At 40.6% G+C, this 57,671-nt stretch carries 55 protein-coding genes and 1 tRNA gene (2 of these 56 only partly in view); 21 read left to right on the top strand and 35 right to left on the bottom strand.

Annotated elements, in window-relative coordinates; all coding sequences use genetic code 11:
* The 3 genes in view from ACE2AL_RS13850 to ACE2AL_RS13840 are tightly spaced (at most 39 nt apart) and all read right to left on the bottom strand, a layout consistent with a single transcriptional unit that may run on beyond the window.
* Window positions 1-1,211: the 5' portion of a lyase family protein gene (locus tag ACE2AL_RS13850; RefSeq protein ID WP_375083603.1), read on the bottom strand. The gene continues 211 nt to the left of window position 1, outside the view; 1,211 of the gene's 1,422 nt are visible here — the first part of the coding sequence; the start codon lies at window positions 1,209-1,211; its stop codon lies off the left edge, out of view.
* Window positions 1,212-1,250: 39 nt separating this feature from the next.
* A complete protein-coding gene (locus ACE2AL_RS13845) occupies window positions 1,251-2,678 on the bottom strand; it encodes a lyase family protein (RefSeq protein WP_349415302.1) in 1,428 nt (475 codons plus the stop codon).
* Window positions 2,679-2,714: 36 nt separating this feature from the next.
* Entirely contained in the window at window positions 2,715-4,034 is a 1,320-nt protein-coding gene (locus ACE2AL_RS13840) for an anaerobic C4-dicarboxylate transporter (RefSeq protein WP_349415301.1), read from the bottom strand.
* A gap of 349 nt (window positions 4,035-4,383) precedes the next feature.
* Between ACE2AL_RS13840 and ACE2AL_RS13835 the strand changes: the two genes are divergently transcribed.
* The 7 genes from ACE2AL_RS13835 (at window position 4,384) to ugpQ (ending at window position 11,064) form a co-directional block, all read left to right on the top strand.
* On the top strand, window positions 4,384-5,130 hold the full coding sequence (locus tag ACE2AL_RS13835) for a LexA family transcriptional regulator (RefSeq protein WP_349415300.1): 747 nt from the start codon (window positions 4,384-4,386) through the stop codon (window positions 5,128-5,130).
* Window positions 5,131-5,159: 29 nt separating this feature from the next.
* Window positions 5,160-5,897 carry a pirin family protein gene (locus ACE2AL_RS13830; protein WP_375083602.1) on the top strand — a complete coding sequence of 246 codons (738 nt, stop codon included), beginning with the start codon at window positions 5,160-5,162 and terminating at the stop codon, window positions 5,895-5,897.
* Window positions 5,898-6,144: 247 nt separating this feature from the next.
* Window positions 6,145-7,461: a sn-glycerol-3-phosphate ABC transporter substrate-binding protein UgpB gene (gene ugpB / locus ACE2AL_RS13825; RefSeq protein ID WP_375083601.1), complete on the top strand. Its 1,317-nt coding sequence runs from the start codon at window positions 6,145-6,147 to the stop codon at window positions 7,459-7,461.
* 65 nt (window positions 7,462-7,526) lie between these two features.
* A complete protein-coding gene (ugpA, locus tag ACE2AL_RS13820; RefSeq protein ID WP_272680755.1) occupies window positions 7,527-8,414 on the top strand; it encodes a sn-glycerol-3-phosphate ABC transporter permease UgpA in 888 nt (295 codons plus the stop codon).
* Window positions 8,411-9,256, top strand: coding sequence for a sn-glycerol-3-phosphate ABC transporter permease UgpE (gene ugpE / locus ACE2AL_RS13815; protein ID WP_206086688.1), 846 nt, complete (start codon window positions 8,411-8,413; stop codon window positions 9,254-9,256). Before ugpA ends, ugpE begins: the two co-directional genes overlap by 4 nt.
* A 3-nt stretch (window positions 9,257-9,259) precedes the next feature.
* Complete coding sequence (locus tag ACE2AL_RS13810) at window positions 9,260-10,330, top strand: sn-glycerol-3-phosphate import ATP-binding protein UgpC (RefSeq protein WP_272538715.1); 1,071 nt, start codon at window positions 9,260-9,262, stop codon at window positions 10,328-10,330.
* Complete coding sequence (gene ugpQ / locus ACE2AL_RS13805) at window positions 10,327-11,064, top strand: glycerophosphodiester phosphodiesterase (RefSeq protein WP_206086690.1); 738 nt, start codon at window positions 10,327-10,329, stop codon at window positions 11,062-11,064. Before ACE2AL_RS13810 ends, ugpQ begins: the two co-directional genes overlap by 4 nt.
* 40 nt (window positions 11,065-11,104) lie before the next feature.
* Here ugpQ and ACE2AL_RS13800 read toward each other — a convergent pair whose 3' ends face one another.
* The gene (locus ACE2AL_RS13800) at window positions 11,105-11,824 is read right to left on the bottom strand and encodes a GNAT family N-acetyltransferase (RefSeq protein WP_272538713.1); all 720 of its coding nucleotides are present in this window, start codon (window positions 11,822-11,824) and stop codon (window positions 11,105-11,107) included.
* Between the two features lie 256 nt (window positions 11,825-12,080).
* On the opposite strand from ACE2AL_RS13800, the gene ACE2AL_RS13795 reads away from it, so the two are divergent.
* Together ACE2AL_RS13795 and ACE2AL_RS13790 are read left to right on the top strand one after the other, a co-directional pair.
* Window positions 12,081-12,593 carry a hypothetical protein gene (locus ACE2AL_RS13795; protein WP_206086692.1) on the top strand — a complete coding sequence of 171 codons (513 nt, stop codon included), beginning with the start codon at window positions 12,081-12,083 and terminating at the stop codon, window positions 12,591-12,593.
* 209 nt (window positions 12,594-12,802) lie between these two features.
* Entirely contained in the window at window positions 12,803-13,231 is a 429-nt protein-coding gene (locus ACE2AL_RS13790; protein ID WP_206086693.1) for a molybdopterin-binding protein, read from the top strand.
* 41 nt (window positions 13,232-13,272) lie between these two features.
* Here ACE2AL_RS13790 and ACE2AL_RS13785 read toward each other — a convergent pair whose 3' ends face one another.
* Both ACE2AL_RS13785 and ACE2AL_RS13780 read right to left on the bottom strand, forming a co-directional pair.
* Window positions 13,273-13,953, bottom strand: coding sequence for a Crp/Fnr family transcriptional regulator (locus ACE2AL_RS13785; protein WP_206086694.1), 681 nt, complete (start codon window positions 13,951-13,953; stop codon window positions 13,273-13,275).
* Window positions 13,954-14,160: 207 nt separating this feature from the next.
* Window positions 14,161-14,604, bottom strand: coding sequence for a hypothetical protein (locus ACE2AL_RS13780; protein WP_206086695.1), 444 nt, complete (start codon window positions 14,602-14,604; stop codon window positions 14,161-14,163).
* 181 nt (window positions 14,605-14,785) lie between these two features.
* On the opposite strand from ACE2AL_RS13780, the gene ACE2AL_RS13775 reads away from it, so the two are divergent.
* Both ACE2AL_RS13775 and ACE2AL_RS13770 read left to right on the top strand, forming a co-directional pair.
* A complete protein-coding gene (locus ACE2AL_RS13775; protein WP_206086696.1) occupies window positions 14,786-15,352 on the top strand; it encodes an NAD(P)H-dependent oxidoreductase in 567 nt (188 codons plus the stop codon).
* Between the two features lie 215 nt (window positions 15,353-15,567).
* Window positions 15,568-15,858 carry a putative quinol monooxygenase gene (locus tag ACE2AL_RS13770; RefSeq protein WP_272573727.1) on the top strand — a complete coding sequence of 97 codons (291 nt, stop codon included), beginning with the start codon at window positions 15,568-15,570 and terminating at the stop codon, window positions 15,856-15,858.
* Window positions 15,859-15,979: 121 nt separating this feature from the next.
* On the opposite strand, the gene ACE2AL_RS13765 is transcribed toward ACE2AL_RS13770, so the two are convergent.
* Window positions 15,980-16,558 (bottom strand): NAD(P)H-dependent oxidoreductase, encoded by a 579-nt coding sequence (locus ACE2AL_RS13765; RefSeq protein WP_206086698.1) that lies wholly within the window; start codon window positions 16,556-16,558, stop codon window positions 15,980-15,982.
* Between the two features lie 375 nt (window positions 16,559-16,933).
* Here ACE2AL_RS13765 and dkgB point away from each other — a divergent pair, with 375 nt between their 5' ends.
* Window positions 16,934-17,737 (top strand): 2,5-didehydrogluconate reductase DkgB, encoded by an 804-nt coding sequence (gene dkgB, locus ACE2AL_RS13760; protein ID WP_375083600.1) that lies wholly within the window; start codon window positions 16,934-16,936, stop codon window positions 17,735-17,737.
* A gap of 200 nt (window positions 17,738-17,937) precedes the next feature.
* Here dkgB and yafC read toward each other — a convergent pair whose 3' ends face one another.
* The 4 genes from yafC to ACE2AL_RS13740 all read right to left on the bottom strand — a co-directional run bounded on the left by yafC (window position 17,938) and on the right by ACE2AL_RS13740 (window position 21,379).
* Window positions 17,938-18,837 carry a DNA-binding transcriptional regulator YafC gene (gene yafC, locus ACE2AL_RS13755; protein WP_206086700.1) on the bottom strand — a complete coding sequence of 300 codons (900 nt, stop codon included), beginning with the start codon at window positions 18,835-18,837 and terminating at the stop codon, window positions 17,938-17,940.
* Between the two features lie 222 nt (window positions 18,838-19,059).
* Window positions 19,060-19,614: a TetR/AcrR family transcriptional regulator gene (locus ACE2AL_RS13750; RefSeq protein ID WP_375083599.1), complete on the bottom strand. Its 555-nt coding sequence runs from the start codon at window positions 19,612-19,614 to the stop codon at window positions 19,060-19,062.
* Complete coding sequence (locus ACE2AL_RS13745; protein ID WP_272538708.1) at window positions 19,611-20,147, bottom strand: dihydrofolate reductase family protein; 537 nt, start codon at window positions 20,145-20,147, stop codon at window positions 19,611-19,613. Before ACE2AL_RS13745 ends, ACE2AL_RS13750 begins: the two co-directional genes overlap by 4 nt.
* A gap of 146 nt (window positions 20,148-20,293) precedes the next feature.
* Window positions 20,294-21,379: a hypothetical protein gene (locus ACE2AL_RS13740; RefSeq protein WP_272538707.1), complete on the bottom strand. Its 1,086-nt coding sequence runs from the start codon at window positions 21,377-21,379 to the stop codon at window positions 20,294-20,296.
* Window positions 21,380-21,669: 290 nt separating this feature from the next.
* Between ACE2AL_RS13740 and fdnG the strand changes: the two genes are divergently transcribed.
* The 3 genes from fdnG to fdnI are packed head-to-tail and all read left to right on the top strand — an operon-like array spanning window position 21,670 to window position 26,264.
* Window positions 21,670-24,717 carry a formate dehydrogenase-N subunit alpha gene (gene fdnG, locus ACE2AL_RS13735; protein ID WP_206086704.1) on the top strand — a complete coding sequence of 1,016 codons (3,048 nt, stop codon included), beginning with the start codon at window positions 21,670-21,672 and terminating at the stop codon, window positions 24,715-24,717.
* 10 nt (window positions 24,718-24,727) lie between these two features.
* A complete protein-coding gene (gene fdxH, locus ACE2AL_RS13730; protein ID WP_206086705.1) occupies window positions 24,728-25,615 on the top strand; it encodes a formate dehydrogenase subunit beta in 888 nt (295 codons plus the stop codon).
* Window positions 25,608-26,264: a formate dehydrogenase-N subunit gamma gene (gene fdnI, locus ACE2AL_RS13725; RefSeq protein WP_206086706.1), complete on the top strand. Its 657-nt coding sequence runs from the start codon at window positions 25,608-25,610 to the stop codon at window positions 26,262-26,264. Before fdxH ends, fdnI begins: the two co-directional genes overlap by 8 nt.
* A gap of 74 nt (window positions 26,265-26,338) precedes the next feature.
* Here the strand turns inward: fdnI and ACE2AL_RS13720 are convergent, their stop codons facing one another.
* Both ACE2AL_RS13720 and ACE2AL_RS13715 read right to left on the bottom strand, forming a co-directional pair.
* Window positions 26,339-26,893 carry a GNAT family N-acetyltransferase gene (locus tag ACE2AL_RS13720; protein WP_206086707.1) on the bottom strand — a complete coding sequence of 185 codons (555 nt, stop codon included), beginning with the start codon at window positions 26,891-26,893 and terminating at the stop codon, window positions 26,339-26,341.
* Window positions 26,894-26,897: 4 nt separating this feature from the next.
* Window positions 26,898-27,338, bottom strand: coding sequence for a GNAT family N-acetyltransferase (locus ACE2AL_RS13715; RefSeq protein ID WP_206086708.1), 441 nt, complete (start codon window positions 27,336-27,338; stop codon window positions 26,898-26,900).
* A 198-nt stretch (window positions 27,339-27,536) separates the two neighbouring features.
* Between ACE2AL_RS13715 and agp the strand changes: the two genes are divergently transcribed.
* The gene (gene agp / locus ACE2AL_RS13710) at window positions 27,537-28,790 is read left to right on the top strand and encodes a bifunctional glucose-1-phosphatase/inositol phosphatase (RefSeq protein WP_206086709.1); all 1,254 of its coding nucleotides are present in this window, start codon (window positions 27,537-27,539) and stop codon (window positions 28,788-28,790) included.
* A 117-nt stretch (window positions 28,791-28,907) separates the two neighbouring features.
* Window positions 28,908-29,402, top strand: a complete 495-nt coding sequence (locus ACE2AL_RS13705; RefSeq protein ID WP_272538705.1) for a GNAT family N-acetyltransferase — start codon at window positions 28,908-28,910, stop codon at window positions 29,400-29,402.
* 171 nt (window positions 29,403-29,573) lie between these two features.
* Here the strand turns inward: ACE2AL_RS13705 and ACE2AL_RS13700 are convergent, their stop codons facing one another.
* The 11 genes from ACE2AL_RS13700 to ttrS form a co-directional block, all read right to left on the bottom strand.
* On the bottom strand, window positions 29,574-30,011 hold the full coding sequence (locus tag ACE2AL_RS13700) for a universal stress protein (protein WP_206086711.1): 438 nt from the start codon (window positions 30,009-30,011) through the stop codon (window positions 29,574-29,576).
* A 218-nt stretch (window positions 30,012-30,229) separates the two neighbouring features.
* A complete protein-coding gene (locus ACE2AL_RS13695) occupies window positions 30,230-30,799 on the bottom strand; it encodes a tetratricopeptide repeat protein (RefSeq protein WP_206086712.1) in 570 nt (189 codons plus the stop codon).
* A gap of 598 nt (window positions 30,800-31,397) precedes the next feature.
* The gene (locus tag ACE2AL_RS13690; protein ID WP_206086713.1) at window positions 31,398-31,805 is read right to left on the bottom strand and encodes an acyl-CoA thioesterase; all 408 of its coding nucleotides are present in this window, start codon (window positions 31,803-31,805) and stop codon (window positions 31,398-31,400) included.
* Between the two features lie 206 nt (window positions 31,806-32,011).
* The gene (locus ACE2AL_RS13685) at window positions 32,012-32,368 is read right to left on the bottom strand and encodes a hypothetical protein (protein WP_272538704.1); all 357 of its coding nucleotides are present in this window, start codon (window positions 32,366-32,368) and stop codon (window positions 32,012-32,014) included.
* A gap of 108 nt (window positions 32,369-32,476) precedes the next feature.
* Window positions 32,477-33,895, bottom strand: coding sequence for an FAD-binding oxidoreductase (locus tag ACE2AL_RS13680; protein ID WP_206086715.1), 1,419 nt, complete (start codon window positions 33,893-33,895; stop codon window positions 32,477-32,479).
* Window positions 33,896-34,182: 287 nt separating this feature from the next.
* Window positions 34,183-34,977 (bottom strand): PhzF family phenazine biosynthesis protein, encoded by a 795-nt coding sequence (locus ACE2AL_RS13675; protein WP_206086716.1) that lies wholly within the window; start codon window positions 34,975-34,977, stop codon window positions 34,183-34,185.
* A gap of 141 nt (window positions 34,978-35,118) precedes the next feature.
* Window positions 35,119-36,648 carry a peptide MFS transporter gene (locus ACE2AL_RS13670; protein ID WP_206086717.1) on the bottom strand — a complete coding sequence of 510 codons (1,530 nt, stop codon included), beginning with the start codon at window positions 36,646-36,648 and terminating at the stop codon, window positions 35,119-35,121.
* Between the two features lie 383 nt (window positions 36,649-37,031).
* A complete protein-coding gene (gene mdtG / locus ACE2AL_RS13665; RefSeq protein ID WP_206086718.1) occupies window positions 37,032-38,258 on the bottom strand; it encodes a multidrug efflux MFS transporter MdtG in 1,227 nt (408 codons plus the stop codon).
* Window positions 38,259-38,626: 368 nt separating this feature from the next.
* Window positions 38,627-39,571 (bottom strand): Kdo(2)-lipid IV(A) acyltransferase, encoded by a 945-nt coding sequence (locus ACE2AL_RS13660; RefSeq protein ID WP_272538703.1) that lies wholly within the window; start codon window positions 39,569-39,571, stop codon window positions 38,627-38,629.
* A gap of 74 nt (window positions 39,572-39,645) precedes the next feature.
* Window positions 39,646-40,242, bottom strand: coding sequence for a tetrathionate respiration response regulator TtrR (gene ttrR / locus ACE2AL_RS13655; RefSeq protein ID WP_206086720.1), 597 nt, complete (start codon window positions 40,240-40,242; stop codon window positions 39,646-39,648).
* 115 nt (window positions 40,243-40,357) lie between these two features.
* Window positions 40,358-42,115: a tetrathionate respiration histidine kinase TtrS gene (ttrS, locus tag ACE2AL_RS13650; protein ID WP_206086721.1), complete on the bottom strand. Its 1,758-nt coding sequence runs from the start codon at window positions 42,113-42,115 to the stop codon at window positions 40,358-40,360.
* 254 nt (window positions 42,116-42,369) lie between these two features.
* Here ttrS and ttrB point away from each other — a divergent pair, with 254 nt between their 5' ends.
* Genes ttrB through ttrA form a run of 3 tightly spaced genes read left to right on the top strand, consistent with a single transcriptional unit; the run spans window position 42,370 to window position 47,202 of the window.
* The gene (gene ttrB, locus ACE2AL_RS13645; RefSeq protein WP_206086722.1) at window positions 42,370-43,107 is read left to right on the top strand and encodes a tetrathionate reductase subunit TtrB; all 738 of its coding nucleotides are present in this window, start codon (window positions 42,370-42,372) and stop codon (window positions 43,105-43,107) included.
* Window positions 43,089-44,135 (top strand): tetrathionate reductase subunit TtrC, encoded by a 1,047-nt coding sequence (gene ttrC, locus ACE2AL_RS13640; protein ID WP_375083598.1) that lies wholly within the window; start codon window positions 43,089-43,091, stop codon window positions 44,133-44,135. The genes ttrB and ttrC overlap by 19 nt, the downstream gene beginning before the upstream one ends.
* Window positions 44,128-47,202, top strand: coding sequence for a tetrathionate reductase subunit TtrA (ttrA, locus tag ACE2AL_RS13635; protein WP_272538701.1), 3,075 nt, complete (start codon window positions 44,128-44,130; stop codon window positions 47,200-47,202). Before ttrC ends, ttrA begins: the two co-directional genes overlap by 8 nt.
* Before the next feature lie 158 nt (window positions 47,203-47,360).
* Here the strand turns inward: ttrA and ACE2AL_RS13630 are convergent, their stop codons facing one another.
* Both ACE2AL_RS13630 and ACE2AL_RS13625 read right to left on the bottom strand, forming a co-directional pair.
* Window positions 47,361-48,368, bottom strand: coding sequence for a nickel/cobalt transporter (locus tag ACE2AL_RS13630; protein ID WP_375083597.1), 1,008 nt, complete (start codon window positions 48,366-48,368; stop codon window positions 47,361-47,363).
* The gene (locus ACE2AL_RS13625) at window positions 48,359-48,991 is read right to left on the bottom strand and encodes a DUF1007 family protein (protein WP_272538699.1); all 633 of its coding nucleotides are present in this window, start codon (window positions 48,989-48,991) and stop codon (window positions 48,359-48,361) included. The genes ACE2AL_RS13630 and ACE2AL_RS13625 overlap by 10 nt, the downstream gene beginning before the upstream one ends.
* 277 nt (window positions 48,992-49,268) lie before the next feature.
* Between ACE2AL_RS13625 and ACE2AL_RS13620 the strand changes: the two genes are divergently transcribed.
* Window positions 49,269-50,315, top strand: coding sequence for a rhodanese-related sulfurtransferase (locus ACE2AL_RS13620; protein WP_206086726.1), 1,047 nt, complete (start codon window positions 49,269-49,271; stop codon window positions 50,313-50,315).
* Window positions 50,316-50,363: 48 nt separating this feature from the next.
* Here ACE2AL_RS13620 and ACE2AL_RS13615 read toward each other — a convergent pair whose 3' ends face one another.
* The 9 genes from ACE2AL_RS13615 to ACE2AL_RS13575 form a co-directional block, all read right to left on the bottom strand.
* Window positions 50,364-50,957 (bottom strand): LuxR C-terminal-related transcriptional regulator, encoded by a 594-nt coding sequence (locus ACE2AL_RS13615; RefSeq protein ID WP_206086727.1) that lies wholly within the window; start codon window positions 50,955-50,957, stop codon window positions 50,364-50,366.
* A 217-nt stretch (window positions 50,958-51,174) separates the two neighbouring features.
* On the bottom strand, window positions 51,175-51,429 hold the full coding sequence (gene bssS, locus ACE2AL_RS13610; protein WP_047756449.1) for a biofilm formation regulator BssS: 255 nt from the start codon (window positions 51,427-51,429) through the stop codon (window positions 51,175-51,177).
* 233 nt (window positions 51,430-51,662) lie between these two features.
* Window positions 51,663-52,712 carry a dihydroorotase gene (gene pyrC / locus ACE2AL_RS13605; RefSeq protein WP_272538698.1) on the bottom strand — a complete coding sequence of 350 codons (1,050 nt, stop codon included), beginning with the start codon at window positions 52,710-52,712 and terminating at the stop codon, window positions 51,663-51,665.
* 181 nt (window positions 52,713-52,893) lie between these two features.
* Window positions 52,894-52,969, bottom strand: a tRNA-Asn gene (locus tag ACE2AL_RS13600).
* Window positions 52,970-53,219: 250 nt separating this feature from the next.
* Window positions 53,220-53,663, bottom strand: a complete 444-nt coding sequence (locus tag ACE2AL_RS13595; RefSeq protein WP_206086729.1) for a universal stress protein — start codon at window positions 53,661-53,663, stop codon at window positions 53,220-53,222.
* Between the two features lie 21 nt (window positions 53,664-53,684).
* A complete protein-coding gene (locus tag ACE2AL_RS13590) occupies window positions 53,685-54,458 on the bottom strand; it encodes a siderophore-interacting protein (RefSeq protein ID WP_375083596.1) in 774 nt (257 codons plus the stop codon).
* Window positions 54,439-55,884 carry an efflux transporter outer membrane subunit gene (locus ACE2AL_RS13585; protein ID WP_375083595.1) on the bottom strand — a complete coding sequence of 482 codons (1,446 nt, stop codon included), beginning with the start codon at window positions 55,882-55,884 and terminating at the stop codon, window positions 54,439-54,441. Before ACE2AL_RS13585 ends, ACE2AL_RS13590 begins: the two co-directional genes overlap by 20 nt.
* Window positions 55,884-56,936, bottom strand: a complete 1,053-nt coding sequence (locus ACE2AL_RS13580) for an HlyD family secretion protein (RefSeq protein ID WP_375083594.1) — start codon at window positions 56,934-56,936, stop codon at window positions 55,884-55,886. Before ACE2AL_RS13580 ends, ACE2AL_RS13585 begins: the two co-directional genes overlap by 1 nt.
* Window positions 56,937-56,959: 23 nt before the next feature.
* A protein-coding gene (locus ACE2AL_RS13575) for an MFS transporter (RefSeq protein WP_375083593.1) crosses the window boundary here: on the bottom strand, window positions 56,960-57,671 show its 3' portion. It continues 827 nt past the right edge of the window; the window shows 712 of its 1,539 coding nt (coding positions 828-1,539); its start codon lies beyond the right edge, outside the window; its stop codon occupies window positions 56,960-56,962.

Raw genomic sequence — 57,671 nt, 5'->3', positions numbered from 1 at the left:
AAGCCTAATGATTTTTCTGCCATTTCGCGGCAATGATCTTTGTTAGCTTTAATATCAATAACGACTTTTTCACCTAATATTTTAATTCCTTTACCAAGTAGTTCTACCGAATCAAAAATACTTTTAATAATTACAGAGCTGGTGGAGCTAAGTTCAAGCTCTCCCGCACAGACAGCTGTCGCAATTCCAGCATGGTTAGCAGAAATTTTTTGGCTGATTTGAGTCACCATGTGAGGAATGACAGGGTTTACTTTCCCCGGCATAATTGATGACCCTGGTTGTAGGGCTTTAAGTGTAATTTCACGTAGACCAGCCCGTGGACCTGATGCCATTACGCGAATATCGAGTGCTATTTTTGCTGCGCAAATTGCCAGAGATTGAATATGCGCATGTAGCATGACGTAAGCATCTGCCGTTTGCATCGCATCAAAAAGATTATCACTTTGTTTGATGGTTCGTCCGCACACTAAAGATAAATTATCACATACCTCATTAAAATATCCTGGTTTGCAACCAAGACCGGTACCTAATATGGTAGCGCCGAGAGGAACGTGCTGCCAATGGTTGCGTTCTTCGGCTAAACGGAGTCGATTTCGCTTGATTTGGCTGTGATAACCAGAAAACTCTTGTCCCATCGTAATTGGAACTGCATCTTGGTATGAAATTCGACCCATTTTGACGATATCATTGAACTCAATACTCTTTTGCAACAAGGGTTCTTCCAAATATGTTGTGGCATCAAGTAAATAGTTGATTTCATCATAGACCGCCAATATTTGGGCAGTTTTGATAACATCGTTTGAAGACTGACCCATATTTACATGTGTATTTGGGCAAATATCTCCTTTAATGCTGCTTTTCTCCAAAAGATAATTTGCACGGCGCGCTAATACTTCATTCGCAACCATATTGAGGACAGGACCAAACCCGCCGATAGCAGATAACGGGAATTGTTGTGTAAGTTGCCCTGCAATAAGTTCATCACAAGCAGAGATAATGGCATCTGCTTTGTATTTATCCAGCGCCTGAATTTGCTTGTTCGTCATCGCACAGGCTTTTTTAACTTTACCAAGTGCCACTAGCATTTGCGGATATCTTTCAATGGTCATATCGCATAAATGGAGATATTCCATTGCTTTCGTTGTTTCTGGCCCGTAGACGACTTTATCAGAAGAAATTGTTTTATCCTGAGTTATCGTATTGTTATACATAAGAGTTTCCTTGAGATTCATTACTTACAAAGGATTGGTTTAGTTAACGCTTCTGATGTTTTTGTATTTTTCAAACATCGCAACGGTAGAGTTAAGTTCGGTTAATTTTTTGATATCAAATAATTCTTCGGCAACATCTAGGGGTAAAAGGTTTTCGCGGATAGCCGCTTCTTTACAAGTAATACCTTGTTCGTAAGAAATTTTGGCTATTTTTCCACCAATTTCGTAGCCATATAATGCGCTGACCATGGTCGCCAGTGACGTTGAACCTTCGGCATATTGTCGGCAAACTTCCACATTAGCTTGTATTCCATCAAGACAATAGGTTTTAAATAAATTGATTCCGTTATTTAAAAGCTCCATTGATTCTAATGTGCCCATGTAATTGATCACTGCGGATGGGACGATATCTGTATCGGCAGCAGGAACTGATAAGCTTACCCCCCAATCATTGGCACTGACTTGGTGCATCATTTGGATCATTAACTCAGGAATGACGGGGTAAATACTGCCTTGCATAATTCCGCAATCACCAGCAATATTTGGCAGAATGAGTTCGTTAAAACCTCCGCGCGGCCCTGATGATAACTGCCTAAAATCATTAGCCATTTTACCAACCATAATGGCGATAGATTTTAAGTAAGCAGAAAGAATTAAGAAGTGATCGGCATTTTGCATTCCATCTATATAGTTTTCGTGAGGATGCATTTCAAAGCCAACAATATCGCTCATATGTTTATAGACACTGTCAATAAAACCGGGCATGACCCCCATTCCTGTTCCCACAGCAGTGGCACCTAAAATGGCTTGGCGATAGGTGTCTTGATAACCTTCGAGTAATAAACGATTACGCTTTATTGCGGCATGGTAACCTGAAAATGCTTGGCCAAAAGTTATTGGAAGTGCATCTTGCAAGCTTGTTCTGGCAATTTTCACCACGTCAGCAAAGGTTTCTACCTTGACTTGCAGTGCGCTTTCCAGTCCTTTTAATGTATTGAGTAAGTTACCAATTTCACGATAGATAACGACTGATTCAACGGAAGGGAATATATCGTTAGAGGATTGGCACATATTGACATGTGTATTAGGATGAACTTGGTCATAGCCTTTTTTACCCGTTAGGATCTCATTTGCGCGGTTAGCAATGACTTCATTTACATTCATATTTGCAGAGGTTCCGCACCCCCTAAAGACATTCACAGGAAATTGGCCTGCGAGTTTGCCTGCGGCCATTTCATCGCAAGCCTTTGCGATAGCTTCCGCTTTTTCTGGTGATAATGCTTGAATATCACGGTTTGCAAAGGCACACGCTTTTTTTAACTCTGCGTAAGCTTTTAAAATATTTGGATAATCGTTAAATGTTTTTGGTGAAACGTCAAAGTTTGCTTTACCACGTAGTGTTTGGATCCCGTAATAAGCGTGATCAGGGACTTCCATTGTGCCAAGACTGTCTTTTTCTAAGCGCATAATAACTTTCCTATCATTCATTTAATTAATTGATTTTTAAAAAACAAAGTAGCTTATGGCAAAACCCATGAGAATGGCTGTTACTGTTGCGACAAGGCCGGGTAGCATAAAGCTATGATTAAGAACGTATTTTCCGATTTTAGTTGTGCCCGTTCTGTCGAATGACATTGCTCCAACAGTGGTTCCCGTTGCAGGGAAGAAAAAGGTGCCGTTAACCGCTGCAAACATGGCAACAAGATAAGGCGCAGGGATATCTAAAGAGAGGCCAAGAGGCATGAGAGCGACAACGGCGGCACCTTGGCTAAATAACATGGCTGCCATCATGAAAAGTGCGACGGCGAATAGCCAAGGGTGGGCTTTTACTATGTCAGCAAAGGTTTCAATGAAAATTCCTTTATGCTCCATAAAGAAGGTATCAGTCATCCAAGCCACCCCAAAAATCGCAATAAATCCAACCATTCCTGCACGGAATGTTGATGCCGCTGCAATTTTTGATGATTTAACACCGCATACCAATACAATCAGTAATGATGTTCCCAGCATTAGCATTTCAATGGTATGTGGAACGCTTAATGTCACGACCTTTCCGCCCGACTCCCATGTTGGGAGTAGTGAGTTAAAGGTGCCGAAAATGACCACTAACAAAATAGCAGCGCCGAACAATAAGACAGAAATTTTTGCAGAACGGCTGATTTCGCTTTTTTCTTTATGAGGAGCTAAAACAATTTCACCTGACGCTAGGCGGCGTTGAAATTCAGGATCATCAGCGAGTTCGAGCCCTCGTTTGTAAACGACTAGAGAGGCGACTAATGTGGCGACGATCCCTGAAGGGATACACACCAATAATATTTGTGTGATTGTAATATCGTGGGAAGCGACGATAGCGAGCATTGCTGCTGTTGCTGCACTCATTGGGCTACTTGTAATACCGAACTTAGCAGCAATTAATGCCGCTGATATCGGGCGTTCAGGTCGAACTTTGGCTTCTAGGGCGACTTCCGCAATTACAGGGTATAACGATAAAGAGACATATGCTGTACCCGCCAAGATTGTAAACAAATAGGCGACAATTGGACCGATGATGGTAATATGATTTGGATTTTTCCGGAGTAACCCTTCTGCCAGGCTTACCAAGTAGTCCATTCCTCCCGCAGCCTGCAATACACTGACAATAGTCACTAATGCAGCAATGATTAATAGTACATCTATCGGGGGTGAGCTGGGTTTAAGATGAAAGATAAATGCTAAGCAGGTCAGCCCAAAACCGCCGGCTATGCCAATGCCTATCCCACTAATTCTGGCTCCAATGACGATGGCGGCAAGAATAATTGCTAGCTGTAACCAAAATGAAACCATACCTACCTCATTTTATTTATACTGAGTTGTATTTTATTTTTATGTACACAAATCGGATACTAAATTAACCTTAAGGTACAAATTACATGTATTTTTTGTTAAAGGATGTGATTGAAGTCTAAAAATGAATTTATTGTCGATACGTTGGATAATCTTTTAAAAAAATACAAGCGGATTGCTATTTTCATCACAGAAAAAAATTATAATGTACACAATTTGTTGACGGATTTATTTAGGATGCGGTATGGTGAGATCAGTAAAACTGATTATTTAAGCTTGAGTGGAATACTCAACTGGCGGTTTAACAGGTTAATTAGATTTTAATTTAACTCTCTGAATTGGAGTGAATGTGTCTTTTAATGAAAGGCTTAACAAATTAATTATAGAGCGGAAACTTTCACAAAGTCAGTTTGCGACAGAAACAGGTATTACGCGAGCAAGGCTAAACAACTACATTAAAGGTAGAAGTGAGCCAGGCTATGATATTTTGTTGAAAATGGCTAAAAATTTGCATGTTTCCATTGATTATTTGCTTGGGGCAGAAGAAACATCCACCATCCAGACACCTGGACTTCGCAATGGAAAACCAGAGTTTTATCAAGGTGAGGAGCCACCGAAGGATAACGCATATAGTTGGATCCCGCTTTATTCATCTTTGCCGCATATCGCGACACATAAGCATGGACAAAAACCTAAAGGGTGGTTTAAGGCTCAACATGATGATGCGAATAAAGTGACGTTTCAGCGTCCTTATGCGTTGTTAATTGAAGATGACAGCATGCATAGCGAATTGTTAGTGGGGGATATTGTGTTTATTCAACCCGCATTCGTGTCGCATACATTTTTACAAACTGTTCCTTTTAAAGAAATTTTTGCTGTTCGTATGAGTGAAATAGATGAAATTGGATTATCACTGAAGCGCTGCCATGTAAAAGATAACATGCTCATCTGCGTGTCAGATAATCCAAGCTATGAACCTATTGTCCTCGATATGAACCAAACACTTTTTGTCCCACTAGTTGGTTCAATATCTGGAATATGGCGTTCATATGAAGGGCGAAGTTTACAAAATAGCACAGCAAATACTGATAGTTAGTTATTTTGATGGGGAGTGAAGGGGATTTAATGATTACGATTATTGATGCTCAGCAACGTTATTATGTTAATCATGGTTGGAGCCAAGTATATTGTCTTTTTCCTGCGAATTCGACGCACGATCTTGCAAGAACCAGCCAAGATTTGAGCAACTATTTTGGCAATATTTTATTAATAAATGACTACACGATCGCACCGAATTGTGGTTATGACATGCATCCACATCAAAATTTAGAACAAATTTTTATTGTGATAAAGGGCGAGCTAACCCATAAAGACAGTCTGAATAATCATTTAGTGTTGACTGATAATAGTGTGCAGCGCATCACTGCGGGTTCAGGTTACGCACGTTCAAATCATAACTATACAGATACACCCGCGAGGTATCTTGGTATTTGGTTTATGCCTAAAAAGCAAAATGCTGAGCCTCAACACGAAGTGAGAAACTATCCCCCAAAACTTTGGAGTGAAACGTTTTACCCTGTTGCAAGTGATACCCCTAAAAACCAGTCAATGGAAGATTTTCCAACGATTATATTCAATGCGGGGGCATCGGTTTACCGTGTTAAAGTTAAAGAAAAAGCCTTAAATTTCACTATTGAAGCCCATCAGAAAGCACTTTTGTATGTGACAGATGGCAGTATCACTTGCCAAGGGCAGAGTATGCCAATGGGAAGCCATGCTCGCATTTTAGGTAAAGAGAAAATTCAACTGCAATCTACTGACTATGGCGAGTGTGTTTTTATTGTGATTAGTGAAGAACGTTAATTTTCGATATAAATTTGTAATTTAAAGGTTGAGTAAGACGGCGTAAATGATGAATGCCGTCTTTTATTTTTCAATAGATTGTCATTTATATCTCATACTTTAGATACATTTTTGTCATTGTTCTGTCATCCGTGAGTTATATTTCTGTCATTTCCTACTGGTACATTCTATCTCGAACATAAACTGCGTGATTTCGTACATTTGATGCAAATCTAAGCGCAATTCAATAGAAAGCGAGATAAATAGAATGACACCGTTACAACATTCAACGCTAGCGACAGTATTCAGTTTATTATTTGCCAGCCAAGCCATCGCCGCCACTGAAATTTCCTTTTGGCATTCCATGGAAGGGGAGCTGGGTGAAGAGGTTAATGCGTTAGCCACCGAATTTAATAAGACACACCCAGATTATAAAATTATGCCTGTATATAAAGGCAACTATGAACAAAGCCTTGCTGCAGGTATTGCGGCTTTTCGTTCTGGTAATGCCCCTGCCATTTTACAGGTTTATGAAGTTGGCACGGCAACGATGATGGCATCTAAGGCGGTTAAGCCAGTTTATGAAGTTTTCCAAGATGCAGGTATTGCATTTGATGAATCGCAATTTGTTCCAACCGTTTCGGGTTATTACAGTGATGCAAAAACAGGGCATTTGTTATCGCAACCGTTTAATAGCTCAACGCCTGTTTTGTATTACAACAAAGAAGCCTTCAAAAAAGCAGGCTTAAATCCAGATGAGCCGCCGAAAACATGGCAAGACATGGCGGCTTATACGGCAAAGCTACGTGAGTCTGGTATGAAATGTGGTTATGCCAGTGGCTGGCAAGGTTGGATCCAAATTGAAAACTTTAGTGCTTGGCATGGTAAACCTATTGCGTCAAAAAATAATGGGTTTGATGGGGTAGATGCTGTTTTAGAATTTAATCAGCCAACACAAGTTAAGCATATCGCTTTGTTGCAAGAAATGAATAAAAAAGGCGATTTCAGCTACTTAGGCCGTAAAGATGAATCCACCGAAAAATTCTACAACGGCGATTGTGCCATCATTACCGCTTCTTCAGGCTCACTCGCGAATATTCGCAAGCATGCCAAATTTGATTTTGGTGTTGGCATGATGCCTTATGACGCCGAAGTGGAGGGAGCACCGCAAAATGCCATTATCGGTGGAGCCAGTTTATGGGTGATGGCAGGAAAAGACCCTGCAACATATAAAGGGGTTGCCGAGTTTATGCAGTTCTTAGCTAAACCTGAAAATGCAGCACAGTGGCACCAAAAAACGGGTTATTTGCCGATAACAACGGCAGCTTATAATTTAAGCCGTGAATCGGGTTATTATGATAAAAACCCAGGTGCAGATATTGCGACTCGCCAGATGCTAAACAAACCTCCTTTAGCCTACACCAAAGGCTTACGTTTAGGGAATATGCCTCAAATTCGTACCATTGTAGATGAAGAATTAGAATCGGTTTGGTCAGGGAAAAAAACGCCCCAACAGGCTTTAGATACCGCAGTTGACCGAGGTAATCAATTATTACGCCGCTTTGAAAAATCAACCCAGCAGTAACTGACAGACACTATTGCCTCTTTCTTCAAGGAAGGGGCAATTATGCAACTTAACCGAGTGTTTTTATGTCTTCTTCACGACCTGTTTTTCGATCAAGTTGGCTACCCTATGCCCTTGTTCTACCTCAGTTATTGATTACCATTATTTTTTTTATTTGGCCAGCTGTTCAAGCCTTATGGTACTCATTGCAAAATATTGATCCATTTGGGTTCTCAAGTGAATTTGTTGGGTTAGATAACTTTATTCAATTATTCCAAGATAGCTATTATCTTGATTCATTTTATACCACCATGGTGTTTAGTGGATTAGTGGCAGGATGTGGGTTATTTGTCTCATTGTTTTTTGCCGCCTTGGTGGATTATGTTATTCGAGGTAGCCGTTTTTACCAAACATTGATGTTATTACCCTATGCGGTAGCTCCTGCTATTGCCGCGGTTTTATGGATGTTTTTATTCAGCCCAGGCAGAGGGTTAATTACCCATGCATTAGAATCTATAGGGTATGATTGGAACCATGCTCAGCACAGTGGGCAAGCGATGTTTTTGGTTGTTCTCGCTTCTGTTTGGAAGCAAATTAGTTATAATTTTTTGTTTTTCTTTGCCGCTTTACAATCCATTCCACGTTCTTTGATGGAAGCTGCCGCTATTGATGGCGCTGGGCCTATCCGCCGTTTTTTCCGCATTTCATTACCGTTGATTACACCAGTCAGTTTCTTCTTATTAGTCGTGAATTTGGTATATGCCTTTTTTGACACATTCCCGATTATTGATGCGGCAACAGGGGGCGGGCCAATTCAAGCAACAACAACATTGATTTATAAGATATATCGAGAGGGTTTTTCTGGGTTAGATTTATCCTCTTCCGCAGCGCAATCTGTCATTTTAATGTTATTAGTGGTGATTTTAACCATTATTCAATTCCGTTTTATTGAACGTAAGGTGCGTTATCAATGATTGAACAGCGCCGAGGGTTAACGATCTTTAGCCATGTCATACTTATCTTAGGTACGATAGTTATTTTATTTCCACTCTATGTGGCTTTTGTCGCCGCAACCTTAGATAACCAAGCGGTATTTGAAACGCCGATTACGCTGATCCCTGGTAGCCATTTATGGGAAAACTTGAGCTACATTTGGAACAATGGCGTAGCAGCCAACAGTGCTCCTTTTTGGGTGATGTTAGCGAATAGTACATTGATGGCTTTGGTTATCACGATTGGGAAAATTACGGTTTCACTGTTATCTGCTTTTGCCATTGTTTGGTTTCGTTTTCCATTTCGTCACCTCTTTTTTTGGATGATTTTTATTACATTAATGCTTCCTGTTGAGGTACGCATTTTTCCGACGATCGAAGTGATTTCTAATTTGAATATGTTTGATAGCTATTCAGGTCTAACATTGCCCCTCATGGCCTCTGCGACAGCGACTTTTTTATTTCGCCAGTTTTTTATGACGTTGCCTGATGAACTTATGGAAGCTGCTCGCATTGATGGTGCAACCCCGATGCGCTTTTTCTTCGATATTGTATTGCCACTTTCAAAAACTAATCTCGCGGCTTTATTTGTGATTACCTTTATTTATGGTTGGAATCAATATCTGTGGCCACTATTGATTATTACTGACCTAGATTTAGGGACGGCGGTTGCAGGGATAAAGGGCATGATTGCTTCAGGAGAAGGAACAACACAATGGAATCTAGTCATGGCAGCGATGCTGCTGACATTAATCCCCCCTGTAATTATTGTTTTAGTCATGCAAAGAGCATTTGTGCGTGGCTTGGTCGATAGCGAGAAATAAGCCATGGCAGAGTTAAAATTACAAGCAGTTAGTAAAAGTTGGGATGGTAAAAACCAAGTTATTAAGCCATTAACTGTTGATGTTGCGGATGGTGAGTTTATTGTGATGGTTGGTCCGTCAGGTTGTGGAAAATCAACGTTATTACGTATGGTTGCAGGCCTTGAGAGAGTGACCAGTGGTGATATTTGGATTGACCAGCAACGAGTGACAAATTTAGAACCTAAAGAGCGCGGCATTGCAATGGTTTTTCAAAATTATGCGTTATACCCACATATGAGTGTTGAAGAAAACATGGCGTGGGGGTTAAAAATCAGAGGGTTAGGTAAAGATCAAATCCGCAAAAAAGTTGAAGAAGCTGCCCGTATATTAGAGCTAGAGGGTTTGTTGCAACGCCGTCCGCGTGAATTGTCAGGAGGGCAGCGCCAGCGTGTTGCGATGGGACGGGCAATAGTACGTGATCCCGCTGTGTTTTTGTTTGATGAGCCATTGTCCAACTTAGATGCTAAATTACGCGTACAAATGCGACTGGAACTACAACATCTTCATCAAAGGCTTAAAACAACCAGTTTGTATGTGACTCATGACCAAGTAGAGGCAATGACATTGGCTCAGCGAGTGATGGTGATGAATAGAGGGATTGTAGAGCAGATAGGTACCCCTGTTGAGGTCTATGAGAAACCTGCGAGTCGTTTTGTTGCCAGTTTTATTGGCTCACCAGCGATGAACTTATTTGAGGGTAAAATTAGCGAGGATGGTAAATTTTTTATATTTAGTTCAGGGCATTTGATACCACTGAATCGCCAATATTTACAGTGGGCAGGGAGTGCGATAACGTTAGGGATACGACCTGAGCATATAGAATGGGTTTCGAAAACAGCTGAAGGAATACCGCTGGTGGTCGAAAATCTTGAAATACTCGGCGCAGATAATTTAGTGCATGGGCGTATAGCCTCACAAAAAGTGGTTGTACGCCTTAGTCATGAATTTCGTCCACAGGTAGGGACGGCTCTGTATCTTCATTTTCCAGATACGCACCTACATTTTTTCGATAGCCAACAGGGATACCGTTTATGAGTAATTGGCCTTACCCGCATGTTGTCGCACACCGAGGTGGCGGTAAACTTGCACCTGAAAATACGTTAGCCGCAATTGATGTTGGTGCGAGCTTTGGGCATACAATGATTGAGTTTGATGCAAAACTCTCCATTGACGGGCAAATCTTTCTGTTGCACGACGATACGCTAGAAAGAACGAGTGATGGTGCTGGTGTTGCTGGGTTACTGAGTTGGGAGGAATTGCTCACTATTGATGCAGGAAGTTGGTATAGTTCAGAGTTTGCAGGTGAGCACTTACCTTCCCTTGAACAAGTTGCAGATCGTTGCCAGAAATACGGCATGATGGCGAATATCGAAATTAAGCCAACAACAGGTCTAGAAATTGAGACAGGCACTTTGGTTTCATTGGCAGCCCGAGAACTCTGGGTTGGGCAAACGGCACCGTTATTATCGTCCTTTTCTGTTGAGGCTTTAGAGGCTGCCCAAAAAACGGTTCCTGAACTACCAAGGGGGCTGTTACTCGATCAGTGGCGTGATGATTGGCAACAATTAACAACACAATTGGCATGTATTTCAATTCATTTAAACCATAAACTCTTAGATGAAGCACGCGTCAAAATGCTTAAACAAGCAGGGTTACGCATATTAGCTTACACTGTAAATGACCCAGCTCGAGCCTCTCAGCTTTTACAGTGGGGGGTTGATGCAATTTGTACAGATCGTATTGATGTGATTGGGCCTGATTTTTCTTAATTTCCATTATTTTGATGGCCCCAATTTGGGGCTATCAACGTTAATCTTCGACTAACAAGAAACTTTTTCGAATAGTTGAAAGGGATTTTATTTGCTTACCATTGCGATGGTTAGAATCAGCTAACCAAGCTTGTAGTGCTTCATTTACCTGTGGCCATTCACTGTCAATAATCGAAAACCAATCGGTATCTCGATTTCGGCCTTTGGTCACTAGTGCATTACGAAATCGTCCCTCATATTGAAAACCTAAACGTAATGCAGCTTGATGGGAAGGGTTATTCAAGCTATTGCATTTCCATTCGTAACGTCTGTAACCTAGTGTATTAAATACATATTGCATCAATAGCCAGTGTGCTTCGGTTGACATGATTGTCCCACTGAGTAAGGTGGAAAAGTGAACATGACCGACTTCAACAACCCCATTATTTGCATCTATTCTCATTAATGAAAATACACCAATTGCTGCATCATTGCGCTTATTAAAAATAGTAAAAAATAAGGGATCACTTTTTTGTGAAGCGTGATGAACCCAATCTTTATATTGCTCAAAATTTTGAGGCGCTTCATCAGATAACCAAGTCCAACTACGCTTATCTGGTGATTGGGAAAATGACTGATATAAGCTTTCAGCGTGTGAAGTATTGAGGGGAGCAATCCGGCAGTGTCTGCCTTGTAGTTGAATTCGCTGAGGTAATTGGCGCGCAGACCAATTTGGAATTAGCCGACCAATAGGTTGGCCAAATTCATTTTCTATGTGCATAAATAGAGTACCTTATAAAAAATAATAGCATTAATATAAGTAAATTGTGGTTTGATAAAAGCTCCACTTTTTACAAATATTAAGGTGCCAATTGGGAGGCGGAGAATATCATTCTTAGAGGGGGGCTAATAAAGCTGATAATAAGGAATAGAGCTAATCAAATATAAACATTTTCTTACGCTTAAAATTTCAGCTTTAACTTAACGTTGCTTATACTAAGCTAAGTTTTGTGCACTTTATTAATTCAAGGAATGCAATGAAAAAAATAGGATTTTTATTTACTGCGATTATGGCTTTAGCTGGATGTCAAGCGCCTAATTCAACGTTGGTTTATACCTGTGATATTGACCAATCGATCAACCAGATATCACACGATAGGAATGGTAGCTTTACATTCCCAACCGCTGCACCCATCGCCAAAGTATTTTTCTTTAATGATGTGATTAACATCCGTGATTTTGTCATCGGTGAATATGCAGGCTTTCCTTTAAATAAAAGTAAAGAGCATCGCAGAGTCGAGAGTATCAAAGATTTTAATGTGACGATTAATAAAGGTGATTATTATCATGATGATGGGCGTATTATTGAAATAGTTTCTCCGAAAAATAATACGATTAGCCTTTTTTTAATTGATAGCCAAACGGGCAAGACAAATTCCTTGCAGTTTTTAACGGACTGTAAAAAAGAATATGTTGTGTTGAAGTCCCGAGGCCATAATCATGAACATGATTACAAAAAAGAACATCCACTATTAAAAAGAAGTGATTAAGCGCGAATACAAGAACTACTTTAATATGAATAACGCAAATTCGGAGTAATTGCTCAGTTGATTTTTATAATTATGTATTAATATCATAGAAATGTTGTCATGATTTACGATATTTTAGTTATGGGCTTTGGTTACCACAGTTGGGAAAATTTAGTGTTAAAGCCTTACTATTCAAATAATGAGTCATTAATAATCAAGAAGGGCGTAATATGACTATTTCTGCAAGAAATCAACTTATCGGTGTTGTTGAGTCTGTTGTTGTTGGGGCAATAAATGATGAAGTTATTTTAGATTTGGGCAACGGAGAAAGTATTGCCGCAATCATCACTAAAAACAGTACTAAACAGTTAGGGTTAGAAAAAGGTAAACAAGCCGTTGCTGTCATTAAAGCACCGTGGGTTGTCCTTGTTTCCGATGCACAAGAGTACCAGTTTTCAGCACGTAACCAATTTTGTGGAAAAGTAGAATCTATTGAAAAGGGTAGTGTAAACTCTGTCGTTAACTTAAAAACGGAGGCGGGAACATTATTGTCAGCTGTGGTAACGAATAATAGCACTGTTGAAATGGCGCTAGCAGTCGGCAGTAAAGTTACGGCAATTATTAAAGCTTCAGCGGTTATTTTAGCCACTAAAAAGTAATGGTTACCGTATTAGACTAAGGCTGCCTCTGGTGGCCTTTTTTACTTTTGATACGAACTTAAGAGTAGCTCAGTATTTAAAATTTTTATTTGCTTGCCTTTTAGTTCAATTAACTTGTCTGTGATTAATTTAGAGAGTGTTCGATTTAATTGCCTTACCGATACCCCTAGCATAGCAGCTAAAGATTCTCTGTTTTCTAATTTAAAATTAACACCATATTGTTTTTCTACAAAAGATAGGTAGCGCCTTAATTTGTACTCTACTGAATAGGACGCACTTGAATGTAATTGTGATGCGTTATATAGCTTTTTACTGAGGTGCTGGCAGATAAACTGCAAAAATAATGGTGAATTAATTTCCTTTTTTCGAATTATAGATAAAGGAATTGCGAGTAAATCTGCATCTGTAACAGCTTGAATTGTGTTGTAGATCCTATCATGTTCATCGTCATCTTGGAAAAGTTCTAAATCACCAAGAATAGAAAATGCATTTTCAAATGAAAAAACAACCTTATTTCCATTAGTTTCATAGCGTTCTACTTGTAATTTGCCTTTAACAAGAAAATACAGGTGACTAATTTTGCTATCTTGAAAGATTAAGTACTCTTTAGCCTTTATGTGGATAAGTTTTGCTTTTTCGAGAGTTTCTTCAGAAATAATTTCATTAAGATTATGATAGGTAATAAAATCTTCACACTTTGCTGTAGAGTTTACTCTTTTCATTTTAATAGCCACTTATACTTAAAATTATAGGTGAATCATACTCAATTTTTCTTCTTTAAAAAAGGACATGTGTCCTTTTTTAAAGGGTAATAGCCCAGCTAGTTTGTTTGAAAATAACGTGTAGGGTATTAATATTAAAGATTTTTTAGAATCTTCAAGTATATTTAAGTTAGAGATATAGGGCTTTGTCCTTTTTCTCTACTGTGATTAATTATATGTTATACCATTCAAACCCCAATGATGGGTAATTTCCCTTATAATTAATAAAAAAGCACTGAACTCACTATTCGTTGGTAATTGTGTTGAATGAATAGGGCTACCGTTAATTACATTGACCAATTCATTAAAAGCATCTTCGATTTGTGGTGTCGTTATAAATTCACCATTAACATGCCTATTTTCTATCAGTAAACCTAGCATTTTATTATTGCTAGAGAGTAATATTTCCCCATCAGGAAGCTGTCTTTTTACTGGAATAATGGCATTTTCAATATGTTCAATTGCTATCTCTGCGTCATAAGCTGTAATAGGCGTGTGTTGTATGCTAAAACCATTAAAGTTTTTAGTGCCAATCGGTAAACTTATTTCAGTTGATAAGTAAGATAATAGGGTTTCACTGTCTTTAATATCCAATTGAATATGATTTTCCATTGCGACCTCACTTTTATATGTTCATTTAATCATGCTATTTGGGTTAGTATTATCTGTACAGTATTTCAACAGTTTTTGCGTTTTATCATAATTACTAATCTATAATAAGTTACAATAAAAAGGTCGAAAAAAGAGAGTTCTATTTTGTATTATTCGGACTTTATTATAAGGATGGAATTTTATGGTAACAATTATTTATGCGCACCCATGGGACGGCAGCTTCTGCCATTTTTTACTCGAAACAATAGAAAAAGAGTTAATGGCCAAAAATAAAAAGTTTCAGATTATTGATTTACATACAGATAACTTTAATCCTGTTTTAACAGAGGCTGAACTTGCATTATATGCAAAAGGGAACTTTATTGATCCTTTAGTGGGAAAATATCAAAGGATACTGAAAGCCAGTTGTGAGGTGATTGTTATTTTCCCTGTTTGGTGGATGGGAATGCCTGCTATTTTAAAAGGTTTCTTTGATAAAGTGATGTTAAATGGTTTTGCTTGGTACTATAACGAACAACAACAAAAGCTTTTACCACTGTTAGATATCAACAAAACGACCATTGTGACGACATCTGAAGAGCCAACTGACTTTATAGTCAAAGAAGGTGATCCTGTTCATGATGCTATTTTCCACTGTATGACAGCGGTAGGGCTTAAAAATGGAAAGTGGATGAACTGTGATCGCGTAACTCAAGGAGGTGATGAGCATCGCTTAGCCTTTATTGCATCACTGTTGGATGAAATTTAGCTTATGGCTATCAATATGAAATAAACAAAATATAATGCAATTATAAAATTAATTGTATTATATTTTAAAATTACGCTGTTTTTGCAATATAACAATATTATTAAAATTAGAAATGTATTTTCTGAATTATAGAATAATAAAGCCTGAATTCTAATTTTGAGTTATGTTATAAATAGAGGGGTTGAAATTCTCTACTTTTATAACAGGATGAGTTTATGTCGGAAATAAGAATTGTTGCAACGATAATTGCAAAAGATAATGAAGTTGAGTTTGTAAAACTAGCAACTAAATCGCTTGTTGAGCCAAGCAATAGAGATGAAGGTTGCCTTCAGTATGAATTACATCAAGATAATGCTAATCCCAATACATTTATTTTCTTTGAGATATGGAAGGATCAACAATCACTAGATAAACATAATGCTACGCAACACTTACAAGATGTTATTAAGAGAATAGAGGATAAAATTGATCTGTTAGATGTGAAATTAATAAGTAAAATTGCATAAAATATAATTTATATTATTCCAAATAATAAAAAAGGAATACGTTGTATACGCTAAATCATTCGAGTTGCAGTCAACACCCATGCAGCTTGAAGGATGACGCATATATTCCTTTTTAAATTAACTATTTAAAAATCGCAGTGAGATGCGTTTTGTAATCATTGATATATTTTTCAATATTGGGTTCTTTGATCACGTCGTTAACCATAAAGGTTGGGAATTTTTTCAATCCAAGGAATTGTTGTGATTTATGAAATGCAAAATAAACACCATCCACACCACGACCATCAAAAAAGTTATCAAATTCATCAAATGCATCGACGGGAGCATTCCAAGTCACTGAAAGCATATATTTTCTACCATGAAGCAGGCCACCAGTGCCGTATTGCTTATTTGGATCTTGGCGAGTTCGTCCATCGTTTGCATATAAGTGACCGTGGCCGAGGGTATAAACGTCATCCATATATTTTTTTACCATCCACGGCATCATCATCCACCAGCCAGGCATTTGGTAAATGATTGTATCTGCCCAAAGAAATTTTTTAACTTCGTTTTCGATATCGTAGCCTGATTCAATATGTGTTTCTTGGATAGTATGCCCTAACTCACTTAAACAGGTTTTAGCGACATCATGTAAAGTACGATTAAGTTGTCCTGCGGAGTGAGCGAATGTTTGTCCACCATTGAGAAGAAGAATTTTCATTTGTCTTGCCTTGTTTGCTAATTACTAAGTTGTATTTAGGCTAACAAACTAAAATAAAGATGAAAAGCAGACCAATTAAACAGATTTTTATGTTTTTTAGTTTTATTGTCTGATTTAATGATGGGGTTAAATGAATTTAAGTAAAAGATTTTAATGAAGGCCACTTTTATAGTTAAAGCTATTATCTGCAGGAATTATTGATTTTTTAGCAAAAGTCTATTGAAATTATGGCTATTTCCGTCAGTGTTATTACAGCGTATTCTCTGTGGTATTCAATTGTCGCCACAACTATTGACTAGTTTGCAGTTAATAAATATGGCGAAAAAATAATTATCAGTAAAGTTTAACGTGAACGAATTTAAGAGAGATAACATAATGGCTATTCCTGTGATCGGCGTTGGTACATTCCGTTTAAAAGATGATGTGGTAATTGCTTCAGTTAAAAATGCATTAGATGTCGGTTATCGAGCCATCGATACTGCGCAAATTTATGAAAATGAAGAAGCGGTTGGGCAAGCTATAGCCGAAAGTGGCATTTCACGTGATGAACTTTATATTACGACAAAAATTTGGATTGAGAATCTAAGCAAAGATAAGCTCATTCCAAGTTTGAAAAAAAGTTTAAGTGATTTACAAACAGATTATGTAGATTTAACACTGGTGCATTGGCCATCTCCAAATGATGCTGTTTCTGTTGAAGAATTCATGCAAGCTTTATTGGAAGCAAAAAAACAAGGGTTAACACGTGAAATCGGTATTTCTAATTTTACCATTCCGTTAATGGAAAAAGCGATTGCGGCGGTCGGTGTAGAAAATATTGCGACAAATCAAATCGAGCTATCACCTTATCTGCAAAACAAAAAAGTCGTCGAGTGGGCAAAACAGCACAATATCCATATTACCTCTTATATGACATTAGCCTATGGTAAAGCATTAAACGATGAGACTATTGCGCAAATTGCACAGAAATACAGTGCAACGCCAGCTCAAGTTATTTTAGCGTGGGCGATTGGGGAAGGATACTCAGTTATTCCATCATCAACAAAGCGTGAGAATTTATTAAGCAATTTACAAGCAACCCAATTACAGTTAGATAGTGACGATAAAGCCGCTATTGCAAAATTAGATTGTCATGATCGTTTAGTTAGCCCTGAAGGTTTAGCTCCAAACTGGGACTAATTAATTATTTATATGCACAGAAGCCATAATTTTTTATGGCTTCTGAGGCTGTTGACAAAGCAGGATAAAAGCGTGGTTTTTCCTACTTTGTGTTATCAGCCGAAAATCAATAAATTGATTTTCCTAATTTATTTTCAAAACCTATCCAACCTGAAGTCAAACCTAATCGGTTTGCCAGCAGTCTGAGAAGCCATAATTTTTTATGGCTTCTGAATTTCTGCAAGATATTGAGTTAAGCTGTCAATAAAAACGCGGATACGCTGGCTGACAACGCGGTCACTGTAATAAACGGCATGGAATGGCAAAGGAACAGGCTGTAAGTCTTCTTTTAATATTTCGACAAACTGGCCATTTTGAATATCTTTATTCACCATAAAGTCAGACAAACATGCAATTCCATTTCCCGTTAAGCAAAGCTGCCTTAGCGTTTCTCCACTATTTGATGATATCCCTTCCGTGACTTCCATTAATTGCCCATCAACACTTTTAACTGGCCACATATTTAATGATGCGGGTTCAGTAAAGGTTAAACATGTATGGTTCAAAAGCGCTTGAGGGTATTTGGGTTCACCATGTTGTTCAAGGTAATTTGGAGATGCGATTATCTTGCGGTAACTATTAAATAATGGGCGGGCGCGTAAGCTGGAGTCGGTGAGTTGCCCTGCACGTATTGCAACATCGACTTTCCGTTCGATTAAATTAACAAAGGTTTCTGATGACACTAACGACAAATGAATGTCGGGATATTGTTGACGAAAAACAGAAACAAAGGGGATTAATATATGCAATACAATCGGTGTTGCAGCATCAATTCGTAATAGGCCTTTTGGGGAAGCTTGCGTTTCGTGTAATTCATTTTCTGCTGCTTGCATTTCTTGCAAGATAACTTTCATACGCTGAAAATAAAGTTCGCCCTCGGCGGTTAGGTCAATTTGCCTTGTGGTGCGGTTAAGCAAGTTGACACCCAATTTTTCTTCCAGTTTTTTGACGATTCGACTTACTGCTGAATTTGCTAAATTCAGTTTATCAGCTGCTTTACTAAAACTTTTTTGTTCTACCACTTCAATAAATACTCGGGCTTCTTCAGATGTTGCTCTCATAATGATTTTATTAGCCAATAAGATGATAGAAAAGATGGCAGTTATAGTAGCAGAAATAAAAAGTAGTAGGGAGTAAAAGGGTTACAGTAGTAAAGCGTTATTTATTTGACTATTTTCGACATAATAATTAGTCCTTTATGCTCAGTAAAATCATTCCGTTTATAAAATTTTCTGCGGGGAAACCTCGTTCAGTATTTAGAATAATGGCATTAAAATTACGTTTTATATATTATTTAAGAGTATCTTTAATGTATCAGTATAATTTTCTTTTGCTTTGTCATAAATAAGCTGATCATTGGTTGCTGTTGCTAAAGCTTCGCCGTGAGTATAATCGATTAAAATGTGCCCCCATTGGGTTGCTTGTTGTGTTGATAATCCTAACTCCGTTAATAACTGGATTAGCTCCTTGGTTATGCGAGAGGCTTGCTCGGGAAATAACTTAGGTGTGCTAAATATTGCTAACGTAATTTGCGGGTATTGAATGATTTTTTCGCGATATCTAAGTAAAAGGTTTTCTATTTTGGGGTAAATGCCTTTTATATCTGCAATATTAACATCATGATAAAGCGTGTTACCAATAGCTTTAATTAATGCATTTTTATCAGAAAAATAGTGGTAAATAGCCATTGGTGTGATGGCCATCTCCTTGGCTATTAACCGCATAGATAATTGCTCAATCCCTTTTTCATCTAATATCACTATTGCTTTCGCAATAATATTTTCAGATGATATGTTGAGTTGTTGTGATCTCGGGCGTCCAGGTTTACGTTCTGTCATTTGACTATCTCATAATGAGATTGAATAAACCCTGAAGGGAAGCTTTGAGTATTTAAATGTTTTAGGCAAATATCATGGGATAGAGGGCCAAATAAAGAACGTCCTTCACCTAATAAAATAGGAATTTTAGTGATAATAAGGTCGTGAATTAGCCCTTGTTTTAAAAAGGATTGAACAACTTGCCCACCATCGATATAAACACGCTTATAGCCTTCAGCCTCTAACATTAGCATGACTTGCTCTGGAGTCTGGTTTGAAAACCGTACCTTACCGATTAAATGCTCAGGTACGGATTGTGCGGAGAGCTTGGATGAAAGCACCACAATAGGTTTTTCATAGGGCCAAGGTGTGAAGTCACAAATTGTTTCGAATGTTCCTCGACCCATGATGATAGCGTCGATGTTGTTGATAAAGCTTTCGTAGCCATGATTTTCATCAGGCAGGTCCTGTTGTAAAAGCCACTCAATATCACCATTTTTACGTGCAATATAGCCATCTAAACTGGTTGCTATGAAGACATGCCCAGTGATCATTATGATACCTCCAGAATTAATTATACGGTGTATAATAATGTAAAAATATAGGAATGCTAGTTTTAATAATGTGGCTATATATGTTTTGTTTAGTTATTGACAACATGCAGCCTGAGCACTAACTTTTCTCGTTTTTTTCTTTTAGATTACTGCTCAATCATTTCGCTGTCTTTGTATTCAAACCACTTATCATCAAAACCCTTCGATATCATAGCGCTATCACTATGTAATAGTATTCTAATGATGTTATTTGAAAACTGGCTTTTATTTCTCTCAAGATGCCTGATCTCTGAAAAAGTGATGGGTTCTATGCACTCTTTATTATTATATAGCCGTCTAAAACCATGTTTGAAATTTTTTTGATTGATGTCACTGAGTAAAAAACCTTTTTCATCATTTTGGTTCCAAGTGAGAATGATTGAATGGTGGTGTTGGAGAAAGAAATTCAATCCGATTTTACTTGTATTTCTAAAAAAATGGTTTTCAATTAAATTAAATAAGCCAGATGAATTCCAATTTATATCCTCCTTGTTAGTTTGATATAGATCTTGTAATTTCGCTCGAAATTCTGATAGGGATTGACACGGTAATATCTTATTTTTAATAAAATTGTACAGTTCGTCGCTATTAGTTTTTGGTGATGTATTTTTTATGATGAGTTTTTTTAATTCTTTGAGTTGTTCCTGTGTGTTACTCTTTTTAGCTAAATATTGAAATATATCGATTTTATGCTTGTTATTCGCTAGCGTAACTTGCCATTGATTAACGAAAGGAAGATATGATTTTAGAACCCAATCAGCGTCCACCGTTGAGCGGTTTTCTAGCGCGTTAACAAAAGCATTTAACTGTTCGTCCAGCTCGCCATATACACTACATAATGGGTAAACATTCACTTTATTTAGGCCAATACTTTGATTTAAACTGCCTATCATGATGGTTTGTACTTCTTTATTAACAGCTCTCATGTAGTCAGCACATTCTAATTGATGTTTACTAATACCGTAAATAGCCGCTTTTTTTATGTCATGCTGAATATTATTTTTCAATTCATCACGTTCCTGATTAATTGCTATTTTTTGTTGACTAGTACTTAATAAATCGAAGGGGTTTTGGCTGCTCTCCACATTATGGAGATGACTGATGAAACTCGAAGTGTTATTTTGTAGTGGATTTATGTTTTTTATTTTACTATTTGATAGTATTGAAATTTCATTATTTACGTTAAGTGGCATAATTTACCTTAAAACTGAGTGTTTTTGTAAATTATAATTATTATGTTGAAATGTGGATTTCAAAAAACGCCAAATAAAATTTATTTAACTTAAAGGTTTTCGATTGTAACAATTGATCCAAATCAATTTAACAATAAATACCCTATTGGTGGTAATTTTAATTGTTGTTTAACTACTCAGTTAATATTAATTAAACTTTTATTTTCACTTTAATTGATTTTAGGCAATATCTAATCATATTAGGCTGCTATTCTCTCACCGATTTATACAAAAAATATAAAGAGGTAGCAATGAACGTTAGTCGCAGAAAGTTTTTTAAAATCTGTGCTGGCGGGATGGCAGGTACAACTGTAGCTGCGTTAGGTTTTATGCCTGGAATGGCAATAGCTAATGTACGTGAATATAAATTACTACGTTCTAAAGAGACGCGTAATACTTGTACTTACTGTTCTGTCGGTTGTGGATTATTAATGTATAGCATGGGCGATGGTGCCATGAATGCTAAATCCGCGATCTTCCACGTCGAAGGAGACTCCGACCACCCTGTAAACCGTGGTGCTTTATGTCCTAAAGGGGCTGGCCTGCTGGATTACATTCACAGTGAAAATCGTTTACGTTACCCAGAATATAGAGCGCCAGGCTCTGATAAATGGGAACGTATTAGCTGGGATGATGCTTTCACGCGTATTGCGCGATTAATGAAAGATGACCGCGACGCAAACTTCATTGAAAAAAATGAACAAGGAACAACAGTAAACCGTTGGTTATCCACAGGGATGTTATGTGCATCTGCTGCAAGTAACGAAACGGGAATGTTGACCCAAAAATTCGCACGATCGCTAGGTATGCTGGCGGTTGATAACCAAGCGCGTGTCTGACATGGACCAACGGTAGCAAGTCTTGCTCCAACATTTGGTCGCGGTGCGATGACCAACCACTGGGTTGATATTAAAAATGCGGATGTTGTCGTCGTAATGGGCGGTAACGCTGCGGAAGCTCACCCTGTTGGGTTCCGCTGGGCAATTGAAGCAAAAAATAATAATGATGCAACACTGATTGTTATCGATCCGCGTTTTACGCGTACCGCATCAGTCGCAGACCATTATGTGCCAATTCGTTCAGGCACCGATATTACTTTCTTATCGGGCGTTTTACTGTATCTAATTGAAAATAATAAAATCAATGCTGAATACGTTCAGAACTACACCAATGCGGCGTTAATTGTCAGAGATGATTTTGACTTTGAAGATGGTCTATTTAGTGGCTATAACGCTGACAAACGCAGTTATGACAAAACCAGCTGGAACTACAAATTTGATGAGAATGGTCACGCACTGCGCGATGACACATTACAAGACCCACGTTGTGTTTGGAATTTACTTCGCAAGCACGTCTCACGCTATACGCCTGAGATGGTTGAAAAAATTTGTGGTACTTCACAAGCCGATTTTTTAAAAGTTTGCGAAATTCTCGCGACGACCAGCGCTTCTGATAAAGCAGGTACGTTCCTGTATGCCTTAGGTTGGACACAACATACCGTAGGCGCGCAAAACATCCGTACCATGGCAATGATCCAATTACTGCTTGGTAATATGGGAGTTGCTGGTGGTGGTGTGAACGCATTGCGTGGTCACTCAAATATTCAAGGTTTGACAGACTTAGGCCTGTTATCTACCAGTTTGCCAGGTTACCTGACATTACCTTCAGAAAAACATCTTACTGTCGATAATTACCTGACGGCGAACACGCCAAAAGCGACATTACCGAATCAGGTGAACTACTGGAGTAATTACCCTAAATTCTTCGTCAGTTTGATGAAATCGTTCTACGGTGATTCTGCACAAGCAGATAACCAGTGGGGCTTCGATTGGTTACCTAAATGGGACCAAGCTTATGATGTGATGAAGTATTTTGACATGATGAGCCGTAACGAAGTGACGGGTTACATCTGCCAAGGCTTTAACCCAGTTGCGTCTTTCCCAGACAAAAATAAAGTGGTTAGTTGCCTGAGCAAGCTGAAATATTTAGTGGTTGTTGATCCTCTGGTCACAGAAACAGCAAATTTCTGGCAAAACCACGGTGAGATGAATGACGTCGATACCGCTTCAATTCAAACTGAAGTGTTCCGTTTACCATCAACCTGTTTTGCGGAAGAAGATGGTTCAATCGCTAACTCAGGCCGTTGGTTACAATGGCACTGGCAGGCTGCGGATGGCCCAGGTGAAGCGCGTAATGATGGCCAAATCTTAACGGGTATTTTGTATAAAATCCGTGAAATGTATGAAAAAGAGGGCGGCCAAGGCCAAGAACCTCTGATGCAGATGAAATGGAATTACAAACAGCAATTCCACCCTGAATCAGAAGAAGTGGCGAAAGAGAACAACGGTATTGCACTGGCTGACCTCTATGATGCGGATGGCAATCTTCAGGCGAAAAAAGGCGAGTTACTCAGTTCTTTTGCATTGCTGCGTGATGACGGTACAACCGCTTCGTCTTGTTGGATTTACACTGGTTGCTGGACAGAAAAAGGCAACCAAATGGCGAACCGTGATAACAGCGACCCATCAGGTATCGGTAATACACTAGGTTGGGCATGGGCATGGCCTCTGAACCGCCGTGTGATTTATAACCGAGCATCTTGTGATACCAAAGGTAAACCATGGAATAAAGACCGTGTGCTTATCGAATGGAACGGTAAAAAATGGGTAGGTAACGATATTCCTGACTTTAACGCTTCTGCGCCAGAAGTAGGAACAGGTCCATTTATCATGCAACCTGAAGGGTTAGGGCGTTTATTTGCTATCGATAAGATGGCTGAAGGGCCATTCCCTGAGCACTATGAGCCGTTTGAAACGCCATTAGGTACAAACCCATTGCATCCAAATGTGGTGTCTAACCCTGCTGCGCGAATTTTTGATGAAGACAAGAAGCGTCTTGGTGATCACAAAGATTTCCCTTATGTAGGAACCACATATCGTTTGACTGAGCACTTTCATACGTGGACAAAACACGCTCGCTTAAACGCGATTGCTCAACCAGAGCAATTTGTGGAAATCAGTGAAACCTTAGCGAAAGCGAAGGGCATTGCATTGGGTGATAAAGTCAAAGTCAGCAGTAAACGCGGCTTTATCAAAGCGGTCGCTGTGGTGACACCACGATTGCAAACCCTGATGGTTGATGGCAAACCGATTGAAACGGTTGGTCTGCCAATTCACTGGGGCTTTGAAGGCGCAACACAAAAAGGTTTCATTACCAATACGTTAACGCCATCTGTGGGCGATGCTAACTCTCAGACTCCTGAGTATAAGGCATTCTTAGTTAACATTGAGAAGGCGTAAGGGAGGGAACATGTCCATGCAATCTCAAGACATTATTAAACGTTCCGCGACCAATAGCATTACGCCTCCGCCGCAGGCGCGTGATGATAAGCTGGAAGTGTGTAAGCTTATTGATGTGTCATCCTGTATTGGCTGTAAAGCTTGTCAGGTGGCATGTTCTGAGTGGAATGATATTCGTGACGAAGTGGGCCACTGCGTAGGGGTTTACGATAACCCTACGGATTTAAGTGCCAAATCGTGGACGGTGATGCGTTTTAGCGAAACCACGGAAATGGGCAAGTTAGAGTGGCTGATCCGTAAAGATGGCTGTATGCACTGTACCGACCCAGGCTGTTTGAAATCGTGCCCATCTGCAGGTGCAATCATTCAGTACGCTAATGGTATTGTGGATTTCCAATCAGAGCACTGTATTGGTTGTGGCTACTGTATCGCAGGTTGTCCATTCAACATTCCACGATTGAATCCGAAAGATAATCGTGTGTACAAATGTACTTTGTGCGTTGATAGAGTCAGTGTTGGTCAAGAACCTGCTTGTGTGAAAACGTGTCCGACAGGGGCTATTCGTTTTGGTACAAAAGCCGAAATGCTGGAATACGGCGCAGAGCGCGTCACGAAACTGAAAAATCGTGGTTACGCCCAAGCGGGTATTTATGACCCTGAAGGCGTCGGTGGAACACATGTTGTTTATGTGTTGCATCATGCGGATAAACCCCAGCTTTATCACGGACTGCCTGAAGATCCACAAATTGATACCCCAATTAATCTGTGGAAAGGCGTTCTGAAACCACTTTCTGCAATTGGCTTTATTGCAACCTTTGCGGGATTAATCTTCCACTATGTGGGAATTGGCCCGAACAAAGAAGTGAGTGATGAAGAGGAGGACGATAACCATGAGTAAAAAAAGCAAAATGATTGTACGGACAAAATTTATTGACCGTGCTTGCCACTGGACAGTGGTCATCAGCTTCTTCTTGGTTGCGTTGTCAGGTATTGCACTGTTTTTCCCAACACTGAAATGGCTGACGGAAACTTTCGGTACACCACAAATGGGGCGTATTCTTCACCCATTCTTTGGTGTGTTGATTTTTGTCGTACTGATGTTTATGTTTGTGCGCTTTGTGAAACACAATATTCCAGATAAAAAGGACTTACCTTGGATCAAGAATATTGTAGAAGTCCTCAAAGGTAACGAGCACGAAGTTGCGGATGTTGGCAAATATAACGCAGGCCAAAAAATGATGTTCTGGAGTATTATGAGTATGATTTTCGTACTCTTAGTGACTGGGATTATCATTTGGCGTCCTTACTTTGCGGATATGTTCCCGATGTGGATGATCCGTTGGAGCCTGCTTATTCACGCAGCAGCCGCGATTATTTTAATCCACGCAATCTTAATCCATATGTATATGGCATTCTGGGTTAAAGGCTCGATTAAAGGCATGATCGAAGGCAAAGTGAGCCGTCGTTGGGCGAAGAAACACCACCCACGCTGGTATCGTGATGTTGAAGCGAAAGAAGCTAAAGCAGAAGCGGAAAGTAAAAAGTAATTTACGTATAAGCTAAGCAACCTGAAGCCATCACAGTGTGATGGCTTTTTTGTGGGGATTGTTTTGGTGGCATTTTAATTACGGTAATCGCTCGCTTTAATGCGATACAACACATGTTCTTGTAGCCAATGACCATCAGGGAGCGCAGGGTGATAAAAGTTATCAGGCTGTTTTATCATGCCAAGGCGTTTCATTACCGATTCTGATGGAATGTTGGGAACTGCGGTAAATGCAACTAACTCTTTAAGTTTTAACTGGGTAAACGCCAGCCGAATAACGGCTTTCGCCCCTTCAGAAGCAAAGCCTTGATGCCAATAATCAGGAAGCAAACGCCAACCAATTTCAACGCAGGGGGAAAAGGGCAGGTTAGCGGCGGGAATATTTAAGCCAAGAAAGCCAATAAATGCACTGGTTTCTTTTAATTCGGCAGCCCATAACCCCCAGCCACCTTGTTGGCTAAATTTTGTGATGATGGTTTCTAAAAACTGTTGGCTTTGTTGCTCATCTAATATGGCAGGAAAGTAGCGCATCACGTCAGGGTTGCTATTGAGCGCATAAAACACGGCGCTATCTTCCTCTTGCCACTTGCGAAGGCGTAATCGCGGGGTCTCTAATTCGAGAATGTTCATGCTACTACGCTATTTTTAAACGCATATGTAAGAGTGGAAAAGGGTTTCCTTCACCATCTAACTCTGAACGGTCATATTGTACAAACCCCATATGTTCATAAAATCCAACAGCTTGTGGATTTTGCTCATTCACATCAAGCTCTGTGATACCCCATTTTTCAATGGCGTATTGTAGGAGCTTCTTCCCTGTCCCTTGCCCGCGGTTTTCTGGGGAGATAAATAGCATTTCAAGGCGATTTTCAGCGTAACCAAGAAAGCCCACCATTTTACCTGTATCATTAAAGGCGACAAATACAGCTAAGTTTGGCAAATATAGCTGTTTAATTGCTACTTTGAGTTCGTCAATTTTTTCTTCAGGTAAAAAATCGTGAGTGGCTCTAACAGAAGCCTCCCAAATTCGAATTATTTCATCATCATGTGCACGCGTGGCAGCTTGGACTATCATTATCTTGTCTCCCTAAAATAATGCTGCAATCTTAAATTGCAGACCTGTAATGTCAATGTCTGATTTTAATTTTAGTTAAGGCTAGTTTTGAGATATTAATCTCAGAAAAAAAAGTCAGCTTTGTCATTATGAGATAAGTTTAGATTATTGGGGCGGTTTAACGTCTTTTCACTTTTCCATATTGGTAGGGGTATCTTAATGAAATACAAAGTGTTAACGCTATGTTTATCTGCGGCCTTATTTGCACCGATTGCACCAACCATGGCAAGTACCGACAATCAAGCAGATATGGTTTTAGACCAAGTTTTAGTCCTTAGCCGCCACAATTTACGAACACCAATAGTTAATACAGGTATTCTCACTGAAGTGACTGATAAAAAATGGCCGGATTGGGATGCAAAAAGCGGTTATCTCACCACTCAAGGTGGGGCGCTTGAAGTGTATATGGGGCATTATTTTAGAGAGTGGATTGACCAAAATAAGTTACTCGCGGATGAGTTATGCCCAACTAGTAACGAAGATATATATCTGTATACCAATAGCTTACAAAGAACGATAGCGACAGCACAGTTTTTTGCAGCGGGGGCATTTCCTGGCTGTAAAGTGAATATCCACCATCAGCCAGAAATTGGTAAGATGGACCCTGTCTTTAACCCGATTATTACCAATGGCTCGCCTGAGTTTAAACAAAAAGCCCTTGCGGCAATGGATGATTATCTTAAAGGTTTATCACTAAAAGCAGGTTATGAAGAACTTGATACCGTATTGAATATTAAAGATTCTCAAAAATGCAAAACGGATAAATTGTGTAACCTCGATAGCCAAAAAAATAGTTTTATTATCGAAGCAGATAAAGAGCCGGGTGTTAGTGGCCCATTGAAAATTGCGAATTCTGCAGTGGATGCTATCGACCTACAATATTATGAAGGTTTTCCCGCAGATCAAGTCGCATGGGGGCTAGTGGATACCCCTGAGAAATGGAAAAAACTGAATACTCTGAAAAATGCGTACCAAGAGACCTTATTTACGCCAAAAATTATTGCGAAAAATGTGGCTCATCCAATCCTCAATTATATTGATAAAGGCTTTGTATCCGTAGATAAAGGGGAAACAGCTAAATTTATTTTCTTAGTGGGTCACGATTCCAACATTGCTTCATTGATGTCAGCGATGGATTTTAAACCGTATCAGTTAGCACAGCAGTACGAGCATACGCCAATTGGCGGTAAATTGGTTTTCCAGCGTTGGACAGACAAACAAACGAAAAAAGACTTTATGAAAGTTGAATATGTTTATCAAACTGCAGATCAACTTAGGGACAATGCCTATTTATCCCTTGAGACACCCCCAAAACATGTGACTTTAGAGCTAAAAGATTGCCCGGTTGATAAAAATGGCTATTGTTCATGGGAAGATTTCCAAAAGGTGATGGCGAAAGCATTGGAACAATAAACGTTTAATCTTCCTCGTTAAGGCCCATTAACAGTAATGTTCAATGGGCTTTTTTCATGTTGAAATTTATGTTTAGCTGCTTACAATTCAGCCATCTTATTTTATCGAGTGACAAATATGCCTATCCAGTTTTTACGACTTCCCCAAATTCCAACAGCTGAGATTATTGCGCTAAATACACACCCATTAGTATTGAAGCATATGCCTCTGGGGGATGTACTATTTGATGAGGCATTTTGCCGAAATTGGGTTGCGGGAAAAGAGCAGCATTGGAGCCAGTATGGTTATGGCGTTTGGGCATTTGTTATCGATGGACAATTTGCGGGGTGGGGTGGGCTGCAAAATGAAAACGGTGATGCGGATTTAGCCCTTGTTTTGCATCCAGTATTTTGGGGGGAAGGCAAACGGATTGCGGTACAAATGATCCAAAAGGCTTTTAGTTCCCTGAATATTGATTCCCTAACCATTCATTTGCCGTTAACAAGACTTAAGCTAGCGGCGTTATTGCGCTATGGATTTGTCGAAGACGGTTTGGTTGATTTTGATGGCGTACCGTTTAAACGGTTTAGGCTGAAAAAAGCCGATAAAAAGATGAAAAAAACCCTGCTATAAAAGCAGGGCGTGAAAATCACGAAAATGTTTATGAGCCTATAATTTACCGCAATTAGCGATGAAATAGTCTTATAAAGTGTATGGATTTATACGTTTTTGTAACATTCATTGAGCTTAAACTTATCATTGGTAAAGTAAGATAAAATTACTAAAAATTGTAGATAGTAAAGCTTATCTGACAACCAGTACGCTTGTTTTTGCGTAACGTACGACGGATGCTGCATTTGAACCTAATAAATAGGTTGTCATACTCGGGCGACGTGAACCCAGTAAGATAATATCAGCATTAATATCTTCGGCAGTGGCTAAAATTTCATCTTTAACCGAACCAACACTCGCCTTTGCATGCACTTTTTCCGCAGGAATTGAAAACAACTTAATTTTCTCTTGTAACTCAGCAAGAATAATCTCAGCTTGTTTTTCATCATTCGGGAAATCGCCTGGTAAAATGGTGCCACCATAGCGTAGATAATTAGAAATTGGGGCCGTGACCGCAAGAAAATGAACATTAGCATTATTCAATTTTTGCAGAGAATTGACATGTGGAACTAACATATTGGTCAGAGCATCTTCGGTTACATCGATCGGAACTAAAATTGTATTGTACATAAATTCTCCTTTTTTCTTTTATATTATAAGTTTAGAACATTCTTATACATTTTGATATTGATTATTCATACTAGAATAGTAACTGATTGGTTGGTGATGGGGTGTGAGCCAGTAGTCGCAATCAGATTTTTAGCAAAGAAAAAATAAAAACGAACATGACCGATGATGGTGATGTTCGTCAAAATAGGAAAGTTTTAATCTAGAGGAAAAGGGCTGGATTATTTTTTAGAGCACGCTTCTTTAATGCCAGCTTTACAGGCTTGCGCTAGGTAGTCAGCCGCTAATTTATCATTAATTTCGGTACCTTCACCATTCTCAAGCATCTTTCCGAGCTGATATTGTGCGGGAGGAAACTTTTTCTCAGCAGATTTTTGGAACCACTCAAATGCGGTAATATAGTTTTGTTTTACCCCAATACCTTGATAATAAAATTGCCCCATATAGTTTTGTGCTTCAACATTCCCTTTATTCGCTGATTTTTCAAATAACTCCATCGCAGTTTCAAGGTTTTGTTCTACACCATTACCATTTAGGTACATATCGCCTAAAAATAGCTGAGCATCAGAATTGCCTTTATTTGAGGCCATCGTCAGCCATTTTTTGGCTTTACCGTAGTCTTGTTTCAGCTCATTACCCAGGTAGTAACCAATCCCAAGCATCACTTGTGCTTTAATATCGCCTTTTTGGGCTTCTTGCTCAATACGTTTGATGGTTTCTTTAGGAACCGCAGCAACACTGAGATTAATGGATAAAATAAAGATAAAAATAAGTGAAAGAATTCTAAGCATGGTTTTATTTCTTATGTCATCGATGTTTATTACTATTATTTATAGGCTATAAAATGTATTTTTGCACATTAATTATTGAACTCGCCTAACTACTTCAAGCATATATGTAATGCCATAGTGCAGATATCGCGTTTTAAATAATAAATATTCTTTTCAGGCGTTACACCCTTTTAGGGTAATTAGCGTGTTGAAATACTCTACGTCCATAATGGGTAAATTACAATATCTATTCTAAATTACATCTTATAGGAGTATTTTTGTGGTGTTAAAATATGACGCTATATGATTGTTGTAACAAGATATTAATGTTTTTTTATTTTTTAAACTAAGTATTTCTAATTATGATAATTATATATTAATAGACATTTTATGAATAACGTAAAAATTAATTTTTTGTTGAAAATCCTTTTTGGTGAATTATGCCAAAAAATATCATAACTTAAACGAAAAATAGCTTTATTTAACGATTTTGGATATAACGATATGAAAAATAGAAAACTTAAATAATGAAAGGTTAGAAAGATAAATAAAGTGTGAATAAAAATAGGTTCACACTTTATTTACACCAAAAAGGTGATTGTTTCAGTTATTTTAAATATTATTCACCAAATAAGGGTGTTGGTTTTCCATTGTCATCAATGGCTACAAAGTTAAACTGGCCATGGATAACTTCTTCACGGCCTTCAGAATACATATCTTCCAAGAAGATGGATACATTCACCGTTAAGCTGGTTCTACCGACTCGGATGACTTTTCCGACTAATTCAACAATCGTGCCTGATGGAATGGGATGTGTAAAATTGATCTTTTCTGTAGAAACGGTCACTAAACGTTTTCGGCTAAAGCGGGTTGCAGTGATAAAAGAGACTTCATCCATCCATGCTAAAGCTGTACCACCAAATAAGGTGCTATGGTGGTTAGTTGTGGTCGGGAATACAACTTTAGAAACGCGGGAAATGGATTGTTCGATTTTTTGTGCGATGACATCATCAACGATGGAACTCATGGTTGGGCCTTACAGTTGTTACTTAGTGTATTAATAATGTTAAGGCTAAGTGTAATACTCATCACAAATAATTACAGCAATAAATGAGAAGTGAATCGATCCAGTTTGGAAGGTTTTTGAAATAGAGCACATTTTGCTATCGTGATGATAAAAATGTATTCATCCACACCGATATGGTGTGAATGAAAACGAATAAAATGAGCCAGTTAGTTATCTAAATATTCAGCACTCATTCGAATGGCTTTTGCATTATCACCACTTTTTACGCAAGATACCAAAAAGGCTTTGGATTCTGTCCAAATAGTGGCGGAAAAATCTTTACCATCAACATCTTTTTCGATGGTAATCGGGTAATTTTCAACACCATCTAGCCACTCTTTTAAGCCAGATTTACAGGTTGCAAAATCCTCTTTTGCTATCGAGCCATCTAAGGTAGGCGTTGCAGTTTGGGGTTTTTTCCCAGAAGCAATCATATTTTCAACTTGCTCTAGGGTGTAGTTTTTCTCTGCCACTACGCCGAAACTCACTAACGAAATCATCATTCCTAATAATAACTTGTTCATAATCACTCCATTTGATTTAAGTCGAGAATGTTAAGGGATTGAGGAATATTAGGCAATAAAAAACCCTCCAACTTGGAGGGTTTTTGTGATCGCGATGAAGCGAATAAACTAGCTGAATCTGTACAGGCTAAATGGTTTTACATTCAGTGCAGGTTCTTTGCCTAACAATAAGTCGGCAGTTAATTCAGACGAAACTGGGCTTTCTGTCATACCCCAACCTGTTGCGGTATTGATAACCAGACCTGGGTATTCATTAACTTGGGAAATAATTGGGTGTTCATCTGGTGCGATGGCCATTGCTCCGCTCCATTGATCAATCAGTTTTGAGTCTTTAAATGCAGGGAATTCGGTTTTTAGTTTCTCAAATGATGCATTCAGTTCTGGCAGGTCTGGTAATGCTGTCATATTTCTGTGTTTTTCAAACGGTGAAACTTCATTCAATTTCCAGCTAGTTGGCTCTGTGAATGAGTTAATCAGTTGCTCATTTAACGAAATGTGCACTGGGAAATCAGGCATTGATAATAATGGGATATATTTATAGCCGTAAACGAAGGAATCTTTCACCACTGGTGCGACGATAACACGTGGAGAAGTTGCATAAGTGCCATCAGCTTGTTCACGGAAGAAGATATTACCTGGTAATGCGACGTTACCACCTGGCGCTGTTGGTGAACCAGAAATTAACTGTTGGGATTGATAAGCAGGCAGAGTTGGGACGTCTACCCCTAAATTCTGCATAAACAAGCGTGACCAAACACCGCCAGCCACAACGACACGAGAGGTTTTGATCGCCCCTTTTTCCGTAACGACATCTGAAATTGCGCCACCTTGAGTTTCTAACCCTCTTGCTGCGCAGTTGGTGTAAATTTTGATCCCCAGTTTTTTGGCATGCTCTGCCATCACGAAGGTCGCAATTTCAGCATCTAAACTGCCTGAATCTTCTTCAAATCCAGCAATGCTCCATTTAGATTGTGCACCTTTTAGGCGCTGATCTAACTCTGCACCTTCAATAATACGAGTTTTGAATGGGATGTCAGAACCGACATTTTTGCTGGTGGTATCAATCCACTCTCTCACGTTGACTAAGTCTTCTTCGTCAAGAGGGACTTCAACACGGCCTTGGGTGCGGTAGCTGGTATCAGCACCGACTTTGGCATTCATCTCTCTCCAGCGATGTTTACCGAGATGGTGAAGTAAGAAGGTTTCTTCTGGCATTTTATAGGTGATAACTTGGCCGTAGAAACGGGATGATTGCTCACCCGCGATATTGCCTTTTTCAACGATGACAACATCTAAGCCTCGACCGACTAATTCAATAGCAGTCATAATCCCTAGAATTCCAGCACCAATAACAACGACGTCAGCTTGTTGTGGTAGTGCACCTTCCGTCCCTGCAACGAAGCCATGTCTTGGCTTACCAGGTACAAAGCGACCTTCACGCGTTAGCATTGGCGTTAAAATTCCAGCACCAGCGGCTACAGTGACAACCGCGCCACCAATAAGAAATTTTCTTCTAGTAATAGCCATTTATAGAGTTCCTTATATAAAATGAGTTTTTAACAGTTAATCAAAGCGTTAATAAGTAATACTTATAATTGCAATTATATTTTTAATTATAATTATGATTGTAAACTAATTTAACGTTGATTTAAAATTTTTAATTAAATGTTAAAAAAATTATTATCTAATCTGAGATAAGGAACACAAAAGAGAGGGAGGAGTCATACTCATCACATGCCGAACATCATTTAATGTCATTGTTGTGAGTGCGGATATTGGTTGAAGTATGAGCTCTTGAATCTAGACTTTGTAGTCTATTGATTAATTTGAATTTTACCTGTTAGGAATAAGGCTGCATTTCCTGTTAGCTTAACTCTGCCGTTATTGACCTCGCAGTGGATTATACCGCCTCTTTTCGAGAGTTGTTTTCCGACTAATGCTGTTTTTTGTAATCGTTCTGCCCAAATTGGGGCAATGGCACAGTGTGAAGTGCCAGTGACAGGGTCTTCATTTACCCCCTTGGCGGGGGCAAAATAGCGTGATACGAAGTCACAGTCGTCTTCAGTACTTTGTGCTGTAATTGTTAACCCTGGCAGAGGAAGTTGTGCAAGGCGTTGCATGTCTGGTTGGCAGTTTTCGATTTGCTGTCTATTTGAAAGAAAACACAGATAGCGGTCTTTGGCGAGCCAAAGCTCAGTAATTTCAACACCTAAAATATCAGCAAGTTCAGGGAATTGTATTGGTGAACTGAGAACTGAATCAAGGATGGGAAAATCAAGAGTGAGGCCTTGTTCACTGCAGGTTACCACTAATTCTCCCGAAAGTGATTTAAAGACGATTGGCTGGGCGTGTTGCTGTAATACATGGTTAAGGACATAAGCCGTAGCTAAAGTGGCATGGCCACATAAGGCAACTTCCATTTTTGGGGTAAACCAGCGGATATGTTGACCGACTAAAAATGCCGTTTCCGATAAATTAATTTCCGCGGCAATGGCAATGAGCATATGATCAGGTAGCCAATCATTCAGTAGTACAATGGCTGCGGGATTCCCTTGAAATAAGGTATCTGTAAAGGCATCAACATAGTAGACAGGTAGAGAAAGGGACATACTTAACATTCCGGCTTATGGTAGATAAGACAGTGAGTATAATCTGATTAGAAAAAAATAATAAGCTAAGTAATCGTATGGGAGGAAAGAAAACTGCCCAACAACAATATGTCATTGAGCAGTTCAAGTTAATGAAGATAACTACGCTTTGGCTTCGTTTTTATCCGCATTTTTAAGCATCTTTCTTACTGGAATAATCAGTGCGGCCAATACGACAGCACAGATAACCAACGCGATAGATACGTGGGAGAACAATTCAGGCATGGAATCCAGTTGGTCTTTACGGATGTTACCGCCCATAATACCTGCCGCTAAGTTTCCTAATGCACTGGCACAGAACCACAGCCCCATAACCTGACCACGCATTTTTTGCGGTGCTAGCAAGGTCATTGTTGCTAAACCAATTGGGCTTAGGCACAGTTCACCTAAAGTCAGTAATAAGATACTACCCACTAGCCAGAACGGTGAAACGCCACTTTGTGTTGCTAATACTTGGTTTGCTGCAACCATCATGATAGCGAAACCGCCCGCGGCAAATAAAATACCGATAACAAATTTTGTCATACTGCTTGGGTTCATATTGCGCTTAGCAAGGGATGGCCAGAACCAGCTAAATACAGGGGCTAGCAAAATAATGAACAGAGCATTAATGGATTGGAACCAAATGGTTGGGATTTCAAAGCTACCCATTTGGCGATCGGTATAGTCACGAGCGAAAATGTTAAATGAAGTCGGTTTTTGCTCGAAGGCTGACCAGAAGAACGCGGCTGCAACCAGTAAAATCAAACAAGCTAATAAGCGTGAGCGTTCACTGCTATTTAAACCTGCAAAGAAGAACATAAACAGGAAGTAGATGCCCACACAGGTTGAAATCACGTAAGCAGAACTTTTAGCGATCATTGATGCGTTGAATGGGATTGTGCCGTTATCGATTAAGATAACCAATACCGCGAGCAATGCCATCGCAAAAGTGACCCATTTACCGACATTTTTACGTTGAACTGTCGGGTGGTTCCAAGTGGAATCTAAGCCGACTTCTTTGTCGTAACGACGCATTTGCGGAATAGCATAGAAGCGGAAGATTAACAGCGCCACTAACATCCCTAAACCACCGAGGCCAAAGCCTAAATGCCAACCGTATTTTTCATGCAATGGGCCAATGATTAATGGTGCAATAAATGAACCCATATTGATACCCATATAAAACAGGGAGAAACCGCCATCACGGCGTGTATCTTCTTTCTTATACAGGGTACCTACCATCACGGTGATACAGGTTTTAAACAGCCCCGTTCCGAGTACGATCAGCAATAGACCAACAAAGAAGAAGGTATTCGTTAAAAATGCAGACATTGCGATGGATAAGTGACCAAATGCAATGATCAATGAGCCGTACCAAACCGCTCTGCGTTGGCCTAACCAGTTATCAGCTAACCAGCCGCCTGGTAACGAAGTGATGTAAACACCACCTGCAAAGATACCAACGATAGCAGAGGCTTGTTCAATTGGCAGCTCCATGCCGCCTTGTAAGAGTGCCGCACTCATAAACAGAATAAGTAGCGGGCGAACGCCGTAGAAAGAGAACCTTTCCCACATTTCGGTAAGGAAAAGTGAACTCAGCGGGTATGGATGCCCGAAAAAAGTTTTTGTTTTAGTCGCAGAATTATTCATCTGTGAACTCCCATAAATCATCTCTTGAGAGGTTGTGCATGATATAAAACACCAAGCCGAGCGCCTGAGTGTCGATTATTATTTGATATGTTAACTTTCAGTTTGGAAACATATTTTTAACATACATTATTATAGAATCGCCTATAAACAGAATGAATTTATTGTAAAAGGCGAGGTTTTAAGGTGAAAAGTCGATATAACTCTCATTTTTCACGATAAGGTAGGGGAAGATACAGGATTTTCATTGACAATAAAAGAAAGAATTTTGAATCGATTAAGTTGTTATTAAACAGTTAGTTAATCATATAAAGTATTATTTTTTCGTTAAGAAAACAATAAAGCTTATAAAGCATCAGGTTTTTGGTTAAAAACTATCTGGCTAATTATTGCTCAGTTGGTGAAGCGCGTAGGCCATCTGATTGGCGTCGAATAATGAGCCAAGAATAGATAAGATTAAAAAGGACTAAAGCAGCTGTGAAGAAAAAGACAGCTCTGAAACCATAGGTTGCTGCAACAAACGACCCCATCAGCGGCCCCGTTACATTCCCCACATCCCGCAAAGCTTGGTTATAGCTGAAAATACGGCCAGTCACTTGGTGCGAAATATTATAAATAATTAGCGTCTGAACCGCTGGTAGTAAGGCGGCATTAAGTGCCCCTAATAAAAAACGTAGGAAACCTAACTCCCAATAGCTACTGACGAGCCCCATCGGGAATAGCACAAAAATTGAGGTACCTAAAACGGCCAATAGGACTTTTTCAGGGCCAATTCGATCACTTAATTTACCTAGCATTGGTGCGCTGATTAACGCGGCGACGCCAGGAATAGATGCAATCACTCCACTAACAAATGCTAGGTTTTCAAGGGAGTCTGACAGTTCTCGAACATAAAGGGTAATGACAGGGTTAATGGAACCCATTGCGGCCTGAATAATCATGGTGGTGAAAAATAAGCTGATGACCAAGTTTTTATTCCGTAGGGAGGCAAAAACCTGTTTACTGGTTAAGGCATCTTTGCGCGAAACAGGGGTGAAACGTTCGCGAACATAAAAAAGGGTGACGAAAAAACAGATAAATAGAACGGTTGCTGTGATAAAAAAGACGGGGCGTAAACCATACTGGTCAGCAAGGAACCCACCAATTAATGGGCCAATGAGCGCACCACTCACAGCCCCCGTGGCCAAAACGCCCATTGCCCAGCCACTTTTTTTCACTGGAATTTGTGTGGCGATTAGCGCATTGGCATTGGGCACAAAGCCACCAAGCAAGCCGAGTAAGGCTCTGAGTGCCAATAATTGCCAGATATTTTGTGCAAAGCCAATCAAGACCATCACAATCGCCATGCCAAGCGCAGAGCGCAGCAGCATTAACTTACGACCTTTACGGTCAGATAGCCGCCCCCAGAACGGCGCGGCGATGGCGGAAAACAGAAAAGTAATACTGAAAACAGCGCCGGTCCATAAATTCAACGAAGCGTGGTCTTTGACGCCGAGCTCTTCAATATAAAGGGGAAGAAAAGGCATGATTAAGCTAAAGGCAGCACCTGTTAAGAAGCAGCCGAACCAGACGACGTATAAGTTTCTTTTCCAGTAATTACCTTTTCCCGTCATATTTTCCCTTTATATTCAGACCGACAGCATTGTTGCCGTCATTTTCCCGTCATATTCAACCCTACAGCGTTGTTACCGTCACTCAGCTACTCAAGTCACGTACTTGTGTACTCTCCTTGGGATATCTTCATTTAGGCGCCTCGCTGTAGGGCTGACTATTTAGGGAAAACTTTTGGCTTATTTTCCTGTTATATTCAGACCGACAGCGTTGTTACCGTCACTCAGCTACCCAAGTCACGTACTTATGTACGCTCCTTGGGATATCTTCATTTAGGCGCCTCGCTGTAGGCCTGACTATTTAGGGAAAACTTTCCATCTATTTAGGAAAAACTCTTTGTTAGGTAGGGCTACAGCTATTTTGTCATAAATTAATGATGAATTTTATCGAGGTCGCCATACAGCGATGCTTCACCTTGTGGGCGCGTTTTAAAACGGCGATGTAGCCACATATATTGCTCGGGCGCACGCAAAATTTCTTTTTCGATGACTTGGTTCATCATCGCTGCAGTTGCCACATTGTCTTCTACAGGGAAATTATCCACTGCAGGTTGAATGAGAAGCTCATATCCTTTGCCGTTGGGTAAACGTCGTGGGACAAAAGGGACAACCAGTGGGTTGGCTAAGCGAAGTAATATTTGTGAGCCATTAGTGGTTGCTGCCTTTTCAACCGCAAACAACGGTGCGAAGGTACTATTGCGTGGGCCATAATCGTGATCAGGGGCATACCAGAGAATTTCCCCGTCCTTCAGAGCACGTACCATCCCTTTGACATCTTTACGGTCGAGCATGTATTTATTTGAACGTAAACGCCCACGGGTTTGTAGCCAGTCAATCAGTTTATTATCGTTAGCACGATATACCCCAATACCTGGGTTTAGCATACCAAAAGCACGCCCGCCTATTTCTAAGGTGAGAAAATGTATGCCAAGCACGATAATCCCGCGGCCAGTCTCTTGGGCAGATAACATATTTTCACGGCCTTCGACCTTAACCCAACGTTTAATGCGCCAATCAGGCCAAAACCATGCCATACCCGTTTCAAATAATCCCATACCGACAGATTCGAAATTTTTATCAATATAGTGTTGCCTATCTTGCATACTCATCTCTGGAAAACACAGTTGCAGGTTACGATCGGCAATTTGTACGCGTTTTTTTAGAAAGCGCTTGGATAATAACCCTAGGCGAGTCCCCATCCAATAGATAACAGGGTAAGGCAGTAAAACAAGAAGATAAAGTACAGTAACACCTATCCACGTTAACCAGTAGCGAGGATGAAGTAGGTGTTTTTGAAAAGTAGGCGCTGGTATCATTAGTATCCGATTATTTTTAGTCTGTAATGGTGAATTTTTATTAATTAGGTTTAATTGAATCTAATTATATCAAATTATTTTTTTAATAAGTTCACTGACTGCATGGTACTCATTAATTCAGCGATGTTTCTCACCGCCATTTTTTCCATCACGCGAGAACGATGCACTTCAACAGTACGTACTGAAACACAGGTAGCTTCAGCAATTTCACGGTTAATTAAACCTTGGAGCACATAGCGACAGATTTCTTTTTCGCGGGGTGTTAGCATTTCATAGCGTTGTTTAATTAGATAATTTTCGGTGGATTGCGTGGTTTGCCGTTGAGCTTGCTCAAGAGTTTTTGCCAGTTGTTGGCTATCAATCGGTTTTTGTAGAAAATCTACGGCACCAAGTTTGACTTGCTCAACCGCCATCGGAATATCCCCATGCCCAGATAGAAAAATCACGGCTAATGTGCTGTGCTGATCGCACAGATATTGGTGGACTTGCCGACCATCTAGCTTTGGCATGCGCATATCAAGCAAAACCACCCCCTCTTGGTGAAGGGCTGCATGTTGAATAAATTGTTCACTGTCATTCCAAACGGTAACAGTGTAGCCCAGCGTTTCAAGTAAAAACTGGCAGGCGTCGGTCACATCGGTGTCATCATCCACTAGATGGATAACTGGCATAAATACATACCTCGTCGTGTAGAGGGTGACTATTAAGATAGATACTAGTCAGCTCAATAAAGCTATTGTCACATATAATTAATCTGAATGTTATCAATTGCGTGGCATACAGTGCTTAGTGGTGCAAATTATCGGGATAATTAAAAATTAATGTGACTCGCAAGCCGTTTAATCCATCATCACTCAGGTTGTTTTCAATACGAATATCCCCACCTTGACTTTGAATCAAGCGCTGGCAAATCACTAAGCCAAGCCCTAAGCCTTCTTTTTTGGTGGTTGCGAATGGGGTTATCCCTTGTTCAAGTTGTTCTAAAGGCATACCCCCTGCGTCATCTTGCAAGACCAGTAAAAAGCGGTTTTGGGCAAAATGAAAACCAAAGTGTAATGTGTTGGCTCCTGCTTGCAGGCTGTTGCTGACTAAGTTGGACAATAATTGCTCCAATAGGGTCTCTGGCAGTACCAACGACACATCTTGGGTGTCTGGTAGTAATAATTTTGCATTAGGGTAATGTTGGTCAACGCGTAAAAGTTGCCAAATATGCTTAATAGCTTGTTTAACAGATTGTTGGCTTAAAATTAGTGCTGGGTCTTGCCCTGGCTTGCCCGCCCAAAGACGTAAATTACGGATGATATCCGCCCCACGTTGGGCTTGGTCGTCAATCTTTGTTAAGGCATTAATTAAAGGATGCTTTTCCGACTCTTTATTCAGCCGCAAAATACACCCTTGTGCATAGTGCCGAATAGCCGATAACGGTTGATTGAGTTCATGAGCAAATCCTGAAGCCATTTCCCCTAAAATATTCAACCTTTGAGCTTTTTGTAAATCTGCCTCTTGCTGGCGCAGTCGGTTATGCGCCACTTCTAATTGACGACTTCGGCGGCGAACTAAAAATGCAATCCATACGTGGTTCACCCCAAGAAGGACAAAAAATAGAGCAACAAAGCCAAGGGTAATTTGGTTTTGAATTGTCCAACTGACAATATCTTGCCAAATTTGCCGCTGCTGTGGATGTTGGTTCACATCCCGCAAAAGGGTTTCCACTTGGGTAACGGAGGCGGGGGCTCCCCAGCGCATAGTACTTTTATCTGTTGAAAGTAAGGTTTTAGTGACCTTGTCGACAAGGTTATCTGGCACTTCGCTTAGGGCCGCAAATGACCAATTGGGATAAAGTTCCGTGCTGGTCAGGCAAGACAGAGAACTAGGATGTTGAATAAGCGGTCGGAACTGCGTTTTATCAATTAGCCCTTCACTGTGCATATTTTCCAATAAACAAACAGGAACGATCGCGGCTGACAGTGAACCATCGCGTAAGGCATACAGCAGGGCATCCGCAGGGAAGCCTAAAAACTGCATTTGAAAATCTTTTTCGGCGTCATAGCCTAAATCTCGCAGCACTTTATAGCCTAATAAATACCCACCAAAAGCATCGGGGGAAATCGCCCCCACTTTTTTACCAATCAAATTTTGAGGTTCAGTCATGTCACTGTTATTGCGTACCAGTATCAGACTACCAATCACGTTGCGGGTGGTGCTATTAGGTTCGACATCGGAACGCAAGGAAAGTAGCCACCGTAAGTGGTAGCGGCTGTCGAGCTGAATAAACTGTGCTGGGTTAGTCAGTAAGAAATCAATTTTTTGGTTGGAAATGGCTTCACGCATTTCATCGAGATTTAAGGGCTGGAGAGTGAAGCGTTCTCCTGGAATTGAATCATTTAACGTATCGACTAAAGGTTGCCAGTGAGATTGTGTGGAACTGGGGCCACGCAAAGCCAAAACGCCGATTGTCCATTGCGCAGAAATCGCAGGAAATGACCATGTTAAAAACATGGTTAATAGTATGTGATACAACAGTATAGGCGATTTTTTTAACATATTTGGGTTATTCGTTGCGTTAGATCAATTTAGCTTCGGGTATGTGGTAAACCACAATAGGGCGCTGGCTCCTCTCTTCCTACAATGGCACTACAAGCTTTACCAAGATAACACACCAGTTTTAAAGAGAAATAAGAATTTCTGCGGTTATCTTAACTGGACTGAATCGATTGTCAATAATGCTTGTAAAACAAATAACATATTGATTAATAACTTTTATTTTCGCATTAGCAATGTCAATACTGGAGCCAATTATGGATCTGAGTAAACGAAAATTTCTACAACAAATTGGGGCAGTGACGGCGGGTGCGTCGTTAATTCCAATCTCGGAGGCTGGCCTAAACTTATCTCCAACGCGTCATGAAGGCAATCCTGAAAAACGTTATGGGATGTTAATCGACTTACGTCGTTGTATTGGCTGCCAATCTTGCACTGTAAGTTGCTCGGTTGAAAACCAAACGCCACAAGGCCAATTTAGAACCACCGTTAACCAATATCAAGTGGCGGTTAAAGGTGAGGAAGGTTTTACCAACGTACTTCTGCCACGCTTATGTAACCACTGTGATTCACCTCCTTGTGTTCCTGTATGCCCTGTTCAAGCCACTTTCCAACGGGAAGACGGCATTGTTGTGGTTGATAATGAACGTTGCGTCGGCTGTGCTTATTGTGTACAGGCTTGCCCGTATGATGCCCGCTTTATTAATCATTCCACACAAACTGCAGATAAATGTACTTTCTGTGCACATCGTTTAGAAGTGGGTTTATTACCCGCATGCGTTGAATCTTGTGTGGGCGGTGCACGTATTATTGGTGACTTAAAAGACCCGAACAGCACCATTCGTAAAATGCTGACTGAACATGAAGCGGAAATTAAAGTGCTCAAACCAGAAAGTGGCACATTACCACAAGTTTTCTATATCGGTTTGGATGATGCATTTGTAGAGCCGCTACAAGGCAAAGGGCAACCCGCATTATGGCAGGAGGTGTTCTGATGGACGGTCAAGTGACATATATTTCTGAAATTATGGCTCAGCCACAAGAATTTTTCTGGCTACCGTGGGCCGTGCAATACTTTTTCTTTATCGGAATCGCTTCTTGCGCTGTGCTGTATGCGTGTTACCTGCATTGGCAAAATAAAAGCGAAAATGGCCGATTAGAGATGATCGCTGTGTTCATCGCGATCACCATGGGGATCACCGCGCCACTCGCGTTAACGGCAGACTTGCACCAAACCGCACGGGTTTGGCATTTCTACGCACACCCAACACTGTGGTCTTGGATGTGGTGGGGCTCGGTTTTATTACCATTATTCACCACATTCATTGGGTTATATTTTGTTGCCCTGATTGTGAAAATGATTTGGAAAAAAGAGTTTAAAGCGACCCGTTGGGTGGCATTGCTAGCGGCGTTATCTGCAATGGGCTTATTGCTGTACACCGGCCGTGAAGCGTCAATCTTAAACGCACGTCCAATCTGGTATAGCTGGTGGATGCCAGTATTAATGTTCCTAAGTGCGTTGCAAGTTCTGCCTGCATTGATTGGTTTAGGTGCTCGCAAAGAGCCACAATACCAAAACCGTTTAGCCCGTTTCCAAGTGATTACCCTGCTGTTATTTGCCGTATGTTTCGCTCTGTGGTTATCAGGGGATACCATATCAGGGATCGCGGTACGCCAACAGTTGGATACTGCAAGTGCAGGTTGGTGGATGCTGATGGGGGGTTGTGCGCTGTGGTTAATCACATTTGTGATGTCAGTGAGCAATGTAAAAGCTATCCGTTCAGTACCTTACATTACCGTTTTAGCCTTAGTTTCGATGGCTTTTGCTTGGACACTACGTTGGATTTTCCTGATGGAAGTTCAAGCGGTTCCAAAATATAACATTATCGCGAATCCATACCACTTCCCTCTGGGGACTGACGGCTTAATGGCTATTGTAGGCACATTTGGTCTGTGGATTGCGTTAACAATTATTGTTCGTGAAGGTGTTCGCTGGTTTGCGAGGAGAGTGCAACATGGCTAAATTCTCAAGACGTCAATGGCTTAAAGGTGGTTTGGTTGTCGGTGGCATTGCGTTATTTGGTGCAAGCTACCGTGATGTGGCCAAACGTGCAGTCGATGGTTTGGTTAATGGCACCTCTGGTAAAGTCACGTTAGACCGCCTCAATGGCAACTCACTGCGTCCAGAAGGCCAAGCACTGAAAGGCTGGCAGGAAAACCCAGAACAAGTGGTGGCGATGACCCAATGTTTTGGTTGCTGGACTCAGTGTGGTATCCGTGCTCGTGTTGATACAGCGAAAAATGAAGTGCTGCGTATTGCTGGGAACCCGTACCACCCGTTATCTCACGAAGAGCATTTCCCCTATGGTATGCCGCTAAAAACTGCGTTCAACAAAATGAGCGGTGAGTCAGGTTTAGAACATCGTTCAACGGCATGTGCCCGTGGGGCGACCTTAATGGAAGGCTTAACCAGTCCACTGCGTATTTTAGAACCGATGAAACGTGTGGGTAAACGCGGTGAAGGTAAATGGGAGCGCATTAGCTTTGAACAACTGATTAAAGAAGTGGTTGAAGGCGGTGATTTATTCGGTGAAGGCCATGTGGATGGGTTAAGAGCCATTCGTGACCTTGAAACGCCATTAGACCCATCACAGCCTAAATTAGGCCCGAAAGCGAACCAATTGCTAGTGACTAACGCAGGGGACGATGGCCGCGACGGCTTTATTCGTCGCTTTGCACAAAACGGCTTTGGTAGCAAAAACTTCGGTGCGCACGGCTCTTACTGTGGCCTCGCTTACCGAGCAGGTTCGGGGGCATTGATGGATGACTTGGACAAAAACGCCCACGTCAAGCCTGATTGGGATAACGTGCGTTTTGCCTTATTCCTCGGGACGTCCCCTGCACAATCGGGGAACCCGTTCAAACGTCAAGGCCGCCAGTTAGCGACAGCACGTTTACGTGATTCTTTTAATTATGTGGTTGTTTCCCCTGCATTGCCACTAACGACAACATTAGCCAATGACCATGGTCATTGGGTGCCTGTACAACCAGGGACGGATGCAGCGTTAGTGATGGGAATGATACGCTGGATCATCGAAAACGAGCGTTATAATGCAAAATACCTTAGCGTACCAAGCGAAAAATCAATGGAAGGCATGGGGGAAAAAAGTTGGACCAACTCCACCCATTTGGTTATCACTGATGACGCGCATCCATTAGCAGGCAAATTATTAATTTCCTCTTATCTTACTGGGGAAGAGGATGATGAAAAAGCCTATTTGGTTCAGGACGCTTCTGGTGAGTTGAAATTAGCAGATGATGTCCCTGCTGCGGAACTTTTTGTGACCCGCAAAGTGACATTGCATGATGGCAGCGAAGTCACAGTAAAATCAAGCTTCCAATGCCTGAAAGAAGCAGCAAATCGCATGACGCTTGAAGAATATAGCGAACGCTGCCATGTACCAGTGAAAACCATTGCATCACTGGGCAAAGCCTTAACTTCTTATGATAGAAAAGCAGCGGTCATTTCCCATGGCGGTATGATGGGAGGCAACGGCTTCTACACAGCATGGTCAGTCATAATGCTTAACGCCTTGATTGGTAATTTAAACCTGAAAGGCGGTGTGTCTGTTGGTGGCGGTAAATTCAACGGGGAGAACGATGGCCCACGTTACAATATGGCGAGCTACAAAGGAAAGGTGAAGCCAAAAGGCGTTGTGTTATCGCGCAGTAATGAAGTCTATGAAAAATCAGATGAATTTAAAGCAAGATTAGCCGCAGGTGAAAAACCGTATCCTGCAAAAGCCCCTTGGTATCCGTTTGCGAAAGGCCAATTAACGGAGCAACTGGCGTCTGCGTTGATGGGGTATCCGTATGCGCTTAAAGCGTGGATCACCAATATGACTAACCCGGTATATGGCATCGCGGGTATTCGTCAGGTTATGGAAGAAAAACTGAAAGATCCAAAACATCTTCCATTAATTATTGGTATTGATGCCTTTATGAATGAAACCACCGCGCTGGCAGATTACATTGTGCCAGATACCCATAACTTTGAAAGTTGGGGCTTCAGTGCGCCGTGGTCAGGTGTTCAAGTTAAGGCGAGTACTGCGCGTTGGCCAATTGTTGAGTCCCGTACAGCGAAAACCGCGGATGGCCAGCCAATTTCAATGGAAAGCTTCTGCATTGCGGTAGCAAAAGAGCTGAAATTACCTGGCTTTGGGGACAACGTGATTGAGGACATGGATGGCAACATGCATTCACTCAATACCGCAGAGGATTACTACTTGCGCGTGGCTGCTAATATGGCTTGGTTAGGGGAAAAACCCGTACCAGAAGCCGCAACAGAAGACATCCAAATCAGTGGTGTTGAACGTATTTTACCTGCGATCACTCGCACGTTGAAACCAGAAGAAGTGCGCCGTGTGGCTTACATCTTCACACGCGGTGGCCGTTTTGCACCGTATGAAAAAGCGTGGGATGGCGATGCAACAGGGCCACAATGGAAAAAAGGATTGCAGATTTGGAACCCAACTGTTGGGACTAACCGTCATGCAATTACGGGTGAACGTTACAGTGGCTGTCCAACTTACTATCCGCCACGTATGGCGAATGGTGATGACGTTAATAAAGTGTTCCCAGAAAAAGAGTGGCCACTGAAACTGATGTCATTTAAATCTCATGTAATGAGCAGTTCAACAACGGTGATTGAGCGCTTACGTCATGTTAAACCGACCAACCTTGTGGCTATTCACCCTGATGATGCTGCGAAAATGGGGGTAAAACATGGTGATTGGATCCGCATCACCACGCCAGGTGGAAATGCAGAAGCTCAAGTCAGCGTGTTGGATGGTGTAATGCCAGGAGTGCTAGCGATTGAGCATGGTTATGGGCACACTGAAATGGGCGCTAAACAGCACTATTTAGATGGTGAACCAATGCCGATGAATGCGGCTAATGGTTCAGGTATTAATTTAAACGACCTCGGGTTTGCTGACCCAACGCGTGAAGTGGCAAATACTTGGCTTGATTGGGTATCGGGTGCTTCTGTTCGCCAAGGTTTACCAGCGAAAATTGAGTTAATCAGCTAGCTAGGTTTTAACGTAGTAGTAAAAGTTGCTAGCTTGCGGGGTTCTGCATAGCGTTGCAGGCCAGCAACTTTGTTTTGAGCAGTTGACATTGCGCATCAACAGTGTGTTTATCGCACTGTGACTTCGGCAAGTGCCAGGGAGGGGGAGCCCTCCCTTTTTTAATGCAATAATGGTGAGGTTGCGTGTTCCATTGCACCGCTTTGATACAATAAAACGCCCATCAAGACAAACAGCACCCCAGCGATGATTTTAAGTGAAATTACCCAATATGGTGAGAGTTGAACGCCTTTTAGACGTGAAACGCGCAATGCATTATCTCTCATAAGATGAACAAACACCGCAATCAAACAGATGGTTAACGCTGTGCCGACAGCCATCATCAGCGCAGCAATCATTCCCCACACATATGCATCAATCACATACGAAAAGAGCAGTACCAAAATTGCGCCTGAGCATGGGCGGATCCCCATCGAAAGAATAATCAGTAGCTTACTTTTGAACCCCGCTTGTAGCTGTTCAGATTGGACAACATGTTGATGCCCACAAGCGCAGCTAGACAGCTCGGTTTGCACTTTGTTATAAATAATTTTGGGTTGGGATTGATTCAGTGGTTGTATGCTTCGTAATGTTAAAGCGGCTGATTTTTTTGGTTTGCTGATTTGCCAAAGACGGCGAATCGCACTGCCACAAAGAAATACGCCTAGCAAGATCACAAAAATGTAGCTGATTTGCTCTGCATAAGCACTGGCTTGGTTCAGGTGTTTAGTGGAGAGCTGGAATAAAATGAGTACAAAAGAAACCAGCAAAATGGCGACTAATCCCTGCAATAAAGACGCGAGTAAGCTAATCACGACACTTTGTTTTAAGTGAGTGGCTTGTGTGGCGATATAGGTGGTGATGATTAATTTACCGTGCCCTGGCCCAAGGGCGTGTAAAAAACCATAAGCAAAGCTTGCAATGACCAATAATCCCCCAGCATAAAATGGCCGAGTCGCCGTTTCTTGGAGAAGGTAAGATAGCCCTTGGTTTAATTGTTTTTGCCAAATAACACTTAGTTGTAACCATGAGTTCCAATGGATGTAAACCTGCAAGGCGCAATACGCTATAAGCACTAATAAGATAACTGCACCGAGCCATTTTTGGTTACGCAACGCAATTAAGGGCATTGGATATCCACCTGTTGTGCAAATTGCTTACCAAGTGCTAAGTCTTCATCTGGTGTATCATTTTTGTCTAATGAAAAGGCATAGGCGCGCATGGAGTCAGTAATATCGGCTTCTTTTAATGCCAACTTGCAGGTCGCGGCAAGCTCTATAGGTAGTGTAATTTGCTGCGGGTTTTGGTAGGTCATACTGACATAAAATGATGGATCGTAGGTTTGGAGAGTCACATGGGAGCTTTTAATTGGTAGAGGTTGCATAAATGACGCAGTGAAGTAAAACACTAGAGAAAAACCGTCTTTTTCAAGATGGTAGTTATCGGGGATGCGCTTAAAACTGACTTTTTTCCCTTGATAATAGAAATCAGTGAAATAATCCTGCATTAATACATTCGCCATCACAATGGCTTCTTGTTGCTTCCAGCGTGGGTCATCCTTTTTTACCCCTTTGAGTTCATACAGAATATCTGCAGAGGTCATTGGATCCATCTTCCAAGCATAATTTATCCCTGAATAGTTATCTTGTTTGGTTTCAAGGGTCATTTTCATTTCAATAAAACTGTGAGGATGAGCCGCTACCTGTGGCACGACAAGAGATAACATAATAAAAAAGAGAGGGAATAATCGCATTATTTCTACTATTTAAAGGCGGTAAATTAATAACGTTATAACATAACGGAATGAAATCGTGAATCATCAAATGTCACTAAAATACCGTTAATTATGTAAGTAAATAATGATTTAAACGTTTTAATCATATTTCAATAACAATCCCACTTAAAATAAAGGGTTTTTTATTAACACAATAACAGCGATAATATGAATAAATAATCTCATGCAGTTGTGTTTAACAGTCATCAGGTTAATTGTTTAAATATTAGTTAGTTACAAAGGAAAAGAGAACACCATGCCAGTGTTACATAACCAAGTTTCAAATAAAATACTCAAAGAACGCATGTTGGCTGAAACTGAGCCACGTACCACTATTTCTTTCTATAAGTATTTTAATATTGAAGACCCAGCTGTCTTTCGTAATGAATGGTACCAACAATTCAAAGCGTTAAACGTATTTGGCCGTGTGTACATTGCCAAAGAGGGCATTAATGCACAGATCAGCGTGCCAGCATCCAATGTTGACGCTTTACGTGAACTAATTTATCGCACAGATCCTGCATTGAATGATTTGCGCTTAAATATTGCTATTGATGATGATGGGAAATCGTTCTGGGTTCTGCGCATGAAAGTGCGTGATCGCGTAGTTGCTGATGGCATTGACGATGAGACATTTAACCCTGCAAATACTGGGCAATATCTCAAAGCGCATGAAGTGAATGCAATGATTGATGATCCGAATACTGTATTTGTTGATATGCGTAATCATTATGAATACGAAGTGGGTCACTTTGAAAATGCGGTAGAAGTTCCATCGGATACTTTTAGAGAACAGCTTCCGATGGCCGTGGAAATGCTGCAAGAGCAAAAAGATAAGAATGTTGTCATGTATTGTACTGGCGGTATTCGTTGTGAAAAAGCGAGTGCATACATGCTACACAACGGCTTTAAAAATGTTTATCACGTGGAAGGCGGTATTATTGAGTATGCACGTAAAGCCAAAGAACAAGGCTTACCTTTGCGTTTTAAAGGGAAAAACTTTGTTTTTGATAACCGTATGGGCGAACGTATTACAGATGACATGTTAGCGCACTGCCACCAGTGTGGGGCACCTTGTGATTCACACACGAACTGCCGCAATGATGGTTGCCATCTACTGTTCATCCAATGCCCAACTTGCGCTGAAAAATACGAAGGTTGCTGTAGTGCTGCATGCAATGAAGAAATGAAACTACCAGAGCAAGAACAGCGTGCTCGCCGTGCAGGCCGTGAAGTGAGCAATAAAATATTTAATAAATCCCGCCACCGTTTATCAGAGGGCTTATTAAATAGCGATAGCTAATTGAGTATAATACTAAAAAAGTAGAAGCCCTTTTTCAGGGCTTTTTACTTAATATAAATATTTAAATACATTATAAATGAAGAAAAGCTCTATTCTGTTTTTAACGAAAACCTTACTTGCTATATGGCGCTTTTGTGAATAAACCGTACTGTTACTTATCCCTAATTTCTTAGAGATAATATGGTTTGGTATTTCATTCATCCAATTGCTAATTATTTTTTGCTCCTTGACAGTAAATATAGAGGTATCTGTATTATTCGCTAATTTTGTTATTTTTTCTATTTGTGCATAATCATTAATTACTCTATCCAATGTTTTAATAATGATATTTTTGGATAAAATAAAAAAATTATCTTTTAATAATAGTGGGTTATCTGTTTGGGGGTAAGGGGCATTGATATAAATATAAAAACGAATATTATTTGATAGGTTTAGTAACCCTTGCAAAGTTGGACAATAATTTGAGTAGTGGCAATAATAGGTTAAATTAACAAGAACAATGTTTGGTGAGTTTTTATTTATGAATTTAATAGCATCACCCAAACAGCCAGTGCTAATAAAGTTTAAGTTCTTATTCTTTGATAAATATTCAGTAATACCAAGTCTCGTGTAATAACACTCATCAATAACTAATATTTTCATTGGGAACGTCCTGGTTCGAAAGAGTATTACAATAAATTGGAATAGCTAGTGATGTCAACTGAGTAATAATAAAAACAAAAAATGTTGTCGTTAATTTAAATTAATCAATTTATAAAAATAAAATGAGGTAAAGTAGTTATATAATATATAACTACTTTATTGAAAGGCTATAGATTTAAAAAATGGATATCTACGGCTCAAATATCCATTTAAGGATTTAGTGCGTTTTAAAATTAAATTCGATGTATTCCCCAGACTCTATCTTATCCACGCCAGCTTGAAGAATACCAATCAATTGTTTTGCGACATCCGTGGTAAGCCACATGGTTTTATCCACGACAGCATCGCCTGAGTTTTTATCTTGTTCGGGGAGGTAGTGCAAACGTAACATCATAGCATCATAGGCATCTACGGTGCTAATGTCCCAGCCAACAACTGGGTGAGTTTGAATAACATCATTTTTTCTATTCATAAAAACCTCCTAATCAAACAGCGTGATAAATAATAAATATCTATAACTGACTAAGAGCAAAGTTCTTGGAATGAATCCACTTTCAGTATAAGGAGATTTCGTTAATAAGGAAGTAAATAAAATATTTTTTTGCATAAATGACAGTAAATGCACAAATAAAGTGAATATAGCTGGGGCTCATAGAGGGAAGCGATTGCAACTTCCCCCATGACGATAAACGAGATTTTTAGTGCTTATTTAGCGATAGCGATTGACCAGCGAGAATCTTCACCTGCTAAGAACGGGATCAATTTATCATTACAGCAATCAATAGATTCACAAGTCATGTTTGGTTCTTTAGTCAGGGTTATATGGCCTTCATTTACAGGCAAATTATAGAATTTAGGACCATTCAATGAGCAAAATGCTTCAAAGTGCGCTAAAGCATCTAGTTCTTCAAACACAGTTGCATAAGCGGCCAGTGCGGTTGGTGCATTAAATACGCCAGCACATCCGCAAGCAGCTTCTTTACGTGATTGCACATGTGGAGCGGTATCTGTTCCTAGGAAGAAGCGATCACAACCCGATGCAACAGCAGAACGAAGCGCTTCTTGGTGAATGTTACGTTTTAAAATTGGCAAACAGAACAAGTGCGGTCTTACACCACCGACTAACATATGATTACGGTTAAACATCAGGTGCTGAGGCGTTAGCGTCGCAGCGGTAAATTCGTTGGCATCCAAAACATATTGTGCAGCTTCTTTTGTTGTGATGTGTTCGAAAACTACCTTTAAGTTTGGAAATTGGGCGCGTAATGGCTGCATGACTTGTTCAATAAACAGTGCTTCTCGGTCAAAAATATCAATATGGTTCGCGGTGACTTCACCGTGAATCAATAGCGGCATACCTGCTTTTTCCATTGCTGCCAGAACAGGGTAAATTTTCTTAATATCAGAAACCCCATGGCTTGAGTTGGTTGTTGCATTAGCAGGATATAATTTACATGCGGTAAACACACCTTCTTGAAAGCCACGGATGAGTTCAGTTGAGTCAGTTCCATCAGTAAGATAACAGGTCATCAACGGGGTAAATTGGTGCCCTTGTGGCACAGCCTGAATAATGCGCTCGCGATATGCTTTTGCGGCTGCAACGGTAGTAACGGGAGGAACTAAATTTGGCATCACAATTGCGCGGCCAAAAAACTCACTGGTGTAGGGAACGACCGTTTTTAACATATCATCATCGCGAAAATGAACATGCCAATCATCAGGGCGGCGAATCGTTAGGGTAGTTACAGTAGTCATTAAACCGGCTCCATAAGGGAAGGTGAGTGATGAGCGAACGCTCAGGCCGGGAACGAATGATAAAGCGAAAGGAGAAAAATAGCTATGGGAATTGATGATTAAATATCTTTTGAGAAAAATGATAAACGATAAGAAAGCAAAAAGCCTGCTTAAATTTCTTTAAGCAGGCTTCTCTAAATATTGGCTCCTCCAGCTGGACTTGAACCAGCGACATACGGATTAACAGTCCGCCGTTCTACCGACTGAACTATGGAGGAACTCCTTGGTACGCAGAGGATATTAGCTTCCTCTAAAGGGATTGTCAAAGGAGAATATCGAAAAAAATGTTCGTTTGCCTGTTATCTGTGCGAACTGAGGGAAGTTTGATCGGAAATTATGTAGGAACAATAAACTGAAGGACAAATCAATAGAAAAAACATCAATGCCATGATGGGCTTTGTGTATTAAAAGTATTGATTACAGTGGATAACAACAGGTAACCACTGTAATCATTTTTAATCATATCGGTTAACGCGGGATCACTAAAACGGGTTGAGAAATATCATCTAATAAACTGCGAGTGACCGACGTATTCAGCCAGCGGCTAAATGAAGAAAGGTGACGGTGGGAGATAATCAGTAAATCACAATTGTGTTTTTCCATTTGTTTAGGGATTGTCTCGATAGGTGTTCCTGCGGCAAGCAGCCCCTGTGTTTTAAATCCCATATTTGTTAATGCGCTGGTGACATCTTTTAATTGTTTCTCTGCTAAGGCTTCTTCTCGCTGAGCAGCAGGGTACTCATCGCGTTCATCGCTATTTTGACTTAGTTTAGTGCGGCTTAGCGCAAAGGTGCTATCGACAACGGTTAAGACAATGACATTATGAATACAGCCTGTCATACGTTGCATAAAATTGAGGGCATTACTGCTATTTTCGAAGCTATCGACAGCCAACAATACATTATTAATCATTTTTATCTCCTGATAAGCGATTTACACCGCACCCTTAAAGTTAGATTCCCCTTTTTTCCAATAGCCTTTTGCGAAGAGTGAGGTTTTGGGGATCCCTCTTTCGTTGATAAAATGATTCTTCAAATAAACAGCAATTTGTTGCTCACAGGCTAACCAAACTTGGCCTGGTTCAGCAGGCAGAGCACATTGAGTAATGGCTCGGACTAGAGAACTATTCATCACGCTATCATAATGACGGTCGCGAATTTGCCAGCTATTGACGATTAAGTCAGGGTAATTTAGTGTTTGTATTTCTGCTTCATCACTGACCTCTGCAAACCAGAAAACAGGCATTTGTTCCGTCAATGATTCAAGAATACGACGCATTGCGGGAAGTGCGGTTTCATCACCCAATAAAAGTAACCAACCTGCTTCAGATAGCGGTTTAAACCCGCCAGAACACGGCCCTGCAAAACCAAGTCTATCACCGATTAATGCGTTTTCAGCCCAGCGAGATGCGGGGCCATCACCATGCAAAACCATATCGATATCAATGGTTCTGTTGATTTTATTGATCCCGCTAATGGTGTAAGCGCGACCCGCTAAACTTTCTTTCCAAGGAAAAAATACCTTGACCCAACTTGCGGGTTCGTAAGCTCTTAAATCATCTAAAAACTTATCGACATCATCACCACTCAAGGTAATCCGTCGCATTTTTTTTGTTAATGATTGCACTGCGCTAACGGTAGCTTCTCGTTTGCGCCTTGTATCTTTTTCTAATATGTCGCCCACAATTTTATTCATTGTATTGTGCATGAGGATCCTCCTGCTGCATATTTGACGGATAAGTGTGTTCCCAACCACCGCCTAATGCTCGATATAGATTGACTACAGCAAGGGCGGTTTCTTCTTGAGACGTAATTTGTGCCGATTGCAAATCTAACAAGGCGCGCTGGGTGCTTAATACATGCATGAAGTCACTGGCGCCATTAAGATAGCTATCCCGTGCTAATGAAAAAGCATGCTGATTAGCGGTAACGGCAGAAACTAGGTGTATTTGCCTGAGTTGTTGGGCCTGATAATCTGAAAGTGCATCATCAATTTCATGCCAAGCACGCAAAACAGTTTGTTGGTATGCAATTGCCATTTCTTGTTGGCGGTACTCACTTAACGTCACACGTTGTTTGATTTTTCCACCATCGAATATGGGTAAATACAGTGAGGGGCCAATGGCGAACGTATGCGTTGACCAGCTTCCCATATCGGATAATGCAAGGGCTTGGTAGCCTGCATTACCTGTTAACGTGATCCGTGGGTAGTAATCCGCTTTAGCGACGCCAATTTCTGCGGTTGCTTGGTGTAAGCGCTCTGCGGCTTCACGAATATCTGGCCTGCGAAGTGCAAGATCAGACGGAACGCCCATCGGAACTATTTGAGTTAACTGTGGGAGGTTCTTTTTCGTTGATAATTGGGCATTAAACGCCCCAGGTTGCTCGCCCAGCAACAAGGTAATGGCATTTTTTAGGCGATTTTCCCTATCAATTAGCACAGGAAGCAAGGCATTGATTTGGTCGAGTTGCACTTGCGCTTGTTCCACATCAAGTTGGTTTCCTGAGCCATTTTGTAAACGTACCTGAGTGAGTTCCAAGGTTTGTAACGAGGTTGCATGGTTTTCTCTTGCAACTTGAATTTGTTGCTGTATGGCACGCAGGCGTAAATAATCGGTGGCAACTTCTGCGGTGACAGAGGTTAACAAGGCTCGCCGATTTTCTTCTGATGCGGCAAAATTAGCACGAGCACTTTCTGATGCACGGCGTAATTTTCCCCACATATCCAACTCCCAAACCGCACTAAACCCACCGCGCCAGAGGTTAAAGTCAGACTCGCCTTTTTTCCCTGATGGATCCATACTACCGACTGATGTTGCACGTTGGCGTTGGTAAGCACCATCAAGGCTAAAATCAGGGGCTAAGTCAGAATCGGCAATGCCTAATAAAGCGCGACTTTGTTGCATGCGCGCTGTCGCTAATTGCAAATCTAAATTACTTTTTGTTGCGCGTTGTATGAGCTCTGAAAGCTGGGGATCACCAAAAATGCTCCACCACTCGATAGGAAGGGAGGAGGTGCTTTGGTTAGCACCCCAATTTTCTGGCAAAGTCGCTTGCGGTGGCACGTAATCGGGGCCAACTGCTTGGCAACCTGTGAGTGCTACGAGAACCAGTGCAATGGCGGTTTTTTTCATTAGTGGCTCCCATCCAATGTGTTGATGCTCACATCGGCTGACATGCCTACGCGTAGTGCATTCATTGTCGCCGCACTCTCTTTGTTAATATCAAAGGTAATTTTTACAGGGATACGTTGCACAATCTTTGTGAAATTACCTGTTGCATTTTCAGGTGCAACAGGGGAAAAGCTAGCGCCTGAAGCGGGTGCGATACTGTCAACATAGCCTTTTAGGGTTTGGCCAGGGAACGTATCAATGCTGATATCAACGGTTTGCCCCTGAGTAATGTTCTGCAACTGTGTTTCTTGGTAATTAGCAATAATGTACAGTTTGTCTTGGGGCACAATTGCCATTAACGCATCACCAGGCTTAACAAACTCACCCACTCGCAGGCTTTTTTTACCCACTACTCCTGCAATCGGTGCGGTAATACGGGTATAAGATAAATTGAGTTTAGCCATTTCTTTCTTCGCTTGCGCCAATGTCAATTCAGCGTCACTATCTGATTGCTTAGCTTGTAAAACTTGCAACATATTCTTAGCCGCTTTTAAAGACGCTTCGGCTTGTGCAACACTGGCAGTCATCGTTTGTACGCGGGTAGTTGCTTGTTGTGCCGCTTGTTGTGAACCTGCGCCAGTCGTTGCCATTTTGTGATAGCGTGTTTTCTCTTGGTGAGCAAATTGCAACTCAGCTTGTGCGGATTGTAATTGAGCTTGCGCAGCAGAAATCAGCGCATACTGGCGTACTAGATTCGCTTTAGCATCATCTTGGCGTGCACGTGCTGAGTTTTCTTGTGCTATCGCTTGGGAAAGTGCGACAGTGAATTCCCGTGGGTCAATTTCCGCTAATAATTCGCCTTCTTTCACCCATTGATTGTCTTGAACCAAAACTTGGGTAACAACACCTGAAATTTGGGGTGAAATACGCGAAATATCGGCACGAATATAAGCATCATTGGTATTTTGCATTGTTTTTTTAATGGCGAACTTATTAATTAATAGCCCGCCTACGACAACTAAAATACCCGCGATTGCAAGGGCAACACTTTTATTAATTTTAATTTTACTCATTGTTAATTCCTGATAATCAATAACTAAGCCGCGGCTACAGACCGTGGCGGATAAATTCGAGTTGGCATCACAACGATCAGCCCTGTTAACAACAGCGCTAAGCCTGAAACCAACATATAAAGATCAGCACTAGCCAGCACATATCCCTGACTAGAGGCAAGCTGGGTCAGTTCTTCAATAGACTCTGAGGTTGTGCGATATGCTGTCCCGTAGCCATCGGCAATTACGCCTGAATGAAAATCCCCCCGTTGGCGGCTTAACAGGGCAATAACACCACCTGCTGCTGTTGCTGCGAAGCCTTTGACTGCGTTAAACCACGCAGCAGCAAATGGGCCATCGGTCGGTAAAAGTCCCCCAGTTGCCATCATCAACAACGGAATAACGGCCATGGGTTGAGCAATTGCTTGTAGTAGCGAAATGGTTTTAAAATTATTTCCATGCCAATCAGGGGTCAGTTGTGATGCAAGCACACAAGCCGCTGCCATCAATAACAGGCTGATCGCCAATACCCAGCGACAGTCCACTTTTGGGGTATTACAAATGATCGCAACGATAGGCAGCGTAATTAGTTGGGGGAGTGATACCCACAGCATCATGTCTGAGGTCTGTTCGAGTCGATATCCTTGGATTGCGGATAAATAACCAGAGGTAATATTGACTAGTGAAACCATAATCAATAGAACCCCACCCAACGTAATTAATGAAAATGAAAGATTTCGTTTGCCAAGCAGCTGC

Source organism: Providencia xihuensis, assembly GCF_041953405.1.
Taxonomy (GTDB): domain Bacteria; phylum Pseudomonadota; class Gammaproteobacteria; order Enterobacterales; family Enterobacteriaceae; genus Providencia; species Providencia vermicola.
This window is presented reverse-complemented; position numbering and strand designations above follow the sequence as displayed.

Excerpts from the sequence above, each read along its gene's own strand:
- ACE2AL_RS13845 (WP_349415302.1), bottom strand. The coding sequence starts at position 2,678 with ATGCGCTTAGAAAAAGACAGTCTTGGCACAATGGAAGTCCCTGATCAC.
- ACE2AL_RS13840 (WP_349415301.1), bottom strand. The coding sequence starts at position 4,034 with ATGGTTTCATTTTGGTTACAGCTAGCAATTATTCTTGCCGCCATCGTC.
- ACE2AL_RS13830 (WP_375083602.1), top strand. The coding sequence starts at position 5,160 with ATGATTACGATTATTGATGCTCAGCAACGTTATTATGTTAATCATGGT.
- ugpB (WP_375083601.1), top strand. The coding sequence starts at position 6,145 with ATGACACCGTTACAACATTCAACGCTAGCGACAGTATTCAGTTTATTA.
- ugpA (WP_272680755.1), top strand. The coding sequence starts at position 7,527 with ATGTCTTCTTCACGACCTGTTTTTCGATCAAGTTGGCTACCCTATGCC.
- ugpE (WP_206086688.1), top strand. The coding sequence starts at position 8,411 with ATGATTGAACAGCGCCGAGGGTTAACGATCTTTAGCCATGTCATACTT.
- ACE2AL_RS13810 (WP_272538715.1), top strand. The coding sequence starts at position 9,260 with ATGGCAGAGTTAAAATTACAAGCAGTTAGTAAAAGTTGGGATGGTAAA.
- ugpQ (WP_206086690.1), top strand. The coding sequence starts at position 10,327 with ATGAGTAATTGGCCTTACCCGCATGTTGTCGCACACCGAGGTGGCGGT.
- ACE2AL_RS13800 (WP_272538713.1), bottom strand. The coding sequence starts at position 11,824 with ATGCACATAGAAAATGAATTTGGCCAACCTATTGGTCGGCTAATTCCA.
- ACE2AL_RS13795 (WP_206086692.1), top strand. The coding sequence starts at position 12,081 with ATGAAAAAAATAGGATTTTTATTTACTGCGATTATGGCTTTAGCTGGA.
- ACE2AL_RS13790 (WP_206086693.1), top strand. The coding sequence starts at position 12,803 with ATGACTATTTCTGCAAGAAATCAACTTATCGGTGTTGTTGAGTCTGTT.
- ACE2AL_RS13785 (WP_206086694.1), bottom strand. The coding sequence starts at position 13,953 with ATGAAAAGAGTAAACTCTACAGCAAAGTGTGAAGATTTTATTACCTAT.
- ACE2AL_RS13780 (WP_206086695.1), bottom strand. The coding sequence starts at position 14,604 with ATGGAAAATCATATTCAATTGGATATTAAAGACAGTGAAACCCTATTA.
- ACE2AL_RS13775 (WP_206086696.1), top strand. The coding sequence starts at position 14,786 with ATGGTAACAATTATTTATGCGCACCCATGGGACGGCAGCTTCTGCCAT.
- ACE2AL_RS13770 (WP_272573727.1), top strand. The coding sequence starts at position 15,568 with ATGTCGGAAATAAGAATTGTTGCAACGATAATTGCAAAAGATAATGAA.
- ACE2AL_RS13765 (WP_206086698.1), bottom strand. The coding sequence starts at position 16,558 with ATGAAAATTCTTCTTCTCAATGGTGGACAAACATTCGCTCACTCCGCA.
- dkgB (WP_375083600.1), top strand. The coding sequence starts at position 16,934 with ATGGCTATTCCTGTGATCGGCGTTGGTACATTCCGTTTAAAAGATGAT.
- yafC (WP_206086700.1), bottom strand. The coding sequence starts at position 18,837 with ATGAGAGCAACATCTGAAGAAGCCCGAGTATTTATTGAAGTGGTAGAA.
- ACE2AL_RS13750 (WP_375083599.1), bottom strand. The coding sequence starts at position 19,614 with ATGACAGAACGTAAACCTGGACGCCCGAGATCACAACAACTCAACATA.
- ACE2AL_RS13745 (WP_272538708.1), bottom strand. The coding sequence starts at position 20,147 with ATGATCACTGGGCATGTCTTCATAGCAACCAGTTTAGATGGCTATATT.
- ACE2AL_RS13740 (WP_272538707.1), bottom strand. The coding sequence starts at position 21,379 with ATGCCACTTAACGTAAATAATGAAATTTCAATACTATCAAATAGTAAA.
- fdxH (WP_206086705.1), top strand. The coding sequence starts at position 24,728 with ATGTCCATGCAATCTCAAGACATTATTAAACGTTCCGCGACCAATAGC.
- fdnI (WP_206086706.1), top strand. The coding sequence starts at position 25,608 with ATGAGTAAAAAAAGCAAAATGATTGTACGGACAAAATTTATTGACCGT.
- ACE2AL_RS13720 (WP_206086707.1), bottom strand. The coding sequence starts at position 26,893 with ATGAACATTCTCGAATTAGAGACCCCGCGATTACGCCTTCGCAAGTGG.
- ACE2AL_RS13715 (WP_206086708.1), bottom strand. The coding sequence starts at position 27,338 with ATGATAGTCCAAGCTGCCACGCGTGCACATGATGATGAAATAATTCGA.
- agp (WP_206086709.1), top strand. The coding sequence starts at position 27,537 with ATGAAATACAAAGTGTTAACGCTATGTTTATCTGCGGCCTTATTTGCA.
- ACE2AL_RS13705 (WP_272538705.1), top strand. The coding sequence starts at position 28,908 with ATGCCTATCCAGTTTTTACGACTTCCCCAAATTCCAACAGCTGAGATT.
- ACE2AL_RS13700 (WP_206086711.1), bottom strand. The coding sequence starts at position 30,011 with ATGTACAATACAATTTTAGTTCCGATCGATGTAACCGAAGATGCTCTG.
- ACE2AL_RS13695 (WP_206086712.1), bottom strand. The coding sequence starts at position 30,799 with ATGCTTAGAATTCTTTCACTTATTTTTATCTTTATTTTATCCATTAAT.
- ACE2AL_RS13690 (WP_206086713.1), bottom strand. The coding sequence starts at position 31,805 with ATGAGTTCCATCGTTGATGATGTCATCGCACAAAAAATCGAACAATCC.
- ACE2AL_RS13685 (WP_272538704.1), bottom strand. The coding sequence starts at position 32,368 with ATGAACAAGTTATTATTAGGAATGATGATTTCGTTAGTGAGTTTCGGC.
- ACE2AL_RS13680 (WP_206086715.1), bottom strand. The coding sequence starts at position 33,895 with ATGGCTATTACTAGAAGAAAATTTCTTATTGGTGGCGCGGTTGTCACT.
- ACE2AL_RS13675 (WP_206086716.1), bottom strand. The coding sequence starts at position 34,977 with ATGTCCCTTTCTCTACCTGTCTACTATGTTGATGCCTTTACAGATACC.
- ACE2AL_RS13670 (WP_206086717.1), bottom strand. The coding sequence starts at position 36,648 with ATGAATAATTCTGCGACTAAAACAAAAACTTTTTTCGGGCATCCATAC.
- mdtG (WP_206086718.1), bottom strand. The coding sequence starts at position 38,258 with ATGACGGGAAAAGGTAATTACTGGAAAAGAAACTTATACGTCGTCTGG.
- ACE2AL_RS13660 (WP_272538703.1), bottom strand. The coding sequence starts at position 39,571 with ATGATACCAGCGCCTACTTTTCAAAAACACCTACTTCATCCTCGCTAC.
- ttrR (WP_206086720.1), bottom strand. The coding sequence starts at position 40,242 with ATGCCAGTTATCCATCTAGTGGATGATGACACCGATGTGACCGACGCC.
- ttrS (WP_206086721.1), bottom strand. The coding sequence starts at position 42,115 with ATGTTAAAAAAATCGCCTATACTGTTGTATCACATACTATTAACCATG.
- ttrB (WP_206086722.1), top strand. The coding sequence starts at position 42,370 with ATGGATCTGAGTAAACGAAAATTTCTACAACAAATTGGGGCAGTGACG.
- ttrC (WP_375083598.1), top strand. The coding sequence starts at position 43,089 with ATGGCAGGAGGTGTTCTGATGGACGGTCAAGTGACATATATTTCTGAA.
- ttrA (WP_272538701.1), top strand. The coding sequence starts at position 44,128 with ATGGCTAAATTCTCAAGACGTCAATGGCTTAAAGGTGGTTTGGTTGTC.
- ACE2AL_RS13630 (WP_375083597.1), bottom strand. The coding sequence starts at position 48,368 with ATGCCCTTAATTGCGTTGCGTAACCAAAAATGGCTCGGTGCAGTTATC.
- ACE2AL_RS13625 (WP_272538699.1), bottom strand. The coding sequence starts at position 48,991 with ATGCGATTATTCCCTCTCTTTTTTATTATGTTATCTCTTGTCGTGCCA.
- ACE2AL_RS13620 (WP_206086726.1), top strand. The coding sequence starts at position 49,269 with ATGCCAGTGTTACATAACCAAGTTTCAAATAAAATACTCAAAGAACGC.
- ACE2AL_RS13615 (WP_206086727.1), bottom strand. The coding sequence starts at position 50,957 with ATGAAAATATTAGTTATTGATGAGTGTTATTACACGAGACTTGGTATT.
- bssS (WP_047756449.1), bottom strand. The coding sequence starts at position 51,429 with ATGAATAGAAAAAATGATGTTATTCAAACTCACCCAGTTGTTGGCTGG.
- pyrC (WP_272538698.1), bottom strand. The coding sequence starts at position 52,712 with ATGACTACTGTAACTACCCTAACGATTCGCCGCCCTGATGATTGGCAT.
- ACE2AL_RS13595 (WP_206086729.1), bottom strand. The coding sequence starts at position 53,663 with ATGATTAATAATGTATTGTTGGCTGTCGATAGCTTCGAAAATAGCAGT.
- ACE2AL_RS13590 (WP_375083596.1), bottom strand. The coding sequence starts at position 54,458 with ATGCACAATACAATGAATAAAATTGTGGGCGACATATTAGAAAAAGAT.
- ACE2AL_RS13585 (WP_375083595.1), bottom strand. The coding sequence starts at position 55,884 with ATGAAAAAAACCGCCATTGCACTGGTTCTCGTAGCACTCACAGGTTGC.
- ACE2AL_RS13580 (WP_375083594.1), bottom strand. The coding sequence starts at position 56,936 with ATGAGTAAAATTAAAATTAATAAAAGTGTTGCCCTTGCAATCGCGGGT.